This window comes from Kribbella sp. NPDC056345, from assembly GCF_042262745.1.
GTDB lineage: Bacteria > Actinomycetota > Actinomycetes > Propionibacteriales > Kribbellaceae > Kribbella.
In genome coordinates, this window is sequence record NZ_JBHJQQ010000026.1 from 1 (window position 1) to 42596 (window position 42596).

Sequence of the window (42596 nt, forward strand, 5' to 3'; positions counted from 1 at the left end):
AAGACACGATCCGGCCACGAAAGCCTTAGAGGATGGTCAGGAGGTCCGGCCGCTTCCGCGTCCTGCACTCGCTCCCAACAAGAAGAACATTACTGATGTTCACCCTCCAGATGCAAATCGGGGGTGGAAGCCGGTCCAGCCGGCTCCCACCGCCGCGTACAGCACCGTCCAGCAGACGCCTCTCGGCGAGTGGCCGCTCGAAGCGGCTGAGGTTGAGGCCCGGGGGTCTTGTACCGGACGGCATCAGATGTAACCGGGCCGGTCCGCGACCTATTCCCGCACGCAGTCGAGCTCGAAACCGCTCTGCTGGAAGACGAGCCGACCCTCCCGCAACTCCAGCTGCGCCTGGGTACTCGAGGCCATGAAAGTCGTGGCCGAGAGCGCGAAGAACCGCAATGGCGCTTGCCCCTCGAACGTGACCCGCAGACCACTCCCCCATACCTGAACCCCGAACCGCAGCCGATCACCAAGGCGGTAGTCGCCGGCAAGCTCTGCCAGCACTTCTGGTTCAGGCACATCAGAGAGCTGAGCCGCGGGCCGATAGTCCTCCCACCCGTACGACGAGGCCGCATTCGCGAACGCTCGCATCCCGAGCCGATGGCCACCATCGGAGTTCGTCATCACGGCAGCGCCGTACCCAGTGGCCCGGTCGACGAGCAGATTGCAGCGGAACCCGACGTTCCCTCCGCTGTGGCCGAAGAGCTGACCGGAGTCGCTCAGGAACGGACCGATCCCGACCTGGGTCAGGCCGGCGATCGGATCGGTCACCTGGATCACCGGTGTCAGCATCTGCCGCGCGAGCTCCGGCGACACGAGAGCACCCCGCGCACCGGCGTACGCCTCCTGGACCCCGATCCCGAACCTGGCCAGGTCGGTCGGAGTGGTCCACAGCCCTGCGGCGGCCAGCTCCGGATACACATGCCAGCAACCTTCGACCGTTTCACCGGACTCGTCGTGGCCGATCGCGGCCCTCCCGGCAAGATCCGGCGGCAGTGGTTGGGCGAAGGCGCTGTCCGACATCCCCAGTGGTTCGAGGACCAACTCACGCATGAGATCAGGGAACGGCGTACCGGTCACATCTTCGAGGAGCTGCTGGATGACCGTCGTACCGCCGCCCGAGTAGGCGAACTGTGCGCCCGGGATGCGCTCCACTCGTGGTCCGGCGGTGTTGCTCGGTGGTGCGCCCGTGAGGATTTCAAGGGTCGTCGGCAACGACGCGTCGGGGTGGTAGCCCGGAAACCCGGGCGTTGTCAGCCCCGCGCTGTGACTCGCGAGCTGCCGTAACGTGACGACAGGTTGCCAAGCACGCGTCGGCGGCACCTGCCACGACGTGAGCCGGCGGTTGACGTCTTCGTCCAGCTCGAGCAAACCGCGATCCACCAGCCGCAACATCGCGAACGCCGTGACCGGCTTGCTGATGGAGGCGGCTTGGAACAGCGTCCCCGGCTCAACCGGTGCCGGCTTCCCTGCTTCGAGGACTCCGGCCGTCCCGGCGTACGCAATCTCGCCGTTCTCGATCACTGCCCAGCTCACGCCGGGCACCCGGAACTCTTCGCGATCCGACTCGATCCCGTCCCGCAGTACGTCCACGTTCCCCTCCTCGACGGCTCACCGGAACGCTACGCCGGATCGGGGATCACCTCGACGGCTGCGGCGCGGTGCAGTCGATCTTCGGGTTGGCGCCGACATAGTTCAGCGGGCCTGCCACGATGGTGACGAGGGTGGTGCCGACCTTGGCGCAGGTCGCATCGGAGCCGGAGAGATAACTCCGCTGCGCTGCTGCGGCGAGGCCGATCAGCAACCACACGGCGACGATGATGGCGACGGTCCGGGAACCTGTCGTGGATGCTCGGCGGGTACGCATAGACAACTCCTGAGCTGGGCGAAACCCCGTGTGGAACGACGCCCATCCAGTGCCCCTGCGGGCCCGACCGAAAACGGTACCGCTGTCATCGTTGCGGGTCCGCGACCTGCAGCCGGGCCAGCACGCGCGCGAGGTCTCCGATGGCGTTGTTCAGCTGCTTCAAGGCGGCTTGGTCGAGCGGGGGCGGCGGCTGAAGGCCGAGGTTCGCCGCGAACCTGAGCTTGGCATCCTCCTCCGCGTCTCGCAGCGAGGTGTCGAGGGCCTCCTGCAGCTGTGGGCTCGGCACCATCTCCGGTCTCTCGCGCCACTTGGTGACCGTGCGCGGCGAGATCCCGAGATGCTCCGCGAAGGCCTCGTTGGTCAGCCGCAACGCTGCCCGCAAGGCATTCGCATGCCGGCCGGTCCATTCGTCGATGACTGTCATCGCTCTCACTCTCCTGGGCGTTGATCACTCCTTGCAATCAGACTACGGCGATCGAGTGACCGCCGGAGTTCCGAATTTCTGCCCTGTGGATACCGGATGAGTTCCTGGTGAGGGCGAGCGCCGGCGCGTTGACTTGGGCCATGGACGAGATCAGCGGTAGGACCGCGACGCTGCCGCGGAGATCCTCGCGGCGGCGTCACCTGAAGGTCGCCAGCGAGGCAGGACCACGCTGTTTCCAGCTCGTGCGTCACATCGACGTCTCCGGTGTCAGCGGGACGGGCGTCGTCGCCGAGGGCGTCGAGTGGACCGACGGCTCGGTGGCCCTGCACTGGGGCGGCCGCTACCCAACCACCACGGTCTGGGCCGACGGCATCGACGCTCTGCTCACGATCCACGGCCACAACGGCTCCACCACGATCCGCTGGCTGGACGAATGATCACCCACCGACCCCGGTGCGGCGGGTCCCTGCAGACAGCCCGTCGCACCGGCCTACTCCGAGTAGAACTGCTCGCGATACTCGCCGCGTGCCGGGCGCTGCGGTTCGGCCTGCTCCACCTCGAGCAGATCGTCGACCGCTGCCGTGAAGTCGAGCTCGGCCCGAGTTGGTTTCGGCTGCTCGACCTTCTCGGCCGAGGTCCGGCGAGCGGGCAGGTCGTTCGCGGCCGCGGACAGTTCGGCCAGAGTGTCGAGCAGGCCCACCGCGTTCTCGACGTCGCCAGGATGGTTGGCGAGCCACCAGACCGCGGCCGATCCAGGCGTGGCAAACACGTCTTCCTTCAGGTACGCGCGCTTGTCCTGCTCCATCCGGCGTTCGATCAAGGTCGTCTGCTCGAGCCGATGCAGAGCGGCGAGGTGCTGAAGATGCTTGTGATCCGCATCGGGCAACCGCAACCGCACCTCGGTGGCCCAGCAACGCACCTGCCCCTTCTCATCCAGCGCCGGCTCACCAAGGACCGCCGCAAGATGCTGCTGGTTGAGCGCCTCCTCGGTCACCTGCAACTCAGCCGCCAACGCCCGCGCGCGCTGCAACAACGCATCGACCGCCACCGCACCGAGATCCGCGTGCCGCGACCCCGACAACACCGTCGACCACTGCACGATCGCCGAGAAGCTGAACTGGAAGTCCGCCGAAGCCGACGGCAACCGCACATCCACAACGGTCCGCGTCGGCGGCCCGGAGAACACGGGATCCGGCAGTACGACGGGCGCCGGCGCGGACTGCACCGTCCGCACCACGGGCTTGGGCGCCTCCGGCTGCTTCCACACCACCGCAAGCAACACCAGCAGCACCACACTGAGCACAATCGCCGCCCAGGCCGGCAAACCGACCACCAGCGACACGACGTACAAGACCACAACGATCGCGGCGGCCGTCAGAAGAGAGTTCCGATGGAGCTTCATGGTGGCGTTCCTTCACCGCGTCGGGCAGACGTCAGCAGAGCCGCCAATGCGCACCGAACGGCTTCCCCGTCCTCACGCCATCCAGGTCACCGGCAACCCAGACCACGGACTCCACCCCAAGGCGAGCCCTCCCAAAGTCTCACACGCCACACCCCCCACAGCCGCCCGAAGCGTGTCGGGCCCTCTCACCACCCCGGTCAAACTCGCGGCCTGCACTCGCCGGCCGCGCCCTTTCGCTCGGAGCAGCCGGAGGCGAGTCCGGCTGCTCCGAGGCACTACCCGACGGAGCGGCTCGATCGAGGCTCGGCCTCCGCGTCAGCAGCGGGCACCGGTCTGGTGTCGGCGATCGGACGCAGCGTTGGCAGGTTGTATTTCTCGCGAAGGGCCAGAGCAACAGCTGGTACGGCGGCCTGTTCGAAGGCCTCTGCCAAATTGTGTGCCGCTGGTCTGCGCGCGGGCCGTTCGAGCTTCTCGATCGCGTCGATCAATTGCTGGACGTCGACGGCTCCGTCCAGCAGATCACTCCCGCCGTTCGCCAGCTGCGACAGCTTGGTGAGGACTTCGGCGAGTTCGACGGCCCGCTCGACCGAGCCGTCGTGCTGCGCGAGCCACCAGACGATCGCCGACGCCGGTGTCCGCAAGGCGTCGTCGCGAAGGTAGGAACGAATGCGGTTCTCATTGGCCGCACTGACCTCCCACAACAGGCCGTCGCGATGCGCCTCGTCCATCTTGGCGAGGTGCTGCTCGACGGCTTCGGGGAGCACCAACCTCAGATCGGTGGCCCAGACCTCCAGTTCGCCGGCCTCCACGGCCGATGGCCGGGCGACCCGGGCAGCGAGCTCGTGCTGTGCCAGCGAATGCTGCGACGGACGCCATTTGCCGGTCACCTCGCGGGCGTGCTCGAGGATGAACGCGCGAGCCAGGTCAGCGTGATAGCTCTCCGCCTTGGCTGCCTGCCAGTGCACTGTCGCCGAGACAGCGAGAAAGACGGTCTCGTCCGCAGTCGGCAGCCCGCTCGTGGACAGCTCCGACGACGAGGCCGCAGTGGTGCCGGCAAACAGGTTCCCACCTGCCTTGCGGTAGGCGGTCAAGCAACCGAGCCCGACCAGCGCGGACACGACGGCTCCGAGCCAGCCGAGTTCGACGATCAGCCAGACAGCCATTGCCACCAGCGGTACCAACAAGGCGGCGAGGTAGACAGATGTGCGATTCGTGGTCATGAGGCGGCCTCCGACAAGCTGGTTCCAGCTCGCCGGCCGCGCCGGACGAGCTGTTCGATGGTCTGTGCGGTCTGCAAGCGATGCGGATCGTCGCTGCGTACTTCGAGCCAGTCGAGCATCGTGTTGAACAGGCCGTCGAGCAGTTCGTGGTCGTGTGCGCAGATCATCGCGAGCACCTGCTGTACGCCCTGCGCATCGCTGACCCGCTCCTCGTCCAGGGCCTCGGCATGGGCACTGAGCCACCGCCGGAACAGCGGATCGCGCCGCATCGGATCGGTCTCCAGGAACGCCCGTTGCCAACCGGCGACAAGCCGCTCGAGGGCTTCGGTCCCCAGAAACATCGGCAGTCCTGCCGGTGCCGCGACCGCAGCGAAGTTGGCCGGGTTGAACCGCCACCGCTCGAGGACAAGGTCGATCACCTCCAGCCGGCGATCGGGCTCCTGCGCCAGCTCCCCCAGTCCGTCCCGGGCCGCGAAGCGCACGCCGTACTCGGCATGTTCGGCGAGCCAGGACAGTCGCACTACCGCTTGATCGAGATATCGATCGGCCAGGATGTTGACGCAGGCTGCCACGACCATGGCGACTCGGCCATCCGGCAGATGCGTGTCGCGGGTCCAGCTGTACAACTTCTGCCGTGCCGCCGATGCGGTCCCGTCGTCGTCGAGGAGTTCCTCGAGCAGGGTGTAGGCCGCCGACCGCTGCGACTGGTACCGGTCACCGGACCACGCCTCCACCAGCCGCAGTGCCAGGTCGGTGTCACGCGTCCGGCGGCACTGCGCACCGAAGCGGCGCGCAAGAGTGGCCATGTCGAACCGGTCGAGCGAACCCGTACCTGTCCCGACCAGTTCTTCGACCCAGTCCGTCAAGCGGACGCGCAGCCATGGCATGTCGTCCCAGAAATGCCGCAACACCTCGGTCGGCACCTCCTGATCCGCGAAAAGCAGCCGCTGTCCAGGCTCGGGGGTGACCGACAACTCAAGACCCAGCGAAGCGAGCGCCTCTTCGACCCCGGCCACCTCGAGGGCATGGTCTCCCTCCTCGCCCTCGACCCGGAGCAACTCGAGGAGGCGCTCTTGCGCACGGAAGACGGTGTGCGTCGACAGGCCGTGAAGCAATGCTGCGGCGATCAGCAGAGCACGCAGCCGCGCGCCTTCGGCTGTCTGCACAACCGTGGCGACCTTCTGCTCGCGCTTCTCGGCGGAGTTGAGAATCTCCGACAGTAGGGCATCGACGGCGGATCCTGGACGTTCCAGCCACGCTTCGCGCACCTGGTAGACGACCCGAACCAGACCGTCCATGCTCGACGAGGCGAAGCTCTCGCGATAGGCGGACAGGTCTGTTGCGGGGAGACCCTCCGCAGCCAGCCGGCGTTGCAGGACCTCGAAGCTGTCCGGTCGGCGGATCTCGACCATGAACGACAGCAGATCGACCTTCAGCCGCTCACCATGCAGATGCGGCATGATCGCGACGAGCTTGGCCCGCTGCTCCCGCAAGGCGGGCTGCAGCGCCTGCAGGTAGTCCTGAAGCTCACCGAACGATTCACCGTCGACCTCGGACAGGTCGAGCACCAGCCGATCGTTCTCGCGAACATCCGCACCCTCGAAGATCCGCCGCTCGACCTGGATCGCAGACTTCTCCAGATCGGGCGCTACGAATCGCACCACCGTGTCCGGTGCGATGTCGGCGTACAGGAGCATGAGCCCCGCCGTACTGCGGCCTGTGCCGACTGCTCCGCTCAGGATCACCAGGCCTTCCGGCTCGGCGAGGACGCGGGCTGCGCGCTGGAAACCGGCGGGCGGTACGAAGCTCGTCCAGAGCTGCCTAAGCCTGTCCTGGGTGATGTCTCTGGTCCGTGGTTTCCGGGGCCGATCGAGGTAGTACCGGATGTCGTTCAGCTGATCGCCGGTGCCCGTATGCACCGGTCCGCTGCTGTCGTTGACCTCCGTCCGCGGTGGCTCGGCGGGAGTGGGATCGGCCGGATCGTACGGATGTTCTGCGTCAGGTTGAGCGACCGCGACGGCCTCCGTCATCGCTCGCGTCCTTGATAGAGCGTGTTGTTCTGCGTTCCACTCCCCGTGTAGACGGGCCCACTGGCGCCATTGATCTGGACGCCGAAGCCACCCGGTGGCGGACTCGGCGGCGTCGGCGTCGCCCCGTTGGCCGGCGGTCCTGGCTCCGGACTTCTTTCGGGCCTGAGGAATCCGTGGCTGAGGAGCTGCCCGGACGGTTTGGGGACGCGGAGGTAGGCCTGGCCCTGGTAGGTCTTCACCTCCGCGCCGGCGGCGACGTACAGGGTTGCCGGGTCGTCGGCGAAGCGGGCTACGACCGCGTCTTCGTAGACGCGGCGCGAAATGATGGCGGCGACCTGGGTGACGTCGGGGTCGGAGCCGGTGAGGAGATGGCGGACGGGGTCGCTGTCGAGAAGTCTGTGCAGCACCACCCGTTCGGCGCCGCTGCCGTCGCCCAGCTCGTTGTCGCCGGAGTCTGCGATCGGGCCGACGTTGACACTCACCCGGAAGCGGATCGGGCCGTTCCAGCTGTGCGGGCGATGACGGTTGCGATCTTCGAGCTCCTCCTGCAAAGCAGCCAGGTAGGGGTTCAGCAGATGCGGGAGCAACTCAGGCGGCAGGACGATGGCGTAGCCGTCACCAGTTCCGTTGTGAGCGGTCTTGCGCGACCAGATCCAGCCCAGACCCGCCCGGTCGAAGGCAGCCTGCATGATCTCGGGGATCAGTTTCGTCAACTCGGTCTGGTAGCGGCCGGCGTTCCCGCTGTAGTCCTTCATGTCGACGACCAGGAGTGCGCGGTACGGCGGGAGTTCGGAAACGCCGGTGTAGCGCGGGTCCATCGGTGTGCTCATCGTGGCCTCCTCGGGGACGGGTCGGTCCCCTCAGAGTCGGCGACATCGGCCGGGCGCTTTGTCCGGAATCGGACAGTTGGAAAGTGATCCAGAACTCAGACGCGAAAAGCCTCGGTCAGCTTGTCCAGATCGGCGACGACCAGGTGCGGGCCACGAGTCAGCGCGCCCGCCGCACGAAGGGTCGTCAGCTGATCGGCGACGGTGCTCCGGGCCAGACCGAGTGAGCCGGCAAGCTCCTCCTGGGTGAACGGAACGCGTCTTGGGTCGGCGGCTGTGGCGGGCGCGAGGACGACCGTGTCGTGCAGCAGGCGGGCGATCCGGCGGAGTGCGGACCGGTGCGCAAGGTCGACCTGGCGGGAGACGGCCTGATCGAACTTCCCGGTCACATAGCGATGGAACTCCTGGGTCAGACCGTGCTTGCTGAGAAAGCGATCGAACCGCGCGGTCGACAGGTAGTGCGCCGTACACCGGTCCAGTGCCTCGACAGTCGCCGTACGGCGGCCTTCGGCGCCGGCGAGCTCGCCGAGGAGCTGGCCTGCGCCACGGATGGTGAGCAGGAGATGGGCGCCGTCTTCGGCCGAGGCAAGAAGCTTGACCCGGCCGTGATCGAGTGCGAGCAGGAATCCGCCAGGATCGGCCTGACGGAGGATCGTCTGTCCCGGGCGATAACTGCGCAACGTCCCTTCGGCCAGCAGGAGCTGCCAGGCGGACGGACCGATCAGCTCCTGGAACGTCTGCGGCAATGCCAATCCGATCACGCTCCGGGCCTCGTCACCTGGGGACACGGAAAGTTTCACACCGGCTACGGGCGGCGGCGATCGCGCTGCGTGTCGGTCAGCCGGTGAGGGAGCGGAGGGCTCGGCGGGAGGGGGTGAGGAGGACGGGTTTGTAGGGGCAGCGGGCGTCGGTGAGGGTTTCGTAGGCGCTGATGGCTCGGTTGGCGGCGTCCCAGCCTTGCTCGGCGGGGGTGCGGCCGAGGCCTCGGTTGCGGACGAGGGCGCCGTAGAAGGCGGAGCAGAAGACGGTGGCTTCGTACCAGCCGACGACGGTGCTGGTGCCGATGTAGGTGATGTCGTCCTGGAGGCAGTCGCGGATGGCGCGTTGCCATTTGCCGATGCCGGTTTTGCAGCCGTCGGCGATGACTACGCCGCTGGAGATGCCCCATTGGCGGTCGAGGAACCAGTCGGCCAGGGAGCGCAGGGAGACCTGGGTGCGGCCGTCGGTGGAGAGGAAGGACGGCTCCTCGCTGTGGTCACCGTGTGCCATCACGTGCAGGACGGTGGAGGGGGTGGTGAGGGCGGAGAAGGCGGTCTCGTGGTCGCGGGTGCGGACGAAGTTCACATCGATGACGGGCTCGTCCCAGCCGGCGTTGATATTGCCGGTGATGCCCTGGACGAAGGTCATCGAGGCGTCGAAGGAACTGTCGAGTCCGAGGTCCACCAGCGTGATCAGCCGATTGCGCATTCGCCCACCCTCCAACGCGTTTCGATCCCCGGTGGCCTCCATCATGGACCACGCTTCCGACAATTCGCGCCCCGGATACGGGTGCTGAGACACCGGGCCGGCCGTACGGCGTACGGCCGGTGCCGGGCCGGGTCCCGGGGTGGGAGCAGACGGTGAACGGCGTACCGTGGCCAGACAGTCGCTGCCGAGGAGGAGATCGATGAGCCAGGTCCCGACGGTCACGTTGAGTAACGGAACTGCGATGCCGAGGGTCGGACTGGGGACGTCGCCGATGAACGATGCGGACGCCGAGAGAGCGGTGAACCAGGCCCTCGAACTCGGCTACCGGCTGATCGACACGGCCGAGAACTACCGCAACGAGACCGGCGTCGGGCGAGCGTTGCGACAGGCACCACGCGACGAGCTCTTCGTGACGTCGAAGTTCAACAAGCGCTGGCACAGCGTCGACGGTGTCCGGACCGCGTTCGAGGCGAGTGCGGAGAAGCTCGGCGTCGAGTACCTCGACCTGCTGCTGATCCACTGGCCGAATCCGGACCAGGATCAGTACGTCGATGCGTGGCAAGGGCTGATCACCTTGCGTGAGGCCGGCCTGGTCAAAGCCATCGGTACGTCGAACTTCAAGCCGGCCCATCTCCAGCGGCTGATCGACGAGACCGGGGTCGCCCCGGAGGTCAACCAGGTTCAGCTGAGCCCCGTGTGGGCGAAGCCGGCCGAGCGCGAGTTCCACGCCGCCCACGGGATCGTCACCGAGGCCTGGAGCCCGCTGGGCAAGGGCACCGATCTGCTCGACCACCCGATCCTGCAGGAGATCGCGAAGGAACACGGACGGACGCCGGGTCAGGTGGTCCTGCGCTGGGAGACGCAACAGGACGTCGTACCGATCCCGAAGTCTGCCGACCGCGGCCGGCTCGCCGAGAACCTGGCGATCTTCGACTTCGACCTCTCCCCCGAGCAGCTCGGCGCCCTGACCGCGCTTGACGGGACGGCCAAAACAGCCGCCGACTCGGACCGCTTCGGTCACTGAGCAGAGGCTGTTGGAAGCGCTCCCAGTCTTCGGCCTATGATCTGCGTTCCGATCTCACGACGACTGGGAGCCGCCCCATGTCCTTCTCCGTCAAACGCGTCGCAGCCGGGCTCGCCGCCGGATTGCTGGCCACCTCATTGCTGACGGTTGCGCCGGCGTACGCGAATACGCCGGCTAACTGCTACCACAACCCGACCAAGGAACTACTGAACTCTCGGCTCAGTGCTGCCGTCTACTGCACCGATGGCGAGTGGCTGGGGGTCCACGACGACCAGGTTGACGGCTACAGCGCTCGGGCGGCCATCCAGCTGTACCAGAGCCAGGTCGGCTTCTGGTACGACGCGCACGAATGCTTCGACGACACCACAGTCGCCGACTACCAGGGCTGGTCGTTCTGCAACTTCTCGGTGACCGACGGCACCCTGGTCCGCATCCGCCTCTGGTCCCAGAAGAACGGCACTGAGTCCTACTCAGTGGTGACCGGCTCCTTCACGACCTGAGATCGACCGAGGCGCACCGCGGCCCCCGGGGGAGGTGGGAAGTTCCCGGGGGCCGGAGTGCGTTCAGTTGTGGGTCAGCTGCAGCCGGAGGTGCTGCCGCAGCCTTCGCAGACGTAGCAGGAACCGCTGGGGCGCATCTTGGTACCGCAGGTGAAGCAGAGCGGGGCGTCGACCGAGGTGCCGGTGATGAGCTCGAACATCTCGGCGGTGGTGCGGACCTCGGAGGTGTCGACCGGCTTGGCAGCGGCTGCCTCGGCGGGCTTCTCGGTCACCTCGGCGATCGGCTCGACCGACTTCAGTGACTCGGCTTCGGAGATCTCGACGGGGGCCGGCTCGTAGGAGCCGGTGTCGAGCTGACGGGAACGCTCTTCGGCGGAGTAGATGCCGAGGGCCGCGCGCTCGTCGAAGGGCAGGTAATCCAGAGCAAGCCGACGAAAGATGTAGTCCATGATCGACTGCGCCATCCGGACGTCCGGGTCGTCGGTCAGACCGGCGGGCTCGAACTTCAGGTTGGTGAACTTCTGCACGTAGGTCTCCAGCGGGACGCCGTGCTGGAGGGCGATCGAGATCGCGATCGAGAACGCGTCCATCACGCCGGCCAGGGTCGAGCCCTGCTTGCCCATCTTGAGGAAGACCTCGCCGAGGCCGTCGTCGGGGTAGGAGCCCGCCGTCATGTAGCCCTCGGCGCCGCCGACCGCGAACGACGTGGTCCGGGACGGCCGCGACTTCGGCAGGCGCTTGCGGGTCGGCCGGTACTCGATGACCTTCTCGACGATCTTCTCGGCGACGGCGGCCTCGGCCGCGACCGCGTCGGAGGCCTTCTTCGCGGACTTGCCGTCGGCCAGCGGCTGGCCGACCTTGCAGTTGTCGCGGTAGACGGCCAGCGCCTTCAGGCCGAGCTTCCAGCCCTGGAAGTAGACGTCGGCGATCTCCTCGACCGTTGCGGTCTCCGGCAGGTTCACCGTCTTCGAGATCGCGCCGGACAGGAACGGCTGGGCCGCCGCCATCATCCGCACGTGACCCATCGGCTTGATCGCGCGCTCACCCATCGCGGTGTCGAAGATCTCGTAGTGCTCCGGCTTCAGGCCCGGTGCGTCCACGACGTGACCGTTCTCCGCGATGTACTCGACGATCGCCTCGATGGTCTCCTCGGTGTAGCTGTACTGCCGCAGCGCCCGCGGGACCGTCTGGTTGACGATCTGCATCGAGCCGCCGCCGACCAGCTTCTTGAACTTGACCAGCGAGAAGTCCGGCTCGATCCCGGTGGTGTCGCAGTCCATCATGAAGCCGATGGTCCCGGTCGGTGCCAGCACCGAGGCCTGGGCGTTGCGCCAGCCGTTCTTCGCGCCGATCTTCAGCACGCCCTCCCATGCCTGCGTGGCGTGGGTGTGGACGTCCTTGTCGATCTCGTGGATGGTCCGGATCGCGTCGTTGGCCGCGGCGTGCTTGCGCATCACCCGGGTGTGCGCGTCCTTGTTCCGCTCGAAGCCGTCGTACGCACCGACGACACCGGCCAGCTCGGCCGACCGCCGGTACGACGTACCCGTCATCAGCGACGTGATAGCGCCCGCCAGTGCGCGACCACCGTCGGAGTCGTAGGCGTGACCCGTTGCCATCAGCAACGCACCGAGGTTCGCGTAACCGATGCCCAGCTGCCGGTAGGCGCGGGTGGTCTCGCCGATCGGCTCGGTCGGGAAGTCGGCGAAGCAGATCGAGATGTCCATCGCGGTGATGATCAGCTCGACGGCCTTGACGAACTTCTCCGAGTCGAACAGGTCGTCGTCGCGGAGGAACTTCATCAGGTTCAGCGACGCCAGGTTGCAGGACGAGTTGTCCAGGTGCATGTACTCCGAGCACGGGTTGGACGCGGTGATCCGGCCCGTCTCCGGGGTGGTGTGCCAGTCGTTGATGGTGTCGTCGTACTGCAGACCCGGGTCGGCGCAGGCCCAGGCCGCCTGGGAGATCTTGTCGAACAGCTGCCGCGCGTCGACGGACTCGATCACCGAGTTGTCCAGCCGCGCCCGCAGCCCGAACTCGGTCTTGTCCTCGACCGCCCGCATGAACTCGTCGGTGACCCGGACGGAGTTGTTCGCGTTCTGGTACTGCACCGAGGTGATGTCCCGGCCGCCGAGGTCCATGTCGAAGCCCGCGTCGCGCAGGACCCGGATCTTCTCCTCCTCGCGCATCTTGGTCTCGACGAACTCCTCGATGTCGGGGTGGTCGACGTCCAGCACGACCATCTTGGCCGCGCGCCGGGTGGCGCCACCGGACTTGATCGTCCCGGCGCTCGCGTCCGCACCGCGCATGAAGGAGACCGGGCCGGAGGCGGTGCCGCCGGAGGACTGCAGCAGCTCCTTGGAGGAACGGATCCGGGACAGGTTCAGGCCGGCGCCGGAGCCGCCCTTGAAGATCAGCCCCTCTTCCTTGTACCAGTTCAGGATCGAGTCCATCGAGTCGTCGACGGCCAGGATGAAACAGGCCGAGACCTGCTGCGGTGACGTCGTCCCGACGTTGAACCAGACCGGCGAGTTGAAGCTGAAGTACTGGTGCAGGAGCATCCAGGTGAGCTCGTGCTCGAAGACCTCGGCGTCGGCCGGAGTGGTGAAGTAGCCGTAGTCCTCGCCGGCCTTGCGGTAGGTCTTGACGACCCGGTCCAGCAGCTGGCGCAGGCTCCACTCACGGTTGTCGTGGCCGACCGCACCACGGAAGTACTTGGTGGTGACGATGGTGGACGCGTTCACGCTCCAGTAGTCGGGGAACTCCACCCCGCGCTGCTCGAAGACGGTCTCACCGGTCTTCCAGTTCTGCTGTACGACGTCGCGGCGCTCCCACGTCACCTCGTCGTACGGGTGTACGCCTTCGGTGGTGAAAATGCGCTCGATGGTGAGTCCCGCCGGCGCGTTCTTCCGCCCGCGGAACCCGGCCGGCGACCTCTTGGTCGACCCCGAGTGGCCGGTCACCGTCTCTGTCATTTGTGCTCCTCGCAATTAGCCCTGCCGCGGCCTGCCCGGGACCGCCCCGTTTGGTACTGCGCCGACGCCGTACCGGCCGTTGGTGTCACTCGTACTGCGAATCCCCGATTTATGTCTGTTGGGTCGGCCGCAGCGGCGGCGGTTCGGTGCCCTCGGGCTCCTTCTCCGCGCGCAGCAGGGCGATCTCGGTCTCGAAATCGTCCGCCGACTCGAACTGCCGGTACACACTGGCGAACCGTAGGTAGGCGACCTCGTCCAGCTCCCGCAGCGGCCCGAGGATGGCCAGGCCGACCTCGTGCGCGGGAACCTCCGGCGTGCCGCTCGCCTTCAGGGCGTCCTCGACCTTCTGGCCCAGCCGGGCCAGCGCGTCCACGTCCACCGGCCGGCCCTTGCAGGCCTTGCCGACGCCGTTGATGACCTTCTCCCGGCTGAACGGCTCGGTGGCGCCGGAGCGCTTCACGACCGTCAATTGCATCTGCTCGACGGTCGTGAACCGCTTCTCGCACACCGGGCACTGACGCCGGCGGCGGATCGCTCCGCCGTCCTCGGCCACCCGGCTGTCGACCACCCGGGAGTCCACGTGCCTGCAGTAGGGACAGTGCATGGTGAACCTCTCCTCCCGGGTGCGACCACCCCCTGCCTGGGGACGGTTCTGTGGATCAGCTGGGGATAACCTGTGCATGACCTGTGAGTAACCAACCACTACCTGTGGATGACTTACAGGCTTGTAACTACTACATCTAGGGATGCTACGTCCGGCCTCCGACACTTTGCAAGAACGGCCGAATCTCGCGCGCGTCTCCCTGTTACAACACCCACGCGGGCGGATGTACTCCCGCGTGGCGCCGTCACGGTGGCCCTTTCGAGGAGCAGAATCCGCCCGCCCGGGCCGATCGGGGCTCAGCCTGCGAGCGGCCTCAGCACGACCAGACTCAGCGCCGGCAGCGGCAACTCGAGCGTCAGTGACAGCCCGTCGATCGCGGTCACCTTGGCATCATCGGCGTACCGTTCCAGCCCTTGCCGGTCCGTGATGGTGGCGAGTTGCTCCGGCGTCGGGTCCTGCGGCGAGCCGACCGCCTGCCAGACCGTGTGGCTGTTGCTGTGATCCCGATCGATCCGCCAGTGCTCGACCGTCCACCGACCGGTCAGCCCGGGGAACTCGAGCCCGACCTCGGTCGGAGCGGAGTCCTCGGCGTACTGGTCGTCCGCGTGCCGCCAGACGAGCACAGCGAGGCTGCCGTCGGACGAACTGCAGCTGGCGATCGCGTCGACCTCCTCCGGGAAGCCATTGCCCAGCGCGCCCAGATCGACCGGTACGGCGGCCGTCGACCGCACCCCCAGCCGCCGGTCCCGAAGCTGGGCGAGCGCCCGGTACCCGTTCATCAGCGGCTTCTCGATCCCCGCCGCGGTGACGAAGCTGCGAGTGCCCTCGAAGTACCGCTCGCCTTCCATCGAGAAGCTCCAGGTGGTCGCTTCCCGCACCTTCGCGACGTGCACGCTGTTCAGATCCAGCACCTTCTTCATCAGTTTGGCCTGGAACACCGGGTAGTACTCGTTGTTGCGGTAGGCGAAGTTCGCGTTGTCGTAGATCCCCCAGTGCGCGGGCACGGAGGCGTCACACTCGTCGACGATGGCAGGCAGCGAGGCGAAAGCCGGGAACTCCTCCATCACAGCGAGCATCCGATCGATCTCACGGAGCATCTTCGTCATCGACGGCGACTGCCGGACCGGAGCCGGTGCGCCGATCGGGCCGTACGTTCGCCACGGTGAGAACGCCGACCCCTTGGTGTGGAACGAGACGAAGTCCAGCGGCAGATCGCGCTCGGAGCACGCAGTCAGGAACCCGCGCAGGAAGGTCACACCATTGTCGCCGCCCGTCACCGCCGGCCCGCCGACCCTGCCCTCGGGAAGCACACTGCGGATCGCCGCAGCCGTGACGGCGTACAGGTCGTGGAACTGTTCGGGAGTGCCGCGCCAGTAGAAGATGTCCGGCTCGTTCCACAGTTCCCACAGCCACTGCGAGACCTCGCTCGCGCCGTACCGGTCCAGGCAGTGCTGGGCCAGCGCGGCGACCAGGCCGCCCCACTTGTCGTAGTCCTTCGGCGGATAGGACCACCATCCGGCTTCGTACTCGCTGTACTGCGTGGGGCTGCTCTCGAACGGGAACTCGGCTTTGGCGTGGTCCGGCACCAGAGCCCGCGGGGTGAAGGCGAGCTCCACCAGCGGATGGTGGCCGGCGGCAACGATCGTGTCGTACGTCTGGTCGGCGATGGTGAAGTCGTAGAACGGGTTGCCGTCGGCATCCTCGTGGTAGACGTTGCCGCTGCCCCAGTGCGGCAGGCCGAGTCCGGTCCCACTGTTGAACACATAGTGGGGCCGGACGTGGTACGGCGTCTCGGCGAAGCCGCCGATCGTCTCGAGCGTACGGCGGCCCTGAGCGGTGTACGTCCAGTTGATCTCGTCGTACCCGAGGCTCGCCCAGGGCCTCTCGAGAAGACCCCGGTCGTCGTTCACCGCCACGGTCACCACGGCCCGCCGTACGTGCGGGGCGTCCGGATCGGAGGGCGTATAGGGCACATCGGTCTCGATGGTCATCCCCAACATTTACACCGATGTAGAGACCGTGACTACCGCAGCGCGTCGGCCTCCGCGACGATCTGCTGCAGCCGTACGGCGCTCAATCCAGTCGAGCCCGCCGACGCCGCGTACCTGGCCAGTACGGCGTACTGGCCCTGACCGAGCAACGTGGTCATCGTCGAAACGGCAGCCGGGCGCGCGCCCGAGGTCAGGACCAAATGGGCGAGACCGCTCCGCGAGGCGACGATCTCGAAGGTGGACACGGTGGTCGTGGCGCCGATCTGCGCCTTGATCTCGTGGGTTCCAGCGGCGAGCGTGGTCGTGTCGATGGCCGTGCCGTTCTCGACCGGGCGGCCGTCGAGGGTGATGGTCGCCGGCTCGCTCAGGTTCGACGAGACCGCGAGCGTGGGCTGCTGGGCGCGATCGAGCTTGGCTCCGGCCGCGGGGCTCACGATCGCCAGCCGCGACTCCGCCCGCTGCAGGAAGGCGGCATTCCAGCCGGCCAGCTCCGCCGGACGGTTGGTGATGATGCCGTCGACGCCCGCCTTCTCCAGCGCGTTCCAGCGGGCCGCGTCGTCGACGGTCCACACGTTCACCGCGACTCCGGCAGCATGCAGTTCCGCGATGGCGGCGGGGCGGGCCGACAGCGCCGCGTCGGACGGGTTGTACGCCGACAGGTCGAGATCCTTCGCGATCGCGACCGGGTCCGGATCGAGCGTGCTGCGGAGCAGCCCGAGCGGCAGTTCCGGCGCGAGCTCGCGCACCCAGCGCAGGTGCTGCGGCTCGAAACTCTGCACGAACACCCGGCTGCTCATCCCCCGGCCGCGTACGTCGGACACGATCCGCGCGACCGAGTCTCGCGTATGGGCGCCCTTGACCTCCAGCAACAGGTTGCCGCCGCGAGTCTTGAGGCCGTCGAGCTGCTGCCCGAGCGTCGGAACCCGCTGCCCCGCGAAGGCCGGAGCGAACCACGAACCCGCATCCAGAGCAGCAACCTGGGCCGCCGTCAGCGATCTGACCGCACCGGTACCGTCGGTGGTCCGGTCGACCGTGGCGTCATGCAGGATCACCGGTACGCCGTCCTTCGTCGGCTGTACGTCGTTCTCGATCCATTCGGCGCGCGCCCGCCGGGCAACCTCGTCCGAGGCCGCGGTGTTCTCCGGCGCGGCCGATGAAGCACCCCGGTGCGCCCAGACCCGCAGTGGGTCACCGGGCTTGCGGATGAACGACTCCTTGGCCAGCGGAGTCACCTTCAGATCGTCGAAGGACACGGTCGCGCCGTTGACGAGCAGACCTTGTACGCCGGCCGCCGTACGGTTCACGGCCGTGCTGCGCAGCGACTCGCGCCCGTCGACGAACCAGGTGGCGCGCGAGCCGCGGACCTCGACAGCTACCGCGACCTCCTTGCCGATGCCGACCTGCAGCGGCGCGGCGGCGGTGTCGGTGACATTCCAGGTGTTCGACGGCGTGCGCTGGGCGAACTCGAGCCCGTTGGTCGCGGTGGAGCCGTTCCGAAGCGTCGCGATGGACCACGGCACGGCTCCGCTCGGCGCGAGATCGAGGCCGAACGCGACCCAGCGGCCGGCATCGACGGCCGACTCGAAGCGCAGGTGACTCTCGATCCGGAAATCGGTCAGCGGCGCACCGAACGTGATCCGGCTGAGCTGACTGGAGGCGGTCGACGTGCCGACGAGGCGGCCGTTCTGCACCTTCCAGGTGCCTTCCACCGCCTTCCAGCCGGTGGGCAAGGTGGTGCCGTCGAAGGTCTCGTTGACGGTCGGAGTCTCGGCCGACGGTCCGGCGACGGCTGTGTCGGGCGGGCTCGTGATCAGGGCGGTGACAGTGATTCCAGCGGCCAGGGCGGCCAGCACTGCACGAGGGCGGCGTGACGTGAGCTTCATGGGGACCAACCGTAGGAAAGTCACGCGTACTACGCCACAGCTAGTGATGAATTGACGACGAACGATGGGTGAGGATAGCCGCATGAAACCGGTCATCCTCGACGTCGACACCGGGCTGGACGACGCCTGCGCCTTGCTCCTGGCCGCGCGCCATCCCGACCTCGAACTGCGAGCCGTGACGTGCGTCGGCGGGAACGTCGGCCTGGACGACGTCGTGGTCAACACGCTGACAGTCCTCGAGGCAGCCGGGCGGACCGACGTACCGGTCGGACGTGGCGCGGCATTGCCGCTGCTGCAGCCGATGCGGGCTGCGCCACACGTGCACGGGGTGGACGGGCTCGGTGACCTCGACTGGCCGCGATCCACCCGCGAGCCGAGTCCGGCCTCGGCGATCGAGCTCCTGCGCGAGGTCCTGCTGGACGCGGCCGCCAAGGACGACCCGGTGACGCTGATCCCGCTCGCGCCGATGACGAACATCGCGTTGCTGCTGCGCACTTATCCCGAGGCCGCGGCCGGGTTGCGGGAGATCGTGTTCATGGGCGGCGCTGCCGGGATCGGCAATGCGACCGCCTCGGCCGAGTTCAACATCTGGACCGACCCGGAGGCCGCTGCGATTGCGCTCGCGGCCGCCGGAGAGCTCGCCGTACCGGTGACGATGTATGGGCTGGATGTGTTCTACGACGTGGTGGTGACGCTCGATCAGGCCTCAAAGCTGGGTGGATCTGCGCCAGCCGACCTGGCGCGCAAGCTGATCGAGAAGCGCAGTGAGTTGTACGGCGCCGCCGGGGCGACCATCGGCGACGGCGGCGCGGTCTGTGCGGTCATCGATCCGGACGGGCTCACCACACAGCGATTCCCACTCCGGGTGGAGCTGGCCGGGAGCTGGTCGCGCGGGCGGACGATCGTCGACACCCGGGACTGGTCGACCGACCTGACCAGCGATCCGTACGGCGTCTCGCCGACCGTGGTCGACGTGGCGACAGCCGTGGACGCTTCGCGGTACGCCGAGCTGTGGCTGGCCGCGGTCAGGTAGTCAGCTCGACAAGCCGGGCTCTGAGCCCGGCCAGGAACAGGTCCAGCCCGTCGGTGAACAGGTCGGTGGTGACTGTCGATTCGGCAACCACGGCGGCCAGGCTCCAGCGGGCGGTCACCTCGAAGAGATGGCGCGCCTCCGGTTCGGGGACGCCGAGCCGGACGAGCGATTCGATCTGCACCCGGACCAGGAGAGCCCGGGAGCCGGCACCTTGATCCCGATCCGGCGTCACCTTTGCCTGCATCAGCGCCGCCAAACCGGGATGGTCGGCGTAGAACGCACGGAATTCCAGCGAGCCGATTCTCGTGAGCGCGATCCATTCGTCGATACTGCGGAGCTCCTCGTACGCCGCTTCGTCCGACGCGAACTCGTCGAATGCGTTGCGCGCGACCAGGTCGAGGAGTTCCGCCTTGTTCTGCACGTGGTGATAGAGCGTGGGAGCTCGCACCCCCAGTCGCTCGGCCACCCCACGCATGGTGAGCCCCTCGACGCCCACATCCCGGATCACGGCAAGCGCGGCGTCGGCGATCGCCGCGACCGTGATCCCGGCTGCGGCATGGGAGGAGGGGGCGCGGGGCGCACTGCCGCGGGCTGGTTTGCCGGGGACAGGATCTGCGGGCTTGGGCACGGGAACCTCATTGTGGGGTTCGATGGGACGGGCTACTGTCTAACGGTGTTAGACAGACTACTCGTGAGGACGGCGTCGTGACCGGATTGCACCCGACCTATCCACTGCGGACCGAGCGGCTGGACCTGCGAGCGCATCGCCGGGACGACCTCGACGACCTGCTCGCGTTCCACTCGAATCCCGACATCGTGCGGTACGTCCCGTGGCCGGTGCGGGATCGGGAGCAGACCCGGGTGGCGCTGGAAACCAAGCTCACGCAGGACCGGCTGACCGAGGAAGGTCAGTGGCTGGTGCTGGCGATCGAACTGCGGGAGACCGGGACCGTGATCGGCGAGGTGCTGCTGAAATGGGCGAGCGAGGCGAACCGGCAGGGTGAGATCGGCTATGCCCTGCATGCCGATTACCACGGCAAGGGTTACGCCTCGGAGGCGGCGCGAGAGATGCTGCGGCTCGGCTTCGAGGAGCTCGGGCTGCATCGGATCGTCGCCGTACTCGACGATCGCAATGCTGCGTCGGCGCAGCTACTCGAGCGGCTCGGGATGCGCCGGGAGGCCCATCACCTGCAGGCCTTGTGGTTCAAAGGTGAGTGGGGAAACCACTACGTCTACGCCCTACTCAAGGACGAATGGCTCAGCGGGCGATCGGGATCTGCAGCGTCTGACCAGGGGTGAGGTCGGCCGGGCCGGACAACTGGTTCAGCTCGGCGATCTTCTCGATGACGAGAGCCGGGTCCTGCTCCGGATTCGTCTCCTGGGCGATCGACCACAAACTCTGGCCGGGCGCCACCTGCACCGGGACCGTACTGCTGAAGTCGGGCCCGGGGTCGAGGACACCGGCGATCCGCAGACCGAGCACCGCGATGGCGGAACCGAAGACCAGCACCGACACGAACGAGACCAGCATCCGGCCGCGCCGGGTCAGGCGCAGCGACGGGGCCTCCAGCTCGCGCGCCTGCCGCGCCTGCTGTCTGCGAGCGACCTGCCGCAGCGCGGCCGGATCGGCGACGTGGCGGCCGAGGACCTCACCGGCACAACCGCGGACCGGGAGCGGCTCGGTGGTGCTGCCGGGGATCCGGCGGCGTCGCGGAACCCCCTGGGGAGCGGGCGCAACCTCGGGTGCCAGCCGGCCGGGCAGTACATCGCCGGGTAGGGCGGCCGCTGCGAGTTCCGCTGTGCTCATCAGATCCTCCAGACCACGTTGTTCGCTGTGTTTCCCTGTCTACCGGCCGCCGCCGACAGTTTCTGCGGAGCGACCAGCCGAACACCTGTTCGATCGAACGTCTGCACGAATGATTAACCCATCACCCCTGCGGATGCAACTACTTCCAACAGCGACACGCCAGCGAAATTCCCGCCTATAACCCGACACACGAACAAACGTGCGAACCGACACGCCTTCGAACAGATGTTTGAAGAATCTCAGGATTCGGTCTACCGTCATCTCAGTCGAGCAACCTTGGCCGGTGTGTTTTTCCGCCGGCCCGACCCGAGGAGCGGATCACCGATGCCCAGGACGCCGAGCGGTTCCAGCAAGAACGAGGACCGCGCCGCGGACGCCGCGGACCGGACCGTGAGCGAGCTGCCCGACGGGCCGGCCGACGCGACCGGGCTGACCCCGCGGCAGCGCCGGGTGCTGGACGTGATCAAGGACTCGGTGGACAGCCGCGGCTACCCGCCCTCGATGCGCGAGATCGGCGAGCGGGTCGGGCTGACCAGCTCGTCGTCGGTGTCGCACCAGCTGCGGGTGCTCGAGCAGAAGGGCCTGCTGCGCCGCGACCCGAACCGGCCGCGGGCCATCGAGGTCCGCTACCCCGGCGAGGTCGACGCGGCGGCCCGGCGCAGTGCGCTCGGCTCGGTGCGTCAGACGGCGTACGACGAGACCGGGGCCGGCGACGCGCACCCGGACGCGGTGTACGTGCCCGTGGTCGGGCAGATCGCCGCCGGTAACCCGATCCTCGCCGACCAGCAGGTCGAAGAGGTCTTCCCGTTGCCCAAGGCAATGGTCGGCGAGGGCACGCTGTTCATGCTGAAGGTCAAGGGTGAGTCGATGATCGACATCGCCATCTGCGACGGCGACTGGGTGGTCGTCCGGCAGGAGCAGACCGCGGAGAACGGTGACATCGTCGCTGCCATGATCGACGGCGAGGCGACCGTGAAGACGTTCAAGAAGACCAAGTCCGAGATCTGGCTGCTGCCGCACAACCCGGCGTTCGAACCGATCGACGGCAAGGACGCGGTCATCCTCGGAAAGGTCGTAACAGTTCTGCGGCGAGTCTGACATCTCAGACGGCGAGCGAAGACGGGCGGGTCGTGTCAGCATTGTTCTCATGACGACTGTCTACGACTTCAGCGCGCGCCGGATCGAAGGCAATGAACAGTCTCTTGCCGATTTCCGCGACCAGGTGCTCCTGGTGGTGAACACGGCCTCGCAGTGCTCCCAGACCCCGCAGTACGCGGGATTGCAGAAGCTCTACAAGACCTACCGTCGGCAGGGCTTCTCGGTGCTGGGCTTCCCCTGCGACCAGTTCAACCACCAGGAGCCAGGTGACGAGAACGAGATCGCGAACTTCTGCTCGACGATCTACCACGTCACGTTCCCGATGTTCGCCAAGATCGACGTGAACGGATCGCGGACGATTCCCTTGTACAACTGGCTGAAACGCGAGCAGGGCGGTCTGCTCGGCGGCCGGGTCAAGTGGAACTTCACCAAGTTCCTGATCGGCCGCGACGGCGGGGTGATCGCGCGCTACGCGCCGACCAACACCCCGGAGAAATTGGCCGACAAGATCGAGGCAGCACTGGCGATGCCGGCCACCTCGCGGGAAGCGAACGACTGATCCAGCAGCACCCCGCCCGGCGATCGATGCCGAGCGCAACTACTTCGCGGCACTTCGCCTGCAACACCTGAACAGCGGGCGTCGCACTGCAGCGCAAATCCGACCGTATTCCGGACGTTTGTCTCAGCAATCGGCGTGCCGCGCTCAGGACACCAGCAGTACATCACCCGGATCGATGTCGAGACGGAGCCCGCGCCAGACCGGATGACGCAGCCGGCCGTCAGCCGCCCAGCCGGAAAAGGTGACTTCGGCGACGAGAACCGGGTCCAGCCAGTGCGCCCGACGGCGGTCGGGACCGGGAATCGTGGCCGGATCGAAGGCCGGCCGGTCGATCTCCAGACCGGCCAGCTCCGCCCCCAGCATGTCGAGCGTCGCGAAGTCGAGCCCCGAACCGACCTTGCCGATCAGCAGCAGCTCGCCATCAGGTTCGGCGTACGCGGCGATGTAGAAGGAACCGATCTTGCCCTCGCGGTTCCCCTCCCCCGGATGCCATCCGCAGAGGATGACGTCGCGGGTCTGCACCGGCTTCACCTTGATCCAGTCCGAACTCCGCCGGCCAGGCAGGTAACGGGAACGACGGCGTTTCGCCACCACCCCTTCGAGCCCCGTCGACACTGCCAGCTCGAGCGCTTCGTCACCATCGGCGAACGCGGCGGGCGTCTCGTAGAACGGATCCCCGAGCTCGAGCGACTCGAGCAACCCCCGCCGATCGTCGTACGTTGCCTCAAGCAACCACTGACCGTCGAAACGGAGCACGTCGAACAGGCGCACCGAGACCGGCACCTCGGTGATCAGATGGCGCAACTGCCGGGGATCCCGCACATGCATCCGTCGTTGCAGCAGACCGAACGACGGCGCACCGTGCTCGTCCAGCGTGACGATCTCTCCGTCCAGTACGGCGGGCAGTCGCAAACCGGGCGCTTCGGCCAGCCCGATCAGCTCGGGGTACCCAGCGGAGACGTCACGGCTGTTCCGCGACCACAACCGGCAGACACCGTCGTCGACCTCGACGACGACACGGATACCGTCCCACTTCAGCTCGTACGACCAGTCGGCCCCGGACGGCATCTCCCCCAGCGCAGCCATCATCGGCAGCACCGGAGGACCGCCCGACGGGCTCATACCGTCTGGAGTCTCTTCAAGGCAGCGAGCACCTTCTCACGATCCGCCGTCGGCCACATCGGAGGCAAGGAGGCGCGCAGGAATCCGCCGTACCGCTGGGTGACGATCCTGGGGTCGAGGATCGCGACCACGCCACGATCGGAGCTACGGCGGATCAGCCGACCGGTGCCCTGGGCAAGTAACAGCGCGGCGTGAGTCGCGGCGACGGCCATGAAACCGTTGCCCCCGGCCTCATCCACCGCGCGCTGCCGGGCCGCCATCAGCGGCTCGTCGGGGCGCGGGAACGGGACGCGGTCGATGATGACCAGGTTGCAGGTCGAGCCCGGTACGTCGATGCCCTGCCACAGCGACAGTGTCCCGAACAGGGACGTCTCCGGGTTGTCGACGAACTCCTTGGCCAGCTCACCCAGCTGCGCATCGCCCTGACAGAGGATCGTCAGGTCGGTCGCCTCACGAACGGCGGCGGTCGCGGCCTCGGCCGCCCGGCGCGACGAGAACAGCCCGAGCGTGCGACCACCGGCGGCGGTGATCAGGTCGATGATCTCGTCGAACTGCTTCTGCCCGAGCCCGTCACGATGCGGCGGCGGGAGGTGCTTGGCGACGTACAGAATGCCTTGTTTCTCGTACTCGAACGGGGAACCGACGTCGAGGCCGCGCCACGGCAGCGGACCCGTCTCCGAGCTGTCGTCGAGCTCGGGCATCTCGTCGTCGTCCGCGAGCTTGTCGGCCGGTCGCAGGCCGACCTGGCGAGCGATCGAGTCGAAGTCGCCGCCGAGGGTCAGAGTGGCCGAGGTGAGCACGGCGGTGCGGTCCTTGAGGACGAGCTCGCGCAGCAGGCCGGCGACGGTGAGCGGCGCGATCCGCAATTCGCGGCCGAAGCGCTCGCGGTCGACCATCCAGACGACGTCCAGATCGTTCAGCGCGGCGACCCGCTCGGCGACGTCGAAGATCTCCTTCACCGCCCCCTTGGCCTGCCGCTTCGCGCCGTCCGGGTCGTCGTCCTTGTCGTCGGACTTCTTGTTCAGGTCCGAGTACAGCCCGCGAGCGGCGTCGCGAACCAGCCCGGCCGCCTCCAGGACGGGTGCGTTGGACGGCTCGATCCGGCCCTCGCGGGTGCCGTCGAGCGCTGCCCGTAGTGCGTCGGAGGCGTCGATCAGATCGTCGGCCTTGTCGTCGTCCACAAAGCGTCGCGACCGCTTGGCGGCCCGCTCGACCATCTGCGGCGAGAGCTCGTCACCGGCGGCCCCGGTGACGCGAGCCGGTAGCTCGTGGGCCTCGTCGACGATGATCACGTCGTGCTCGGGGAGAACGGTGCGGTTCTCGAAGGCGTCGATGGACAGCAGCGCGTGGTTCGTGATGACGATGTCCGCCTTGCGGGCCTGCTCCTTCGCCTTCTCCGCGAAACACTCGTCGCCGTACGGGCACTTCTGCGCGCCGAGGCACTCCCGCGCCGCGATCGCCACCTGCTGCCACGCCTGGTACTGATGCGAGGGCGCATGGTCGCGGTCGCCGGCCGCACCGTCGAGCAGCTGCTGCTCGGCCCAGTCCCGTAGCTCCAGCACCTGCTGCCCGATCGGCCCCGCCGGCGGGACGTCGATCAGCATGCCGTCCTCGTCCGGCGCGCCCTCGCGGATCCGGTGCAGGCAGGCGTAGTTGTTGCGGCCCTTCTGAATCGCGTACGACGGTCTGCGCGGCAGGAGCTTCTCGGTCGCGTCGAGCAGCGCCGGTACATCGCGATCCACGAGCTGCGACTGCAGCGCGAGAGTCGCGGTGGACACGACCACCCGGCGGTCCTCGATCGCGTGCAGCAGCGCGGGAACGAGGTAGCCGAGCGACTTACCCGTGCCCGTGCCGGCTTGGACGAGTAGGTGCGAGCCGTCATGCATGGAGGTGTTGACGGCCTCGGCCATCTCCACCTGTCCAGGTCTGGTCTGTCCGGCGATCCCGGAGACAGCGGCTTCGAGCAATTCGCGTACGTCTACACCCACCGCCACACCCTAGCCCGCGCGACGGACAGAAACCGCCGCGCGGACCAGGCCTGTGGATAACTCAGACGACGGCGCCGCGGTCCGGGGCCTGGTCACGGTCGACCTGGGTGCGCTTCGGGCGCGGCGGCGGGGCCGGGTAGCGGCGTTCGAGCTCGAGGAGCAGTGGTGCGGCGGTCAGGTTCGACGAGTAGGTGCCGACCAGGATGCCGAGCAGCAGCGCGAGCGAGAAGTCGCCGAGTGAGTCGCCACCCAGGACCAGCAGCGCGGACAGGATGAACAGCGTCGAGATCCCGGTGTTGACCGTTCGCGGCAGCACGTTGACGATCGCCGTGTCGATGACCGGGCCGAGGTTCTCGGTGGCGCGGGCGCTCCGGGTCTCGCGGATCCGGTCGAAGACGACGACCGAGTCGTTCACCGTGTAGCCGATGATGGTCAGGATCGCGGCCAGGAAGATGCCGTCGACCGGCTTGCCGGTCCAGGCGAAGACGCCGACCACGACGGCGACGTTCTGCACCAGGGCCAGGACTGCGCCCGCACCGAAGGTCCAGCGGAAACGGGCCGCCAGGTAGGCCAGCTGGGCGAGCAAGGCGATCCCGAGGGCGATCAGGCCCTTGTTCCGCAGCTCTTCACCGAGCGACGGACCGATGCTCTCGTTGCGGACCAGCTCGGCGGTGCCGCCGATCTGGCCGATCGACTCGCGGACCTTCTCCGCCTCGTCGTCCGAGATCGTGCCGGTCCGCACGGTGATGTTGTCGTTGTCGGTCGCCTGCACGATGGCGGTCGGATAGCCCGCTTCGGCCACCGCGGCGCGTGCCTGGTCCGGCGTGATCGGCTGTGCCGTGCTGACCTCCAGCAACCGGCCACCGGTGAACTCGATCCCGAGGTTGAGACCCCGTACGACGACGCCGGCGACTCCGAGGGCGATCACGACGACGCTGATCAGCAACCACCGGCGGCTGTGACTCATCAGGGCCGGCCGACGGGTCTCCAGCCAGGTCCGTACTCGGCCGTGGCCGTCGATCCCGCTGAGGCCGGGGTGCCGCAGGACGAACTTCCGCGACACGAAGAACTCGGCCAGCACCCGGGTGACCACCAGCGCGGACAGCAGCGACGCCAGCACACCGATGCTCAGCGTGACGCCGAAGCCCTTCACCGGACCGGCAGCGAGGAAGAACAGCAGGCCGGCCGCGAGCAGGGTGGTGATGTTGGAGTCCGCGATCGCCGACAACGCGTTCCGGAAGCCGCTGCGCAGCGAACGACGCAGGCCGTCGGTCCGGCCGGAGATGTAATCTTCCCGGGCTCTCTCGAAGACAAGGACGTTCGCATCGACCGCCATCCCGATGGCGAGCACGAAGCCGGCCAGGCCGGGCAGGGTCAGCGTGGCGCCGAGCACGGTCAGCGCGGCGTACGACATGCCGGCGTACCCGATCAGGCCGAACACGGCCATCAGGCCGACCAGCCGGTACACGAAGATGATGAAGATCGCGGTCAGCGCGAGGCCGATGATCGCGGCCTCGGCACTCGCCTGGATGGCGTCCTTGCCCAGCGACGGGCCGACCGAGCGCTGGTCGATGATCTCGACTGGGACCGGCAGCGAGCCGCCCTCGATCAGCGCCGCCAGGTCCTTGGCCTCGGCCTCGGTGAAGGAGCCGCTGATCGTGCTCTGGCCGCCGGGGATCCCGGTACCGCAGAGCTGGTTGCCGCCGTTCGGGTCGACCTGCGGGGCGCTGATCACCTCGTTGTCGAGGACGATCGCGATCATCCGCTTGGGGGTGTTCACCGGCTCACAGGCGGCCTTGCCGGTGATGTTCGCCCAGATCTTGCCGCCGTCGCCCTTGAACTTCATCTGGACGAACCAGCCCTGGCCCGGCTGGGCCGGGTCGATCATCCCGTCGGCGCCGCTGACGAGCTGACCGGTCATCGCCGGCTTCGCGAGCTGAAGCACTCCGGCACCGGTGTCCGCGGGCAGCCAGATCTCGCCCTTGCCGGTCTTGGCCGGCTTCTGCTCGACCTGGTTCAGGACCTCGTGGAAGGTCAGCTGGGCGGTCTTGCCGACCACCTTCGCGGCCTCGCGCGGGTCCTGCAGACCGGGCAGCTCGACGATGATCCGGTTCTCGCCCTGGCGGGTCACGTTCGGCTCGGCCAGACCGAGGGCGTCGACGCGCCGGTGCAGCACCTGGGTCACATTGTCGGTGACCTCCTTGTTGACCTTCACCTCCGGCGTGTCCTTCGCCTCCAGCACGATCTGCGTACCACCCCGCAGATCGAGGCCGAGCTCGGGCTTCGCGGTCAGGACGACGTACGTCGACAGCGCGAGGACGACGAACGCGAGCAACGCGCGAACGATGGACGACCGGTTCACTACATCCTCCGGAGATGGGCACCCGCCGTACGGGTGTCGTGACAGAGAGCAGCCACGGCTGGCGTGGCGCACAGTGTACGGAGTGGGATCAAGGCCCGATAAAGGGTTTTGCCGGAACACTCTCACAAGCGACGACGTCGCGACTACCTGGTTCAAGCAAACGCGCGATCGCGGCAGCGCTGTGCCATGGCATCAGCACACCCCTGAACTGATTGACGCCTCAGGTGAGCACCGCCTAACTTCTGCTCCACCCCGGTCCGTGGTCGACTCCGGACCGACGGTGATCACCCCTCCGCCCCGGTGGGTGATGAGAGTTCCTGAGGAGGAACCGTGCGTCGTACCGTCTCGCTGATTCTCGCCGTGGGCCTGGCCCCGGCCCTCGCCCTCACCACCGCCGGTGCCGCCGGCGCCGCACCCGGCCCGGACCGGATCATCGTCCAGCAGGCCAAGGCCGAGCCCGGTGTCTCGGCCATCGAGGACACCTACATCGTCGAGCTGAAGAAGGGGATGAAGCTGAAGGCCGGCCTGGGCATCACGCCGCAGCGCCAGTTCAGCACCGCCGTCAACGGCTTCAGCGCCAAGCTCACCGCCGCTCAGCTGAGCGCATTGCAGAAGAACCCCGATGTCGTCGCGATCTCACAGGACGTGTGGATCGAGAACGCGCTCGACGCGACCCAGACCAACCCGCCCTCGTGGGGCATCGACCGGATCGACCAGCGCAACCTGCCGCTGTCGAACTCCTTCACCTACACCCGCACCGGCCAGGGGGTGCACGCCTACATCATCGACAGCGGTATCACCCCGTCGCACCCGAACTTCGGCGGCCGCGCCACGTTCGACTTCAACGGCATCGACAGCAACAACACCGACTGCAACGGCCACGGCACCCACGTCGCCGGCACGATCGGATCCACGTCGTACGGCGTGGCGAAGACCGTCCGGCTGCACGGCGTCAAGTGGCTGAACTGCAGTGGCGGCGGTACGGCGTCCTCCGCGATCGCGGCCGTGGACTGGGTGACCCGGAACGCCGTGAAGCCCGCCGTGGCCAACGCTTCGTGGAACTTCAGCGCCAACACCACGCTGGAGAACTCGCTGCGCGCCATGATCAACTCCGGCGTCTTCCTGGCCGCCTCGGCCGGGAACACCGGTGGGAACTCCTGTGACCGCCTGCCGCGCAAGATCGAGACCGCACTGGTCGTCGCGTCGTCCGAGCGGACCGACGCACGGTCGTCGTTCTCGAGCACCGGAGCGTGCGTCGACATCTACGCGCCGGGCGGGTCGATCGTCTCCACGCTGCGTACCGGCGGGAGCGGCTCGATGAGCGGGACCTCGATGGCGTCGCCGCACGTCGCCGGTGTCGCGGCGCTCTACCTGCAGACCAGCCCCTCGGCGACGCCGGCCACGGTGAAGTCGTACATCGAGGCCAACGCGACGCCGAACGTCGTCAGCGGTGGTGGCACCGGCGGTACGGTCAACCGCCTGCTCTTCACGAACGGCCTGTAGTTCGAACGGTTAGACAGCGGGCGACGCCCCCGGGGACTACTCGGGGGCGTCGATCCCGTGCTCGATCGCGTAGCGGACCAGCTCGGCGCGGTTGTGCAGCTGCAGCTTCCGCAGCGTGTTCTGCACGTGGTTCTCCACCGTGCGATGGGACAGCACCAGACGGGTCGCGATCTGGCGGGCAGTCAGCCCGCGTGCGACCAGCCGGAGTACTTCGGTCTCCCGCTCAGTCAGCTGCGGCACTTCGGGACCAGCCCCCAGCCGCCGGTACTCCCCCAGCAGCAGTCCGGCCAGTCCGGCGCTGAAAACCGCGTCCCCCTCGGCAGTACGCCGTACTGCGTCGTCGAACTCGTCCAGTGATGCCGACTTCACCAGATAGCCCGACGCACCGTTCTTCACCGCAGCCAGTACGTCGTCCTGTTCCGCGCTGGCCGACAGGACGAGCACACGGGTATCGGGGAGGGCCGCGGTGATCTCCCGCGTCGCGTCGACCCCGGAACCGTCGCCCAGCTGCAGGTCCATCACCACGACATCCGGCCGGGTCGCCAGTGCGATCTTCACCGCACTCGCAACGTCCTGCGCGGTCGCACAGACGTCGTACCCGCGACTCCCGAGGTCACGCGCCACACCTTCGCGCCACATCGGATGGTCGTCGACGATCATGACTCTGGTCATCGGTTCACCTTCAGTTCCCACTCGGTTCCTTCGCCTGGTGCGGTACGGACGGTGGCGGTACCACCGAGGTCGGTGATGCGGCCGCGGATGGACTGGCTCACTCCGAGGTGTCCGTCGACGCGGGCCTGTTCCAGCTGGGCGGGCGTCGTACCGATCCCATCGTCGCGGATCGACACCAGGACGGCGTCGTCGAGGTCCTCGACCACCACCCAGGTGCGGGCGTCGCCGCCGGCGTGCTTGTCCACGTTGCTGAGCGCCTCTTTGACTGCGGCGACCAGCTCACGGGCTACAGCGGCTGGCAGCAGCACAGGTCCCGCCGGCACCACCACGTCGATCCTGGTGGTGGCCAACGGCAACAACTGATTGCACAGGTCGGTCCGGTCGCCGTCTGCTGTCACCGGGCGGGCGGCCATCAGGGTACGCAGGGCAACCTCTTGTTCGGCGGCCATCCGCGCCAGCTCGACGGCCTCGCCACCGATGGCATGACCGCGGCGCTGCACCTGAGCCAGCACCTGCAGGACACCGTCGTGGATGGACCGGCTGAGTCGCAACCGCTCGGCAGTCGCGCTCTCTGTGGCGATGGCCTCCCGCAGCCGGTCTCCAGCCCGCCTCATCGTAGAGGCGGCGTACCCGACGACCAGTCCGGCGACGAGCAGCAGCTGGACGTTACTGAGCACCTTTGACGCGTTGTCGACACCTCGGAGCGACAGCAACGCCAGACTGATGGTGGCGGCGGCCAGCAGACCGCCGTCGCGGCCGCGTGAGATCGCGAGTGCCAGCACCGGCCCGGCCGCCCAGACCGAGGTCAGCACCGACGCACCGCCCCTGATGTCGATGAGCGGCTGGGCGAACAGCGTGGCGTACATGCAGCCCGCGGTGACGACCAGGTCCGCGAAGGCGAGCCGGGTGTTCCGCCGTCCCCAGCGCCGGCTGTAGCCGAACGAGGAGATGAGCGTCCAGACCGCCATGATCGCCAGCTGCAGTACGGCGCCGGACGGCCTGGCGATGTCCTCCCAGCGGGTCCAGACGCCGAGACACGCGAACCCGAAGGTGATCACCCGGAACACGACCAGGGCACGCCACAGCGGCTGCAAGAGGTCTGCCTGGTCGCGCTCCACCGCCACAGTCTGTCAACACTCCGGCCCGCTGCGACCGAGGCGTCGTACTCGGCCGGTTGAGTAATACCACTCATGGTGCAGGTTTCCCCGCGCCTTTCCCGAATTTTCCGCCATCTGCTTCCGGAGACGCGTGATTTCCCCGTACTCTCCGGCAGAACACGCTCGGGGGAGCTACGAACACGCCGCGTCACCACACGCGGCCGAGTCGACAATGCATGGAGGGGAATCGTGCGCAAGCTACCCGCTGGGCTGTTCAGCCTGGCCCTGGCGGCCACCGCCGGGATCGGATGGGCGCAGGCCGGCAATGCCGCCTCGCCGGCCACCGACACTTCGGGACCGGTCGCCAGTGAGATCGCACCCGAGCCGGACGAGATGCCCAACCCGCGCGAGGAGAAGCGCCGAGACCTGCGGCAGGAGGCACTGACCAAGGTTCTGAGCGGCAAGGCGAAGCCGGAGCTGCGCAACGGCAGCAAGGTCGTCAAGCTCGGCACCAAGGCCGCCGGCGCCAAGGGCATCAGGAACAAGGCCGGCAAGGTCGACCAGTACGTCGAGCTGAGCCGCGAGAAGAGCGACAAGATCTTCGTCGTACTGGCCGAGTTCGGCAACGAGCGGCACCCGGACTTCCCCGACGTCGACACCTCGCCGAACTTCCCCGGCCCGACGACCTGGGACGGCCCGCTGCACAACGCGATCCCGGAGCCGGACCGCTCGGTCGACAACAGCACCGTCTGGCGGTCCGACTACAGCAAGCAGTACTTCCAGGACCTGTACTTCGGCAACGGCAACTCGGTCAAGAAGTACTACGAGAAGCAGTCGTCCGGCCGGTACACCGTCGACGGCACCGTCACCGACTGGGTGAAGGTGAAGTACAACGAGGCCCGCTACGGCCGGTCCAACGGCAAGCCCTGCCTGCAGAACAACTGCAACAACGTCTGGGCGCTGATCAAGGACTCGGTCAACCAGTGGGTGGCCGACCAGAAGGCCAAGGGCCGCACCACCGAGCAGATCAAGGCCGACCTGAAGTCGTTCGACGTCTGGGACCGCTACGACTTCGACGGTGACGGCAACTTCAACGAGCCCGACGGCTACATCGACCACTTCCAGATCGTGCACGCCGGCGGCGACCAGGCCGACGGTGACCCGTGGCAGGGCGAGGACGCCGTGTGGTCGCACCGCTGGTCGGTGCAGTACCCCGGCGGCCCGGCGACCAACCCGGCCGGCGGATCGCAGATCGGTGACACCGGCCTGTGGGTCTCCGACTACACCATCCAGCCGGAGAACGGTGGGCTCAGCGTCTTCGCGCACGAGTTCGGCCACGACCTCGGTCTGCCGGACCACTACGACACTTCCGGCCCGGCGATCGAGAACAGCGTCAACTGGTGGACGATCATGGCGCAGAGCCGGGTCAGCAAGGCCACCGACGGCGGCATCGGCGAGCAGGCGGCCGACTTCGGCGCGTGGGACAAGCTGCAGCTGGGCTGGCTGGACTACGAGATCGTGGCCGCCGGTCAGAACCGGACGCTCGAGCTCGGACCGCACGAGTACAACTCCAAGAAGGCCCAAGGCCTGGTCGTGACGCTGCCGAAGAAGTCGGTGACCCACGAGCTGGTGGCTCCGGCCGCCGGTACGAAGTCGTGGTGGAGTGGTCAGGGCAACCAGTTCACGCACACCATGAACCGCCAGGTCACCCTGCCTGCCGGCGCTGCGGCGAGCCTCACCTTCCAGGCCAACTGGGCGATCGAGGACTGTGGCAACGTCGCGTGCGACTACGCGTACGTCGAGGTGAACGACGGCACCGGCTACAAGCCGATCGCCGGCAGCATCACCAACGCGGCCGAAGGCAACGGCATCGACGGCAAGAGCAACGGCTGGGTCCCGGCGACCTTCGACCTGTCGGCGTACGCCGGTAAGACGGTCGGGCTGCAGTTCCGCTACACCACGGACCCGGCGGCGGCCGAGCTGGGCTTCTTCGCCGACGAGATCAAGGTGACCTCGGGCGCCACCACCGTGCTCGGCTCCGGTGCCGAGACCACGCCGGACGGCTGGTCGCTGAACGGCTTCAGCACGGTCGGAGCGTCGTACACGAGTCAGCACGACAACTACTACCTCGCGTCGCACATCAACTACGTCGGCTACGACCAGCACCTGAAGACCGGCCCGTACAACTTCGGCTTCGCGAACACGGCGCCGGACAAGGTCGAGCACTTCCCGTACCAGGACGGTCTGCTGCTCTGGTACTGGGACACCTCGCAGGACGACAACAACACCAACGAGCACCCCGGTGAGGGTCTGGTGCTGCCGGTCGACAGCCACCCGGTCCCGATCAACCGCCTCGACGGCCAGCTCTGGCGGCCGCGGGTCGGCGGGTACGACGCTCCGTTCGGTCTGGAGAAGGCAGACTCCTTCTCCCTGCACCTCAACGGCAACGCCAGCTACATCCGCGGCCAGGACGGCGTCCGGACGTTCAACGACTCCAAGCCGTACTGGTTCGCCGAGCAGCCGATGGCTGGTGTCAAGGTGCCGAACAACGGCGTCAACATCAAGGTCGTCTCACGCACCGGCACGACCATCAAGGTCGAGGTCTCCAAGCGCAAGTAGCTACCTGACCTGACGAACGGACAACCCCCCGAGGATCATCCTCGGGGGGTTGTTTCGTGTAACCGGTCAGGCGACCGCGTACGGCGTCAGGTCGCCGGCCAGGGCCGGGTGAACCCGGGCGGTGACCCGGGTGCCGTCAGCGGTGTGCTCGAGCTGCTCTACGGAACCCTCCGAGTGGATCCGGGAGACCAGGTCCCCGCGGTCGTAGGGCAGCAGCAGGTCGAGCGAGATGAGCGGCTGCGGGAGTGCACCCTCAAGGAACTCGCGGAGCTTGTCGATGCCTTCGCCGGTGCGGGCGGAGACGACAATGGCACGGGGCTCACGAGCCAGGATCGGGGCCAGCGCCATGGCGTCGACGGCATCGGACTTGTTGATCACGATGATCTCGGGGACGTCGAGGGCGTTGATCTCGCCCAGGACCTCACGGACCGCGTGGATCTGCGACAGCGGATCCGGGTGCGAACCGTCGACCACGTGCAGCAGCAGGTCCGCGTCCGCGACCTCCTCCAGCGTCGAGCGGAACGCCTCGACGATGTCGTGCGGCAGGTGCCGGACGAAACCGACCGTGTCGGTCAGGGTGTAGACGCGGCCGTCGGCCGTCGTGGTCCGCCGGGTGGTCGGGTCCAGGGTCGCGAACAGCGCGTCCTCGACCAGTACGCCGGCGCCCGTGATCCGGTTGAGCAGCGAGGACTTGCCCGCGTTGGTGTACCCCGCGATTGCGACCGAGGGGACCAGGTTGCGGCGACGCTCCTGGCGCATGGTCGAGCGGGTGCTCTTCATGTCCTTGAGCATCCGGCGCAGCTTGGAGATCTTGGTGTTGATCCGGCGCCGGTCGGTCTCGATCTTGGTTTCACCGGGACCACGGCCACCGATACCGCCACCGGCCGCACCGACGCGGCCACCGGCCTGGCGGGACAGGTTGCCACCCCAACCACGCAGGCGCTGCTTCATGTACTGCAGCTGGGCCAGCTCGACCTGGGCCTTGCCTTCCTTGCTCTTCGCGTGCTGCGCGAAGATGTCCAGGATCAGCGCGGTCCGGTCGACCACCTTGACCTTGAGCCGGTCCTCCAGGTTGCGCAGCTGCGCAGGGGCCAGCTCACCGTCCGCGATCACCGTGTCCGCGCCCGAGGACGCGACCAGGTTGCGCAGGTCGGACACCTTGCCGGAACCGATGAAGGTCGCCGGGTCCGGCTTCTTGCGGCGCTGGATGACTCCGTCCAGCACCTCCGAACCGGCGGTCTCGGCGAGCAGCTTCAACTCGGCCAGCGAGTTCTCCGCGTCCTCGGCGCTGCCTTCGGTCCAGACGCCGACCAGCAGCACCCGCTCCAGCAACAGCTTGCGGTACTCGACCTCGCTGATATCGGTCAGCTCGGTCGACATCCCGACCACGCGGCGCAGTGCCTGGCGTTCCTCGAGCTCGAGGCCCTCGGTGTTGCCTTCGGTGCTCGACGCGCGGTCGGTCTCGTCGTAGTCGTCGTGACCCGTCAACGAAGCGCCGGAGTCATCGCCCTGCAGGAGGTCGGTTTCGACGTCGGAGGTCTCTTCGTAAAAGTTCGATTGGGTCGTCATATACCTTCCATGGTGGCACGGGCCCCCAGTACAGGCGACCCGATTAACCACGTCAACGCCTCAACCGTTGCCTGAATTCCCGTTCAGCCAGGCGCGGTCGAAGTCGCCGCGGGCGTGCAGGACGGCCGGTCCGGTCAGTTCCAGGTGGTTGTCTTCACGCCAGGTGACGGTCACTTCACCGCCTGGTACGCCGATGCGGTACGTGACCGGGAGTGCCTGACCAGCTTGTTTCGCCGCTGCCACGGTCACCGCACAGGTCCCCGTGCCGCAGGAGCGGGTCTCCCCCGAACCACGCTCGTGGACACGCATGTCCACGTCGTACGGACCACGCCGTACGACGAACTCCAGGTTCACGCCGTGCGGGAACGCCTCCTGCGGCGACCAGCTCGGCTGGTCGCACAGGTTGCCCGGCTCACTCAGGTTGTCGATGAAGGCCACCGCGTGCGGATTGCCCATGTCGACGTGCAGAGCGGGCCACTGGTGACCGTTGGCGGTGACAACGATTCCGGCAGGGCCGGGAAGCGTGGGCTCGCCCATGTCGACGGTGAGCGTGCCATCGTCGTTCTGGACAACGTCCTTGACCCCTGCGCGCGTGCCGACGCGGACTGGCTTGTCATCGATCAGACCGGCGTCTGCGAGATACCGGACGAACACCCGGACGCCGTTGCCACACATCTCGGCAATAGACCCGTCCGCGTTGCGGTAGTCCATGAACCAGTCGCCGCCGTCCTCGACGTACGTCTGGCTGGTGCCTTTGAGGACCCGCAGTACGCCGTCCGCACCGAGGCCGGCGTGGCGGTCGCAGAGGAACTGCACCAGCGTCGCGTCCAGGTCCCCGTGGACCGTGCCGTCGGGGTCGGGAAGGATCACGAAGTCGTTCTCCGTGCCATGGCCTTTCAGCCAGGGGAATGTGGTGCTCCTCATGGAGTAGATCGTACGGTGTGGAGCTATGGAGCTGATCGCCTACTTCTGGGAGCAGGAGGACGCCTCGTCGGTCGCTGCGCAGTTGGACGGCGTCGTACGGCGAGAGCGGTTCCACGGCGAGGACGACGACGAGGACCACCCGTGGGTCGTCGTACTGGGTGCTGGGGTGGACCGTTCTGCCCTCGACGCGTTGCTGGCTGCACATGACGGTTGGCTCGAGGACGCTTGGCTTGAGGCTGCGTCGGAGGGGCCGGTGGCGTCTCCCCCGCCGTTGCCCAGTGAGCCGCAGCGCTTTAAGACCCGGTGAGGACGCGGCCGGGCTGCATGCCTGTCGGTACGCCGTGGGCCAGCACCGACTCGCCTGCCACGAGCACGTGCTCGACACCCACCGAGAGCTGCCAGGGATCTGCGTACGTCGACCGGTCCGCGATCTGATCGGGGTTGAAGACGACGACGTCGGCTACTGCGCCCGGCTTGAGGACACCGCGATCGGTCAGCCCGAGACGCGCGGCCGGAAGACCTGTCATCCGGCGGACTGCCTCGGGGAGAGTCAGTACCTGCTGCTCTCGGGTGTAGTGGCCGAGGACGCGCGGGAACGTGCCGAAGTTGCGTGGATGCGGGTGTCCGGGGCCAGTGGCGTCCAGGATCCAGCCGTCGCTGGCGATGCTGGTGCAGGGGTGTTGTAGGACGGTCACTACGTCCTCGGGGCTCATGGCGTGGTTGACCACGCCGACTGCGGCGTGGTGGTGCTCCAGCACTCGGCAGACCGCCTCGGCGGCATCCACGTTGTCTGCTTGGGCTATCTCGGCCAGCGAGTGGCCGCGTGCGTCGAAGTAGCGGCCCGGCGGGAGGGTTGCGATCACTACCGCGGTTGGATCGAACAGGTCTGAGGTGCGGAGCGCGTGGGTGATGCGGTCGCGCGTCTTGGGGTCGTTGAGTCTCGCGAGGAGTGCCAGAGTGCCGCCGTCCATGGCCCAGATCGGGAGCCGGGTGGTGAGCGTCGTACTGGTGGCTGTGTACGGGTAGGCATCCCAGGTGACGTCAACGCCGTCCGCACGGGCCTGGTCGAGTTGGTCGAGCGCAGCGGCGACCAGTCCGTGGTTCGGCGCGCCAACGGCTTTCAGGTGGGAGATCTCGAGACGCGCTCCCCCGGCGCGTGCTGCGGTCACAGCCTCGTCCAGGGCTTGGAGGAGGTCTGTGCCCTCGTTGCGGATGTGCGTTGAGTACAACAGTCCGCACTCCGCCGCTGTGGCGACCAGCGCCGCCACTTCGGCCGGATCGGCGTACGCACCCGGCGCGTAGATGAGCCCCGTGGAGAACCCGACCGCACCCTGGTCTGCTGCTTCGCGGAGGAGGTCTTGCATGCGGCGGAGCTCTTCGGGTGACGGTGGGCGTTTGGCGCTGCCCATCGCCGCGATGCGGAGTGTGCAGTGGCCGACTTGCAGGGCGACGTTGATGGCGGCAGTGACACCTTGCGCGAAACCTGCTGTGTCTCGCCAGGACCAGTCGTGTTGGGCACCGAGGAAGGCTGCGCCGGTCCGGAGTTCGTCGAGCTCGGTGATCGGGAACGGTGACCAGCCACAGTTGCCGGTGAGGACGGTGGTGACGCCCTGGTGGAGTTGGGTCGTTGCGGCCGGCGACGTACGGACGGTGAAGTCTGCATGCGAGTGCAGGTCGATGAAGCCCGGCGCGACGATGTTGCCCTGCGCATCGATCAGCTCGGCGTCCACGGTGGTGCCGGGCGGGAGCAGGTCGACGATGCGGTCGCCGTCGATCAGCACAGAGAGCGCTCTCTCCGCGGCGCCGGTACCGTCCAGAACGTGGCCGTTGACGATCGCTCTCATGCGGTGAGCTCGCTGCTGGCGATCGTGTTGGCGGCGATGAAGCCTGTGTCGACCTGGTGACCGAGGCCCGCGGTTGCCGGGACCTGTACGACGCCCTGGGTGGCAACGACGGGTGGGGTGATGACGTCCTGGGCGTAGTACTTCGCGGAGGCCGAGACGTCGGAGGGGAGCGTGAATCCGGGGAGGCTGGAGAGCGCGACGTTCGCCGCTCGGCCGATGCCGAACTCGTGCATGCCGCCGCACCAGATCGGGATCCCGGCCTGGTGCGCGAGATCATGCGCAGCTCGAGCGGCGGTGAGACCGCCCATCCGGGAGATCTTGATGTTCAGGATCCGGAGTGCGTCCAGAGAGAGCGCGATCTTGAGATCATCGATGGTCTCGATGCTCTCGTCGAGGCAGATCGGGGTGCTGATCTGCTGCTGGAGACGCGCATGGGCGAGCAGATCCCGCGGGGCGAACGGTTGCTCGATCATCGTCAGGCCGAACTCGTCCAGTGCTTTCAGTTGAGATGAATGCTCCTCGGTGTAGATGCCGTTCGCGTCGACATGGAGATCCAGTTCGGGGTGGGCGGAGCGGACTGCGCGGACCGGTTCGACGTCCCAGCCCGGCGCGATCTTGAGTTTCACGCGGGGATATCCGGCCGCGAGATGCCGCTCGACCTCGGTGAGCAGATCGTCGATCGTCGGCTCGATACCGAGCGAGACACCGGCCACGACCTCGCTCCGGGTACCGCCGAGCGCCGCGGCCAGCGGAACGTCGTTGCTCGTTGCCCAGAGCACCCATCCCGCGACGTCCAGACCCGACTTCGCGAACTGGTTGCCGCGCACCTTCGCCCACAACTGCGGAACCTCCTCGGGCCGCTCCCACTCCTTACCGAGGATCGCGGGCACGAGATAGCGCTCTCCGACGAGCCAGCAGGTCTCGACGGTCTCGGGCGCGTAGTACGGGTCGGACGGCGAGGCGATCTCTCCCCAGCCCACGGCACCGGATTCGTCGGTCAGTTCGACCAGGATGTGGTCGAGCAGGCTCTTGCCGTGAGAACTGGTCCGGAACTCGTGCACCAGCGGCAACCGGACCCGGTGCAACCTGGCCGCGACGATCTTCATGACGTTCCTCTCAACTGATGTCCGGACTCAACTGATGTACAGGCCCAGCTCGGTGTTCAGGCGATCGCGTTCTCCGAGCCGCCGGCGGGCGCCTTTGGCGCTGGCGGTCGTGAGCGTCGCGAGAACGTGCAGGACGGAGGCGATCACGGTCGGCGAGTCGACGTACGACGCGCTCCCGGTGGCGACGTAGATGCACTGATCCGCGACCGCTGCCAGCGGAGCGTCCTCGAAGTCGGTGACGACGACGAGTTCACCGCCGGCCTCCTTGAAAGAACGCGCGATCTCGACCGTGTCCCGGCGGTACCGGCGCAGCGAGAACGCGACCATCAGATCGCTCGACCGGACATCGGACAGTACGTCGACTGCCCGCACGACGGTCCCGTCGACGAGTGTCACCTGGGACAGGCCGGCACTGAGGTCGAAGGCGAGCAGCGACGCGTAGGAGAACGACTTCGCCGAACCGACCACGAACCGCCGCCGCGCCGCGACGATCCGAGCCGCAGCCAACGCGATCGCGTCGTCGGCCAGGATCTTGTCGAGCGCTTCCTCGATCGAGGCCCGCTCCTGCTCGATCACGCGCCGCTGGAGCAGCGTCGACGACCGCCGCTGCAACCGCGCGTCGTACCGGTCCTGGGGACTCGCGAGTTCGCGGTTCCGCTCCTCGTCGGCGCTCATTCGGCTGCTCCGAACAGGTACGACGCAGTGTGCTCGTCGTCGCGACGGATGCCGGTGGCAACGAGTCCCTTGGCCAGCAGCTCGGCGAACTCGTCCCGCACCCGCGCAATCACCGCCGCAGTCACCGCAGCCCGGTCCGCCGGAATGCCGACGCAGGCAACCGGGTCCCGACGAGGCTCTGGGCCCGGACTGGGCTCGAGGCCTAGGCGGGGCTCGGCGTCCAGACGGCGGTCGAACTCCTGGCGGGCATCGGATTCCGGGCAGGGCTCGGATTCCTGGCGGGCTTCGAAGTCCGGACGGCGGTCGAGGTCCTGACGGGCATCAGAGTTCTGACGGGCATCGGAGTCCTGATGGGGGTCGAGGTCCCGACGGGCGCCGAAGTCCTGCATGCGCTCGGGATCCTGACGGAGGGGTTCCGTTGTCAGGTTCCATTCGACGACCAGGCGGTCGGTGCCGGGGCCGTAGAGATCCGGGGCGTACCAGCGACCACGGGCGCCGAGAACGTTCAGGTTGAAGTGCGCGTTGCGCAGCTGGAACGGATCGTACGTCCAACGCATCCGGGTCATGCCGTGGGCCAGCGCCACCTCGCGCTGGGCGTACTTGAGCATCCGCCCAAGACCGCGGCCCTGCAGATCAGCGGCCACTACAGCTGACTGGGAATAGTGGTAGAGAGCGCTCTCTGAGATACCCGGGAATCCGTAGGCGAACGCGACCAGGCGCTCGGCCGCATCCAGAACGCCGACCACGGATCCGCCGTTGCCGGCCAAGGCAGCGAGCAACCGGGGATTGAGTCCGTGATCCGGCTGCTGGTAGCCGAACACCGCGCGATACAGCGCCGCGGCCTCGGCGTACTGCTCGGGGGTCCGCAGCGAGACCGCCCTGAAGTCGTCGGGCACTGCACGCGCTCCTCTCGAAGATACGGAACGGATCATGTCCGCCATACGAGTAGAACTCGTGTTCACTGAGCCCGTCAATCGACGACCGGATGATGATACGTTCACTATCCATGGATCTCCCGCTCATGATCGACCGCCTCCGCAGCTACGTCGAGGACGAGACACCGACCGGCGATGTCGCTGCCCTGAACGCGTTCGCCGACCGCCTCGTCCAGCGCTACACCGAACTAGGCGCCACCGCTCGCCGAATCCACAGCGCCACCGGCGATCACGTAGTCGCGGACTTCCCAGGTCGGGGAGCGCTCTCCGAGGCGGCACCGGTGCTGTTTCTCGCGCACCACGACACCGTATGGCCGGTCGGACAGCTGGCCGACGCGATGCCCTGGCGGCTGCAGGACGGAGTAATCCACGGCCCCGGGGTATTCGACATGAAGGGCGGACTCGTGATCCTGGAGACCGCTCTCGCCGAACTCTCCAGAAACGCGATCTCCAGCAACGCGATCTCGGGAAGCATGATCTCGGGAAACGAGCTCTCCGGACGGCGGTTCTCCGGTGCGGATCATCGGCCGGTGCGGGTGATCGTGGTGGCGGACGAGGAGGTCGGGTCGCCGTCGGCGCGGGAGTTGGTGACGGCGGAGTCGGCCGGGGTGGTGGCGGCGTTCGGGCTCGAGCCACCGCATCCGAACGGGGATCTCAAGACATCGCGCTGGGGCAGCACGCGGATCCGGATCACGGTCACCGGACGCGAGGCGCACGCGGCACTCGACCCGGAGAGCGGTATCTCGGCGATCGACGAACTCGTCGACCAGCTGATCGCGGTGCGTTCGGTGGTCGCGCGGCACGAGCACGTTCTCTGCAACGTGGGCACGATCGAGGGTGGCGGGCGGACGAACGTGGTCGCCGGGTCGGCGTGGGCGGATGTCGGGTTCCGCTTCATGGATCCCGAGACCGAGAGCGCCGTACTGGAAGCAGTCACCGCACTGCCCGCACTGCGAGCCGGGGCCGTTGTCGAGGTGAAGGTGATGTCCAACCGGCCGGCCTGGCAGCCCTCGGCGGCAACAGAAGCCCTGCTCGCGAAGGTGATTGCGGCTGGAGACTCGCTCGGTCAGCAGGTAGGCGGAGCGGCCGCATCAGGCGCGGCGGACACCAACCTGACCGGCTGGCTCGGAATCCCCACGCTCGACGGCCTCGGCCCGGTCGGCAAAGGCGCCCACGCCGTCCACGAACAAGCAGTCGCCACCAGCCTCGCCGAACGAGCCGCCCTCGTCGCCGCCATCATCACCACGATCTGATTCGGCAGCCCCACGAGCTAACTCCTTCGCCGTCCCGAGCCTTCCGACCGTCATCGATGGCGGCGATCGCCACACACAATCCCTTGCACACAAGGGGATTTGCCCCGTTATCGTTTCGTGACTATAATCGAACACATGTTCGAGGAAGCGCTGTCCCTGCTCTCGACGGCCGACCTGCTGGAGTCGGCCGCCGAGGAGCGTGCGGCCGAGCAGCGATCGGCT

At 67.5% G+C, this 42596-nt stretch carries 37 protein-coding genes; 11 read left to right on the forward strand and 26 right to left on the reverse strand.

Translation table 11 applies throughout. The features are described 5' to 3' along the window. Nucleotides 1-270: 270 nt before the first annotated feature. The 3 genes from ACFCV3_RS41335 to ACFCV3_RS41345 all read right to left on the reverse strand — a co-directional run bounded on the left by ACFCV3_RS41335 (nucleotide 271) and on the right by ACFCV3_RS41345 (nucleotide 2288). Complete coding sequence (locus ACFCV3_RS41335) at nucleotides 271-1590, reverse strand: serine hydrolase domain-containing protein (protein WP_376040652.1); 1320 nt, start codon at nucleotides 1588-1590, stop codon at nucleotides 271-273. Between the two features lie 46 nt (nucleotides 1591-1636). Then, nucleotides 1637-1864, reverse strand: a complete 228-nt coding sequence (locus ACFCV3_RS41340) for a hypothetical protein (RefSeq protein ID WP_376040655.1) — start codon at nucleotides 1862-1864, stop codon at nucleotides 1637-1639. Between the two features lie 85 nt (nucleotides 1865-1949). Further along, nucleotides 1950-2288, reverse strand: coding sequence for a helix-turn-helix domain-containing protein (locus tag ACFCV3_RS41345; RefSeq protein WP_376040658.1), 339 nt, complete (start codon nucleotides 2286-2288; stop codon nucleotides 1950-1952). A 140-nt stretch (nucleotides 2289-2428) separates the two neighbouring features. On the opposite strand from ACFCV3_RS41345, the gene ACFCV3_RS41350 reads away from it, so the two are divergent. Then, a complete protein-coding gene (locus tag ACFCV3_RS41350; protein WP_376040660.1) occupies nucleotides 2429-2725 on the forward strand; it encodes a hypothetical protein in 297 nt (98 codons plus the stop codon). Between the two features lie 53 nt (nucleotides 2726-2778). On the opposite strand, the gene ACFCV3_RS41355 is transcribed toward ACFCV3_RS41350, so the two are convergent. The 6 genes from ACFCV3_RS41355 to ACFCV3_RS41380 form a co-directional block, all read right to left on the reverse strand. Further along, on the reverse strand, nucleotides 2779-3690 hold the full coding sequence (locus ACFCV3_RS41355; RefSeq protein WP_376040663.1) for a hypothetical protein: 912 nt from the start codon (nucleotides 3688-3690) through the stop codon (nucleotides 2779-2781). A gap of 275 nt (nucleotides 3691-3965) precedes the next feature. Further along, nucleotides 3966-4910 carry a hypothetical protein gene (locus ACFCV3_RS41360; protein ID WP_376040665.1) on the reverse strand — a complete coding sequence of 315 codons (945 nt, stop codon included), beginning with the start codon at nucleotides 4908-4910 and terminating at the stop codon, nucleotides 3966-3968. Next, the gene (locus ACFCV3_RS41365) at nucleotides 4907-6940 is read right to left on the reverse strand and encodes a hypothetical protein (protein ID WP_376040668.1); all 2034 of its coding nucleotides are present in this window, start codon (nucleotides 6938-6940) and stop codon (nucleotides 4907-4909) included. The genes ACFCV3_RS41360 and ACFCV3_RS41365 overlap by 4 nt, the downstream gene beginning before the upstream one ends. Beyond that, entirely contained in the window at nucleotides 6937-7770 is an 834-nt protein-coding gene (locus ACFCV3_RS41370) for a hypothetical protein (protein WP_376040671.1), read from the reverse strand. The genes ACFCV3_RS41365 and ACFCV3_RS41370 overlap by 4 nt, the downstream gene beginning before the upstream one ends. Before the next feature lie 95 nt (nucleotides 7771-7865). Continuing rightward, nucleotides 7866-8528 carry a Crp/Fnr family transcriptional regulator gene (locus tag ACFCV3_RS41375; protein WP_376040674.1) on the reverse strand — a complete coding sequence of 221 codons (663 nt, stop codon included), beginning with the start codon at nucleotides 8526-8528 and terminating at the stop codon, nucleotides 7866-7868. Nucleotides 8529-8604: 76 nt separating this feature from the next. Beyond that, nucleotides 8605-9234, reverse strand: a complete 630-nt coding sequence (locus ACFCV3_RS41380) for a hypothetical protein (protein WP_132406442.1) — start codon at nucleotides 9232-9234, stop codon at nucleotides 8605-8607. A 199-nt stretch (nucleotides 9235-9433) separates the two neighbouring features. Between ACFCV3_RS41380 and ACFCV3_RS41385 the strand changes: the two genes are divergently transcribed. Both ACFCV3_RS41385 and ACFCV3_RS41390 read left to right on the forward strand, forming a co-directional pair. Continuing rightward, entirely contained in the window at nucleotides 9434-10258 is an 825-nt protein-coding gene (locus ACFCV3_RS41385; RefSeq protein ID WP_376040677.1) for an aldo/keto reductase, read from the forward strand. A 77-nt stretch (nucleotides 10259-10335) separates the two neighbouring features. After that, a complete protein-coding gene (locus tag ACFCV3_RS41390; RefSeq protein WP_376040679.1) occupies nucleotides 10336-10758 on the forward strand; it encodes a hypothetical protein in 423 nt (140 codons plus the stop codon). A 74-nt stretch (nucleotides 10759-10832) separates the two neighbouring features. Here the strand turns inward: ACFCV3_RS41390 and ACFCV3_RS41395 are convergent, their stop codons facing one another. The 4 genes from ACFCV3_RS41395 to ACFCV3_RS41410 form a co-directional block, all read right to left on the reverse strand. Then, nucleotides 10833-13730, reverse strand: coding sequence for a vitamin B12-dependent ribonucleotide reductase (locus tag ACFCV3_RS41395; RefSeq protein WP_376040681.1), 2898 nt, complete (start codon nucleotides 13728-13730; stop codon nucleotides 10833-10835). A gap of 109 nt (nucleotides 13731-13839) precedes the next feature. Further along, entirely contained in the window at nucleotides 13840-14334 is a 495-nt protein-coding gene (nrdR, locus tag ACFCV3_RS41400; RefSeq protein WP_376040683.1) for a transcriptional regulator NrdR, read from the reverse strand. Nucleotides 14335-14630: 296 nt separating this feature from the next. After that, entirely contained in the window at nucleotides 14631-16325 is a 1695-nt protein-coding gene (locus ACFCV3_RS41405) for a glycoside hydrolase (RefSeq protein WP_376040686.1), read from the reverse strand. A gap of 32 nt (nucleotides 16326-16357) precedes the next feature. Beyond that, the gene (locus ACFCV3_RS41410; RefSeq protein WP_376040689.1) at nucleotides 16358-18208 is read right to left on the reverse strand and encodes a glycerophosphodiester phosphodiesterase; all 1851 of its coding nucleotides are present in this window, start codon (nucleotides 18206-18208) and stop codon (nucleotides 16358-16360) included. Nucleotides 18209-18290: 82 nt separating this feature from the next. On the opposite strand from ACFCV3_RS41410, the gene ACFCV3_RS41415 reads away from it, so the two are divergent. Continuing rightward, entirely contained in the window at nucleotides 18291-19241 is a 951-nt protein-coding gene (locus tag ACFCV3_RS41415) for a nucleoside hydrolase (protein WP_376040692.1), read from the forward strand. Here the strand turns inward: ACFCV3_RS41415 and ACFCV3_RS41420 are convergent. Continuing rightward, complete coding sequence (locus tag ACFCV3_RS41420; protein ID WP_376040742.1) at nucleotides 19234-19785, reverse strand: TetR family transcriptional regulator; 552 nt, start codon at nucleotides 19783-19785, stop codon at nucleotides 19234-19236. The two genes, ACFCV3_RS41415 and ACFCV3_RS41420, sit on opposite strands and share 8 nt — an antisense overlap. A gap of 161 nt (nucleotides 19786-19946) precedes the next feature. Here ACFCV3_RS41420 and ACFCV3_RS41425 point away from each other — a divergent pair, with 161 nt between their 5' ends. Then, on the forward strand, nucleotides 19947-20540 hold the full coding sequence (locus ACFCV3_RS41425; RefSeq protein ID WP_376040694.1) for a GNAT family N-acetyltransferase: 594 nt from the start codon (nucleotides 19947-19949) through the stop codon (nucleotides 20538-20540). Here ACFCV3_RS41425 and ACFCV3_RS41430 read toward each other — a convergent pair. Then, on the reverse strand, nucleotides 20500-21048 hold the full coding sequence (locus tag ACFCV3_RS41430) for a LysM peptidoglycan-binding domain-containing protein (protein ID WP_376040697.1): 549 nt from the start codon (nucleotides 21046-21048) through the stop codon (nucleotides 20500-20502). The two genes, ACFCV3_RS41425 and ACFCV3_RS41430, sit on opposite strands and share 41 nt — an antisense overlap. Before the next feature lie 324 nt (nucleotides 21049-21372). Between ACFCV3_RS41430 and lexA the strand changes: the two genes are divergently transcribed. After that, nucleotides 21373-22146: a transcriptional repressor LexA gene (gene lexA, locus ACFCV3_RS41435; protein ID WP_376040700.1), complete on the forward strand. Its 774-nt coding sequence runs from the start codon at nucleotides 21373-21375 to the stop codon at nucleotides 22144-22146. 49 nt (nucleotides 22147-22195) lie between these two features. Then, nucleotides 22196-22705, forward strand: coding sequence for a glutathione peroxidase (locus ACFCV3_RS41440; protein WP_376040703.1), 510 nt, complete (start codon nucleotides 22196-22198; stop codon nucleotides 22703-22705). A 144-nt stretch (nucleotides 22706-22849) separates the two neighbouring features. Here the strand turns inward: ACFCV3_RS41440 and ligD are convergent, their stop codons facing one another. From ligD to secD, 3 genes are read right to left on the reverse strand one after another with little or no spacing between them, the layout of a single operon-like run. Continuing rightward, nucleotides 22850-23827: a non-homologous end-joining DNA ligase gene (gene ligD / locus ACFCV3_RS41445; protein WP_376040706.1), complete on the reverse strand. Its 978-nt coding sequence runs from the start codon at nucleotides 23825-23827 to the stop codon at nucleotides 22850-22852. Continuing rightward, complete coding sequence (locus tag ACFCV3_RS41450) at nucleotides 23824-25821, reverse strand: ATP-dependent DNA helicase (RefSeq protein ID WP_376040708.1); 1998 nt, start codon at nucleotides 25819-25821, stop codon at nucleotides 23824-23826. Before ACFCV3_RS41450 ends, ligD begins: the two co-directional genes overlap by 4 nt. A 55-nt stretch (nucleotides 25822-25876) precedes the next feature. Then, nucleotides 25877-28177, reverse strand: a complete 2301-nt coding sequence (gene secD, locus ACFCV3_RS41455; RefSeq protein ID WP_376040709.1) for a protein translocase subunit SecD — start codon at nucleotides 28175-28177, stop codon at nucleotides 25877-25879. Between the two features lie 330 nt (nucleotides 28178-28507). Here secD and ACFCV3_RS41460 point away from each other — a divergent pair, with 330 nt between their 5' ends. Further along, entirely contained in the window at nucleotides 28508-29680 is a 1173-nt protein-coding gene (locus tag ACFCV3_RS41460) for a S8 family peptidase (RefSeq protein ID WP_376040711.1), read from the forward strand. A gap of 36 nt (nucleotides 29681-29716) precedes the next feature. Here ACFCV3_RS41460 and ACFCV3_RS41465 read toward each other — a convergent pair whose 3' ends face one another. Together ACFCV3_RS41465 and macS are read right to left on the reverse strand one after the other, a co-directional pair. Continuing rightward, entirely contained in the window at nucleotides 29717-30352 is a 636-nt protein-coding gene (locus ACFCV3_RS41465; protein ID WP_132406479.1) for a response regulator transcription factor, read from the reverse strand. Beyond that, nucleotides 30349-31470, reverse strand: a complete 1122-nt coding sequence (gene macS, locus ACFCV3_RS41470) for a MacS family sensor histidine kinase (RefSeq protein ID WP_376040715.1) — start codon at nucleotides 31468-31470, stop codon at nucleotides 30349-30351. Before macS ends, ACFCV3_RS41465 begins: the two co-directional genes overlap by 4 nt. A 228-nt stretch (nucleotides 31471-31698) precedes the next feature. Between macS and ACFCV3_RS41475 the strand changes: the two genes are divergently transcribed. Beyond that, nucleotides 31699-34068, forward strand: a complete 2370-nt coding sequence (locus ACFCV3_RS41475; protein WP_376040718.1) for an immune inhibitor A domain-containing protein — start codon at nucleotides 31699-31701, stop codon at nucleotides 34066-34068. 66 nt (nucleotides 34069-34134) lie between these two features. Here ACFCV3_RS41475 and hflX read toward each other — a convergent pair whose 3' ends face one another. Beyond that, nucleotides 34135-35637, reverse strand: a complete 1503-nt coding sequence (gene hflX / locus ACFCV3_RS41480; RefSeq protein WP_376040721.1) for a GTPase HflX — start codon at nucleotides 35635-35637, stop codon at nucleotides 34135-34137. A gap of 60 nt (nucleotides 35638-35697) precedes the next feature. Beyond that, on the reverse strand, nucleotides 35698-36561 hold the full coding sequence (gene dapF, locus ACFCV3_RS41485) for a diaminopimelate epimerase (RefSeq protein ID WP_376040724.1): 864 nt from the start codon (nucleotides 36559-36561) through the stop codon (nucleotides 35698-35700). Between the two features lie 25 nt (nucleotides 36562-36586). Between dapF and ACFCV3_RS41490 the strand changes: the two genes are divergently transcribed. Next, nucleotides 36587-36868 (forward strand): hypothetical protein, encoded by a 282-nt coding sequence (locus ACFCV3_RS41490; protein WP_376040726.1) that lies wholly within the window; start codon nucleotides 36587-36589, stop codon nucleotides 36866-36868. Here ACFCV3_RS41490 and ACFCV3_RS41495 read toward each other — a convergent pair. The 4 genes from ACFCV3_RS41495 to ACFCV3_RS41510 are packed head-to-tail and all read right to left on the reverse strand — an operon-like array spanning nucleotide 36855 to nucleotide 41082. Beyond that, on the reverse strand, nucleotides 36855-38405 hold the full coding sequence (locus ACFCV3_RS41495) for an amidohydrolase family protein (protein ID WP_376040729.1): 1551 nt from the start codon (nucleotides 38403-38405) through the stop codon (nucleotides 36855-36857). The two genes, ACFCV3_RS41490 and ACFCV3_RS41495, sit on opposite strands and share 14 nt — an antisense overlap. Then, nucleotides 38402-39511 (reverse strand): o-succinylbenzoate synthase, encoded by a 1110-nt coding sequence (gene menC, locus ACFCV3_RS41500; protein ID WP_376040732.1) that lies wholly within the window; start codon nucleotides 39509-39511, stop codon nucleotides 38402-38404. The genes ACFCV3_RS41495 and menC overlap by 4 nt, the downstream gene beginning before the upstream one ends. Nucleotides 39512-39538: 27 nt before the next feature. Beyond that, on the reverse strand, nucleotides 39539-40186 hold the full coding sequence (locus ACFCV3_RS41505; protein WP_376040735.1) for a MurR/RpiR family transcriptional regulator: 648 nt from the start codon (nucleotides 40184-40186) through the stop codon (nucleotides 39539-39541). Further along, nucleotides 40183-41082: a hypothetical protein gene (locus ACFCV3_RS41510; protein ID WP_376040737.1), complete on the reverse strand. Its 900-nt coding sequence runs from the start codon at nucleotides 41080-41082 to the stop codon at nucleotides 40183-40185. The genes ACFCV3_RS41505 and ACFCV3_RS41510 overlap by 4 nt, the downstream gene beginning before the upstream one ends. 110 nt (nucleotides 41083-41192) lie before the next feature. Here ACFCV3_RS41510 and ACFCV3_RS41515 point away from each other — a divergent pair, with 110 nt between their 5' ends. Then, nucleotides 41193-42374 carry a M20/M25/M40 family metallo-hydrolase gene (locus tag ACFCV3_RS41515; protein ID WP_376040739.1) on the forward strand — a complete coding sequence of 394 codons (1182 nt, stop codon included), beginning with the start codon at nucleotides 41193-41195 and terminating at the stop codon, nucleotides 42372-42374. The last annotated feature ends 222 nt before the right edge of the window (nucleotides 42375-42596 follow it).

What these genes read in the sequence shown, in the direction of transcription:
- ACFCV3_RS41495 (WP_376040729.1), bottom strand. Translation starts at nt 38,405, where the DNA reads ATGAGAGCGATCGTCAACGGCCACGTTCTGGACGGTACCGGCGCCGCG.
- ACFCV3_RS41410 (WP_376040689.1), bottom strand. Translation starts at nt 18,208, where the DNA reads ATGAAGCTCACGTCACGCCGCCCTCGTGCAGTGCTGGCCGCCCTGGCC.
- ACFCV3_RS41405 (WP_376040686.1), bottom strand. Translation starts at nt 16,325, where the DNA reads ATGACCATCGAGACCGATGTGCCCTATACGCCCTCCGATCCGGACGCC.
- ACFCV3_RS41490 (WP_376040726.1), top strand. Translation starts at nt 36,587, where the DNA reads ATGGAGCTGATCGCCTACTTCTGGGAGCAGGAGGACGCCTCGTCGGTC.
- ACFCV3_RS41360 (WP_376040665.1), bottom strand. Translation starts at nt 4,910, where the DNA reads ATGACCACGAATCGCACATCTGTCTACCTCGCCGCCTTGTTGGTACCG.
- dapF (WP_376040724.1), bottom strand. Translation starts at nt 36,561, where the DNA reads ATGAGGAGCACCACATTCCCCTGGCTGAAAGGCCATGGCACGGAGAAC.
- ACFCV3_RS41380 (WP_132406442.1), bottom strand. Translation starts at nt 9,234, where the DNA reads ATGCGCAATCGGCTGATCACGCTGGTGGACCTCGGACTCGACAGTTCC.
- nrdR (WP_376040683.1), bottom strand. Translation starts at nt 14,334, where the DNA reads ATGCACTGTCCCTACTGCAGGCACGTGGACTCCCGGGTGGTCGACAGC.
- ligD (WP_376040706.1), bottom strand. Translation starts at nt 23,827, where the DNA reads ATGAGCCCGTCGGGCGGTCCTCCGGTGCTGCCGATGATGGCTGCGCTG.
- ACFCV3_RS41385 (WP_376040677.1), top strand. Translation starts at nt 9,434, where the DNA reads ATGAGCCAGGTCCCGACGGTCACGTTGAGTAACGGAACTGCGATGCCG.
- ACFCV3_RS41340 (WP_376040655.1), bottom strand. Translation starts at nt 1,864, where the DNA reads ATGCGTACCCGCCGAGCATCCACGACAGGTTCCCGGACCGTCGCCATC.
- ACFCV3_RS41505 (WP_376040735.1), bottom strand. Translation starts at nt 40,186, where the DNA reads ATGAGCGCCGACGAGGAGCGGAACCGCGAACTCGCGAGTCCCCAGGAC.
- hflX (WP_376040721.1), bottom strand. Translation starts at nt 35,637, where the DNA reads ATGACGACCCAATCGAACTTTTACGAAGAGACCTCCGACGTCGAAACC.
- menC (WP_376040732.1), bottom strand. Translation starts at nt 39,511, where the DNA reads ATGAAGATCGTCGCGGCCAGGTTGCACCGGGTCCGGTTGCCGCTGGTG.
- lexA (WP_376040700.1), top strand. Translation starts at nt 21,373, where the DNA reads ATGCCCAGGACGCCGAGCGGTTCCAGCAAGAACGAGGACCGCGCCGCG.
- ACFCV3_RS41415 (WP_376040692.1), top strand. Translation starts at nt 18,291, where the DNA reads ATGAAACCGGTCATCCTCGACGTCGACACCGGGCTGGACGACGCCTGC.
- ACFCV3_RS41395 (WP_376040681.1), bottom strand. Translation starts at nt 13,730, where the DNA reads ATGACAGAGACGGTGACCGGCCACTCGGGGTCGACCAAGAGGTCGCCG.
- ACFCV3_RS41430 (WP_376040697.1), bottom strand. Translation starts at nt 21,048, where the DNA reads ATGAGCACAGCGGAACTCGCAGCGGCCGCCCTACCCGGCGATGTACTG.
- ACFCV3_RS41515 (WP_376040739.1), top strand. Translation starts at nt 41,193, where the DNA reads ATGGATCTCCCGCTCATGATCGACCGCCTCCGCAGCTACGTCGAGGAC.
- ACFCV3_RS41365 (WP_376040668.1), bottom strand. Translation starts at nt 6,940, where the DNA reads ATGACGGAGGCCGTCGCGGTCGCTCAACCTGACGCAGAACATCCGTAC.
- ACFCV3_RS41465 (WP_132406479.1), bottom strand. Translation starts at nt 30,352, where the DNA reads ATGACCAGAGTCATGATCGTCGACGACCATCCGATGTGGCGCGAAGGT.
- ACFCV3_RS41370 (WP_376040671.1), bottom strand. Translation starts at nt 7,770, where the DNA reads ATGAGCACACCGATGGACCCGCGCTACACCGGCGTTTCCGAACTCCCG.
- ACFCV3_RS41440 (WP_376040703.1), top strand. Translation starts at nt 22,196, where the DNA reads ATGACGACTGTCTACGACTTCAGCGCGCGCCGGATCGAAGGCAATGAA.
- ACFCV3_RS41355 (WP_376040663.1), bottom strand. Translation starts at nt 3,690, where the DNA reads ATGAAGCTCCATCGGAACTCTCTTCTGACGGCCGCCGCGATCGTTGTG.
- ACFCV3_RS41350 (WP_376040660.1), top strand. Translation starts at nt 2,429, where the DNA reads ATGGACGAGATCAGCGGTAGGACCGCGACGCTGCCGCGGAGATCCTCG.
- ACFCV3_RS41345 (WP_376040658.1), bottom strand. Translation starts at nt 2,288, where the DNA reads ATGACAGTCATCGACGAATGGACCGGCCGGCATGCGAATGCCTTGCGG.
- ACFCV3_RS41390 (WP_376040679.1), top strand. Translation starts at nt 10,336, where the DNA reads ATGTCCTTCTCCGTCAAACGCGTCGCAGCCGGGCTCGCCGCCGGATTG.